This window comes from Ralstonia flatus, assembly GCF_958439105.1.
Classification (GTDB): domain Bacteria; phylum Pseudomonadota; class Gammaproteobacteria; order Burkholderiales; family Burkholderiaceae; genus Ralstonia; species Ralstonia flatus.
In genome coordinates, this window is sequence record NZ_CAUDLI010000003.1 from 623,238 (window position 1) to 676,296 (window position 53,059).

Below are 53,059 nucleotides of genomic sequence, written 5' to 3' on the forward strand. Positions count from 1 at the left end.
AGGCGCGACAGGAAATACGGCGTCAGGAACAGCATCGCGGCATACATGAACAGGCCGATGACGATGAAGCCGAAGATCTGGCCCACGCCCGGCGCGCGGTGAAACGACACGCCCAGCAGCAGCGCGAGGCAGGAGGCCACCACGAACGCCAGTATCGCCAGCCCGAAGGTGCGCAGATACACGCCATAGAAGTTGCCCGGCGTACCGGAAAAATCGAACTGCGCGGTACCAAAGCGGGTGTTCTTGTGCTGGAAGCGCTTGAAGCGCTGGTGCGCCAGCGGTGCGAGCAGGTACAGCGACAGCACGCTCAAGATCGGCCACACCAGAAACACCATGTAACCCTCTGCATCGTTGCCCGTAAAGGCAAAGCGCAGGCCGCGGTAGCTGGAATTGGCCATGCGGAAACGCAGCGAGCGTACAAGCAGCCACGGAAACGCCGCAGCCATCACGATCAGCAGCGCCAGCCCCAGCAGCGGCGACGAATGACCGAGCAGGTTGAACGCAAACGCCAACACGAAGATGATCGCGCGGCCCTTGAGAATGGCGATCGGGCTGCCGTGATAATCGAAGCTCGACCCCGCCAGTTGCGTGTTGCGATAGAAATACTGCAGCGTGCGCACCTTCGCCCAGGCCGAGTAGATGCCCAGCGTGACGATGGTCAGCAGCAGGTTGACGATCCAGATGCGGAAGTACTCCGAGCCGCTGCCGATAAAGCGCAGCCGCAAGGGTTGCGGTGCAGCTGCAGGGGGCCACCCGGGGCGCTGCCCAGGACGGACTCGCGTGCGATGTCGTTCATCTGTATTCCCTTCCCTGAGTTGTTGTCGTGCCCCGCTTCAGGACGCTCATCGAGATCATCGAGACTTGAGGACGCTGAGGCTCGCGGGTGGGCCGATTGTAGCGAAGCCGAGTGCCTGGCTGCGTTAACACCGTCTTAACAAAGCGACCAACAAAAAACCCCGCGGGCTCGCACCCACGGGGTTTTTTGTTTGGAACAGCCATCCCGAAGGATGGCCGGGCCAGGGCCGGTACGGCAAATTACATCATGCCGTCCATGCCGCCCATGCCACCCATGCCGCCCGGCATTGCCGGAGCTGCATCGTCCTTCGGCAGTTCTGCCACGGCGCAATCCGTCGTCAGCATCAGCGAAGCGACCGAAGCGGCGTTCTGCAGCGCGGTGCGGGTCACCTTGGTCGGGTCCAGCACGCCCATTTCCACCAGGTCACCGTACTCGCCGGTGGCGGCGTTGTAGCCGTAGTTGCCCTTGCCTTCGATGACCTTCGACACCACAACCGAAGCCTCGTCGCCAGCGTTGGTGACGATCTGGCGCAGCGGCTCTTCCATGGCGCGCAGCACGATCTTGATACCGGCGTCTTGGTCAGCGTTGGCACCCTTCAGGCCGGAGATCAGTGCACGGGCACGCAGCAGTGCAACACCGCCACCAGCCACGATGCCTTCTTCCACGGCAGCGCGCGTTGCGTGCAGAGCATCTTCCACGCGGGCCTTCTTTTCCTTCATTTCGACTTCGGTGGCAGCGCCAACCTTGATCACGGCAACACCGCCGGCCAGCTTGGCCACGCGCTCTTGCAGCTTCTCACGGTCGTAGTCCGAGGTCGCTTCTTCGATCTGCGCACGCACTTGCTTCACGCGGGCTTCGATGTTGCGGGCATCGCCTGCGCCATCGATGATCGTGGTGTTTTCCTTGCCGATTTCAACGCGCTTGGCTTGGCCCAGGTCGTTCAGGGTTGCCTTTTCCAGGGTCAGGCCGACTTCTTCAGCGATGACCTGGCCGCCCGTCAGGATGGCGATGTCTTCCAGCATGGCCTTGCGGCGGTCGCCGAAGCCCGGAGCCTTCACAGCAGCCGTCTTCAGGATGCCGCGGATGTTGTTCACCACCAGCGTTGCCAGGGCTTCGCCTTCGACGTCTTCAGCGATGATCAGCAGCGGACGGCCAGCCTTGGCCACTTGCTCCAGCACCGGCAGCAGGTCGCGGATGTTGCTGATCTTCTTGTCGAACAGCAGCACGAACGGGTTGTCCAGCTGGACAACTTGCTTTTCCGGGTTGTTGATGAAGTACGGCGACAGGTAGCCGCGGTCGAACTGCATGCCTTCCACGACGTCCAGCTCGTCGGCCAGCGACTTGCCGTCTTCCACGGTGATCACGCCTTCCTTGCCGACCTTGTCCATGGCTTCAGCGATGCGCTGACCGATGGATTCGTCGCTGTTGGCCGAGATGGCGCCAACTTGAGCGATTTCCTTGCTGGTGGTCGTCGGCTTGCTGATCTTCTTCAGCTCTTCGACGGCGGCCGTCACTGCCTTGTCGATGCCGCGCTTCAGGTCCATCGGGTTCATGCCGGCGGCAACGTACTTCATGCCTTCGCGCACGATCGACTGGGCCAGCACCGTTGCGGTGGTGGTGCCGTCACCGGCGTTGTCGCTGGTCTTGGAAGCGACTTCCTTGACCATTTGCGCGCCCATGTTCTGCAGCTTGTCCTTCAGCTCGATTTCCTTGGCGACCGACACACCGTCCTTCGTCACGGTCGGGCCACCGAAGCTGCGCTCCAGCACCACGTTGCGGCCCTTCGGGCCCAGGGTCACCTTCACTGCGTTGGCGAGAATGTTCACGCCTTCGACCATCTTGGCACGTGCGGCGTCGCCGAACACTACGTCTTTAGCTGCCATCTTGAGAATCTCCGAGATCTTTGGATGTTGCCCGCGCGCTCAGTCAGCGGCGCCGGCAATGAGGATTGGGTTACGGGTAAGCGATGCGGCAGAGCGCGTGCTTACTTTTGCACCACGGCCATGATGTCTTCTTCGCGCATGACCAGGACTTCCTGACCATCCACCTTGACGCCCTGGCCGGCGTACTTGCCGAACAGCACGCGGTCGCCGACCTTCACGTCCAGCGCAATCGCATTGCCCTTGTCGTCTTTCTTGCCTGGGCCGACGGCCAGCACTTCGCCTTGATCCGGCTTTTCAGCGGCGGCGTCAGGGATGACGATGCCCGAAGCGGTCTTGGTTTCGTTGTCCAGGCGCTTCACGATCACGCGGTCGTGCAAAGGACGCAGGTTCATACACAACTCCTCAATGCAAAGTGAGTGTTTATTCACAAAACGCGCCGCAGAACGCGGCGCATCGGGAAAGCATCGGGGACTGGAGACATTGTTAGCACTCCTGTCCGGCGAGTGCTAATTATAGGGACGGGGTATTACGATTTCAAGAACGGGGCGAGATTCACTTCTGGGGTGCCCACCGCCACCAGCACAAAGCGCGTGATTTCCCCTGACGATTCCCTTAGAATGCGAACGCGAATTGTTCCTATTACTATTAATCGAGTCGCTTGAGCAGGCCCCAGAGCCTGCCGCGCCAGGGAAATGAAAGACAAAAAAAGTGGAGGGGAAGCCCGTCGCACCTGCAGGCTGGCGGGGGCGTCGTGGCGTGCGGCTTCGTTGCTCGTGGCGACATTGCTAACGGCGTGCGGCGGTGGGGACGGCGGCGCCAGTTCGTCGTCGCCCGCGTCGACATCGGCCGAGACGCTGTCGCCGATGGCGCAGGTGGGCAAGCAGATCTTTTTCGATCAGGCGCTCTCGGCCTCGGGCAAGCAGTCTTGCGCGTCGTGCCATGACCCGTCGCGCGGCTTTACCGATCCCAACAACCTGGCTGTGTCGATCGGCGGGCCGAATTCCGATTTGCCCGGCCTGCGAAACTCACCATCGCTCAATTACGCGTCGTTCACACCGAACTTCAAGGTCGACAGTACCGGCAAGGCTTCCGGCGGTTTCTTCCGCGATGGCCGTTCGGCATCCTTGGCCGATCAGGCGCAGCAGCCGTTCACCAATGCATTCGAGATGGCCAACGCCTCGGCAGACGACGTGCTGAAGACGCTGCTGACGCGCCCCTACCTCGATCAGTTCACGGCGGTGTTCACCGAGGCCGGCATTCAGAACAGTGCGACGGCCATGCAGAGCATCGGTCGCGCGCTGGCAGCATTCCAGAGTGAAGACCCGAGCTTCCACACCTTCGACAGTAAGTTCGACGCCTACCTCGCCGGCAAGACAACGCTGACGGATGCCGAGACGCGCGGCCTGCTGCTGTTCAACAACCCGACCAAGGGAAACTGCAACGCTTGCCATATCTCGACGGGCAAGGGCAGCACGCCGGCGTTGTTTACCGATTTCACGTACGACAACGTCGGTATCCCGCGCAACTGGAGCATCGCCGCCAACCAGGAAGGCACCCCGCTGCCGTACGTGCCGAAGAACGGCGTGGCGCTGGGCAATCCCAACTACAGCTACTACGACCTGGGCATGTGCGGGCCGCTGCGTACCGACTTCCGCGTGGGTGGGTCGACGTGCGGCAAGTTCAAAGTGCCGACGCTGCGCAACATCGCGCTGACGCCACCGTATTTCCACAACGGCGTGTTCCAGACGCTTGATCAGGTGGTGGCGTGGTACATCACGCGCGATACCGACCCGGGCCGCTGGTACGTCAAGGCCGATGGCACGCCCGATGTGCCGTACAACGATCTGCCGGTTGGCTTCGATGCCAACGTGAACGTGGCCGAAGTGCCCTACAACCCAGGCACCGCGCCGTCGCTGACGAACCAGGAAATGAGCGATCTTGTGCATTTCCTGTGCACGCTCACCGATGGATTCGATCCGGCAAACCCGTCGGCCTATCGCGTGCCGGCGCAATGCAATTCCACTGCAGCGAGCGTGGGTGCCGCCCGTATCCAGACCGCCTCTGCCAGCGGAGCCACGCTGAGCAAGACGGCAGCAAGCAAGTAAGCCAATTCAAAATTCCAAGACCAGGGAGCGTCACAGCATGAAACGAACCGCCTTGTCGGCAGCCGCCGTCATTGCGCTGATGGGGGCCGGCGCAGCCGATGCCGCCACCACCGCGCAACTCGAACAGAAACTCGACGCCATGGCCGCGCAGATTGAAGCGCTCAAGGCGGAGCTGAAAGAGGTGAAGGCGCAGAACGCGACGCTCGCCACCCAGCAGCAGACGCAGGCGAAGGCACAGGCACAGCAAACCGCGGCCCTGCAAGACGTGCAGCAGACCGTGCAGACGGCGCAGCTCGCCTCAAGCCGGCCGTCGCCGCTCGACAACCTCACGTTGTGGGGCTACGGCGAAGTCAACTACAGCCGCCCGACGCGCCGCTCCGAAGACACCAAGATGGACCTCGCGCGCGCGGTGTTCGGCATTGGTTACAAGTTCAACGACAAGACGCGCTTCAATTCCGAGTTCGAGATTGAGCACGCTATTGCCTCGTCATCTGACTCGGGTGAATTCGAAGTCGAGCAGTTCTACATCGATCACAAGCTGACCGACAAGATCGGCTTGAATGCAGGCCTGTTCCTGATCCCGAGCGGCTTTATCAACCGCAACCACGAGCCGACCAACTACTACGGCGTCCATCGCAACTTTGTCGAGACGCTGATCATCCCAAGCACGTGGCGTGAGGGCGGTCTCTCGCTGTACGGCGATACCGATTTCGGCCTGAACTGGAACGTTGGCCTGACGACCGGCCTGAACCTCGCCAAGTGGAACTTCAACCCGGAAAACCCGCTGTTCAACTCCGCGCTGGAGATGCAGAACAACGGCGCAGGTCCGCTGCAGCAGACACACCAGGAGCTGGGGCTGGCCAGTGCGAAGAACCTGTCGCAATACGTCGCGCTCAACTACACGGGCATTTCGGGCCTGACGCTCGGCGGCTCCATCTTTACGGGCAAGAGCAGCCGCTCGAGCACCGACGCACCGCTACCGGAGCAGCGCGCCACGCTGTATGAGGCGCACGCTCGCTGGACGCCCGGCAAGTGGGACCTGTCGGCGCTGTACGCACGCGGCACGCTCAGCAACACCGAAGCAGTCAATCAGGCCAACCCGGGCGCAGCCAATCCGATGCCCTCGGCGTTCTATGGCTGGTTCATGCAGGCGGCGTACAACGTGTGGCAAAAGGGCGACTATCGTTTTGCACCGTTTGTCCGCTACGAGCGCTACAACATGGGTGAAAAGTACGCGGGTCTTGCGCCGGGCTTCACTTTCCCTGCCGGTTGGCCCTCGTTGTCCGACACCGTGTACACCATCGGCGCGAACTTCTATCTGAACCCGAACGTGGTCTTCAAGGTGGACTACCAGCGCTTCAAGCAGAACCGCGATTTCTCGCGTGTGGATCTGGGCCTGGGCGTGTCGTTCTAAGCTGCGGGAGCGGCAAATCCAAAGAGGTGCAAGCCATGCGTTACCAGCCAGTGCCCATTGTTCTCGTCTGTGCCGCTGCCGTGGGGGCGCCCGGCATGATCGTCACCAAGGCGTTTGCGGCGGACTACCTGTCCGCTGCCGAGGCCCAGAAAGCAATGTTTCCTGACGCCACAGGCTTCGAGCCGGTGCCGCTCACGCTCTCAGCCGACCAGCTCAGGCAGCTGGCCGAACGTGCGGGCGGCCCGGCCAAGCCGGGTGCGTGGCGCGCATGGCAAGCCAAGCAAGGCGATAAGACGGTCGGCTACTTCGTGACCGACGCCGTCATCGGTAAGTTCGAGCTGATCAATTACGCCGTGGCGCTGAACACGGCCGGCGAGATCAGCGGCGTTGAAATCCTCACCTACCGCGAAAGCCACGGGTACGAGGTGCGCAACAAGCCGTGGCGCGCCCAGTTTCTCGGCAAGTCAGCCAAATCGCCGCTGCGCGTGGGCGACGACATCAACAACATCAGCGGCGCAACGCTGTCGTGCACGCACCTGACCGACGGCATTCGCCGCATTGCGGTGATGGCGCAGTTGGCACTCGTCCAGCGCTGATGCGCGCAACTTGCCGGCGCGCGCGGCCGTTGCTCGGCACACTGGTCGACGTGCGGGCTGAGGGGCCGGAGGCCGAAGCGGCCGTCGCGGCTGCCTTTGACGAAATTGCTGCCGTTCAGGCGCTGCTGAGCTTTCACACCGCGCACAGCGAGTTGCAGGCGATCAACCGCGCGGCGCCGGGCACACGACTGCGCGTTGATCCAAGAACGTTGACGGTGCTGCGCTTGGCCTGCACCTTGCACGAGGCATCCGCACGCGCATTCGATTGCCGCGTTGGCACGCCTGAGCAACTGGCCGATACGCGCTTCCCTGTCGCCTTTGCTGGCGATGTCGTTGACAAGCAGACGCAAGCACGGATGGACCTGGGCGGGATCGCCAAAGGGTATGCCGTCGATTGCGCAATTGAAACGCTGCGCGGCTTTGCTGTGGAAGACGCCGTCGTCAACGCGGGCGGCGATCTACGGCACCACGGCACACGCCCGATGCGTGTGCAGATACGTGACCCACGCAATGCGGCGCGGATCGCCGCAACCGTGCGGCTGCACAATGCCGCGCTCGCCAGTTCAACGGCCGGCGGGCTGGCGGCCGGCCTTGATACCCCATCCCGAATTCATAACGCGGACCGCCTCGCACTTCCGGCTCTCGCAGGCGCAACCGTTCAGGCCCCGAGCTGCGTACTGGCCGATGCGCTGACAAAAATCGTGCTGGCCACGGGGAATGCCGCGCATCCACTGCTTGCCCAGTACGGCGCAGCGGTCACCGTATACTCGCCCGGTTAATCCGCTGCCTCATACACCATGTCTGTTTCTCCGCGTTTTGCCCACCATGTGCGCGAGAGCGCGTTTCGCCTGAGCCGCCGACGGCGGTGGATGGTGTATGGCGTGTTTGCTGTCCTCTTCGTCACTGGCCTGGCTTGGCTCGCACTGCACTTCCTCGACGAAGGGAGCGACACCGGTACGCTCGCGCTGGCGTGGAGCATGAAGCTGCATGGCGCCGCCGCCATGATGAGCTTGTACCTGTTCGGCATGCTGTGGGGCCCGCACATTCGCAACGCGTGGGTGCGGCGGCGCAATCGCACAGCAGGCGCAATGCTGGGCTCACTGACGATCGCGCTGGTACTGACGGGTTACGCGTTGTACTACGTCAATGGCGAACTGATGCGCCAGAGCGCAGAAGTGTTGCACTGGTCGGCAGGCATGGTGGTGTGTATCGCCCTGTGGATCCACATTGCGATCGGACGTCGCAAACGCAAGACGCCCCCTTTTCAGATCTGAGCGGCGTATCGCTCCGAAGGGATTGAGCCGCGAGGCAATGTTGCCGGTTGTCCCCGGGAAATAAACCGCATGAGCGATGGATCGTTCGTCGATTGCTCTACGCCTCACCGCAAGTAACGGCCTCAACATAGGGGACAAGCTTTGCAGCCTTGACCTCGAGCGCTTCCAGCTCGCCCCGCGCACAACCTACGCCTACACCTTCCCCTTGAGAAGCGGCTCGGCAAGTTGTTTGAGTGCATCCAGAACGGTACGCAAAGGCTGCCCCATCTGAGCGTGGACGATGGCGCCATCCACGGCCAAACTCAGCGCTCTCGCCCGCGCCGGTCGTCCTGCTCCATGCAGCAGAAGCGTCTCGAACGCCGCGGTCATTTCCTCTTTGTGGCGCCTCGCCAGTTCAACCGCTTCAGGAAGCTCGACGGCGGCGTTGATGAACGCGCAACCGCGAAAGTCCGGGTGACGCCACCACTCGTTGAAGGTCGCCAGCAGGGCATCGAGCGGGGAGCTTCCCGAACTGAGATGTCGCTCCAACGTTGCCCGAAGCCATCGCATCCAGTTGTCGTGGCGGAAATTCAGGTAAGCCGTAATGAGGTCGCTCTTGCTCGGGTAGTGCCGATAAAACGTCGCCTTCGCAACCTGGGATACCTCAATGACGCGGTCAATACCGGTTGCACGAATGCCTTCACGATAGAAGAGGTCGTGCGCAGTCAACAGGATGCGCTCACGGGCGGAGAAGTCGCTGGGGGCACGGGTTTCAGAGGTCATAGCGGGCATTGTAGACAAGTTTGTCTGCCTTGGATGTGTGGGCGCAAATTTGACCTAGACAGATCTGTCTCTATGCACTACCTTTGCACCTAGACAGATCTGTCTACACTGACCAACAACCACATGGAGTTGCCATGGAAGCTCGCCCGCCCCTGCCCCCATTCACTCGCGAAACCGCCATGCAAAAGGTTCGGCTGGCAGAAGACGCGTGGAATACACGTGAACCCGCTCGCATCGTCCTGGCATACAGCGCGGATACCCGCTGGCGTAACCGTACGGAATTTCCTGTCGGCCGGGAACAAGCGCAGGCGCTCCTGGAGCGGAAGTGGAAACGCGAACTGGACTACCGCCTGATCAAGGAATTGTGGGCGTTCGAGGGAAACCGTATCGCCGTGCGTTTCGCCTACGAGTGGCACGACGACGCTGGCCAGTGGTATCGCAGCTATGGCAATGAGAACTGGGAATTCGACGAACAAGGCCTGATGACGCATCGCCATGCGAGCATCAACGACCTCCCGATCAAGGAAGCCGACAGGAAGTTCTTGTGGCCCCTGGGGCGCCGCCCGGAGGACCACCCCGGTTTGTCCGACCTGGGACTCTGAGTTTCGCGCGGGCTACGGTCTTGCCGAGTGTGGCCGCTCTGAGAGGGCGGCCAGCGCATGTTGTGACGACGGTGGGCAGCTTCACCCTCAAACACTGAAGCTTCACCCTCAAACACTCGAACCCCACGGTCCAAGCCTCGCGTTCCACGCTTAAACACTGGCGCAGCGAACGGGAAGCCCGTCGCCCATTTCGTCTTCAAGGCCGGCGTCTCCTGGAACTGCCGTGGCAGCTTGCCACCTGCATCCTACGGCGACGAACGGATAAAGGCCGCCAGCTCTTGCGGCTCGCCCGTCGGAAAAGCGTCTTTGAGATGCTCGAGAAAAGCGGAAACGCGGGGGCTCAGCAACCGTCTGGACGGATACAGCGCCCAGACCGAGATATCTGACCCCTCCAGATCGCCCCAATGCACCAGCGTGCCGGCCTCCAGGTCCTGCGCCACGAGCGACACCGGCAGGCAGGCGGCGCCCACACCAAGACGGACGGTGTCGCGCACCATGATGAGCGACGACAGCTGCGCGACCGGCCTGATGCCGATACGCGACTTGCCCTCCGGCCCAGTGATATCCCAGGCTGCGGCCGCATTGGCGGGGCCACGAAGAACGGCCGGCGTCACGGCTTGACCCGACGGCCGCTCCAGTCCGGGTCCGGCCACGACGACCAGGCGATCACGCAGAAACACGCGTCCGATCAGGCTCTCGTCCGGGGCCGGGTTGACGCGGATGACGAGGTCATACCCCTCTTCGATCATGTCGACGCCGCGGTCTTCGGTGGTCACCTCCAACTGCACCTCGGGATATTTCAGCGCAAACGTTGCCACCAGCTTGCCCATGGCCACCTGCGAAAACAGCATGGGCGCGCTGATGCGCAGACGTCCGCGCGGCCGTTCGCTGCCTGATGCAATTGCAGCGGCGGTTTCAGCGATCTCGGCGAGCAGCGTGCCCGTACGCTCGTACAGCGCATGGCCCTCCTGGGTGAGCTTGAGCCCGCGCGAACCGCGCTCGAACAGCCGAAGATCGAGACTGCCCTCCAGCTCCGAGACCCGGCGAGAGAGCGTCGCCTTCGGCCGCCCCGTCGCCCGGGCGGCCTCGCCAAAGCTTCCATGTCGGGCAACGAGGTTGAAATCCGCAAGCGCCAGCCAATCCATATGTTCCACCGTTGAGACACCCTGTCTATTTATAGCATCTTCCGGACCACATATGGATCACCTACCTTAGCTGGGAACCCAACCCACTCAAGGAGTGAACATCATGACCATCCTCGTTACTGGTGCTACCGGCCGCGTCGGCCGCCAAGTCGTCCATCAACTGGCTCACCGCGGTGCGGACGTGCGCGCGCTGGTTCGCGACCCCGCAAAAGCCGACTTCCCGCCCGGCGTGAACGTCGTGCAGGGCGACATGCTGGATCTGGACTCGCTGCGGCGTGCCTTTGTCGGCGTCCGGACCCTGTTCCTGCTCAATGCGGTCGCAGGGGACGAATTCACACAGGCCTTGCTTGCGCTGAACGTGGCGCGCGAATCCGGCGTTGAGCGCGTCGTCTATCTGTCGGTCATGCACGCCGAGCGCTTCGTGAACGTGCCGCACTTTGCAGTGAAGTCCGGCGCGGAACGCATGATCGAGCAGATGGGCTTCAGCGCCACCATCCTGCGTCCGGCCTACTTCATGGACAACGAACACATGGTCAAGGACGTCATCTTCAACCATGGCGTCTACCCGATGCCGATCGGCAGCAAGGGCGTTGCGATGGTCGACACGCGCGACATCGCGGAAGTCGCGGCCATCGAGTTGATCCGCCGGCATGCGGCGCCGGGCAAGCTGCCGATCGAGATCCTCAACCTCGTGGGCCCCGATACGCTGACGGGCCCCGAGCTGGCCTCGATCTGGTCAGAAACCCTCGGCCGCCCCGTGGCCTACGGCGGCGACGACCCGACCGGATTCGAGCACAACCTGACGAACTTCCTGCCCAAGTGGATGGCTTATGAGATGCGCCTGATGGCCGAACGGTATGTCAGCGACGGCATGGTGCCGCAGGCGGGCGATGTCGAGCGTCTGACCGCCCTGCTGGGCCGGCCGCTGGGCTCGTATCGCGATTTCGCTGCGACGCTCGCACGCTGAGCCGCGCGGGTATGGGCGGGTATGGGCGGCTGGGGCCGACTGGCGAAGCGGCGGATGCCCCTGCCCGCCTCCGCGCTTTGTGTCCGGCGGGCGGGGCTTCCAACAGAAACCGCTCGCTGGACTGCAGTTTTGCTGTCTTGTGCCGATAACCAGCGGTGACGGCGTGCCCCACACCTATCAATACCGTCCCCAAGATCGACCGCACGATGCCCCGTCGACCCGGCAGCGTTGCGGTTTGTCGTCGCCCAAGACCACGACATGTCCCTTCGCCCCCTTGCCCAACGGCTGGCCACATCGGCAGGCCACCATCCCTTGATCGTTGGTGCACTCGGAACGTTGCTGACATTCATTGTCCTGGCAATCAGTGTGCTGACCCTGTGGGCCAACCGTGAAACGGCCATCGAGCACGCACACGACACCTCGAAGAACGTCGCTGCCGTTCTGGCCAGCCACATCTCGCGCACCGTTGAATCGGCAGATCAATCGCTGCAGACGCTGATCGCCGCGCTCGACAAACCCGGCATCCGCAACCTCGATCCGGACGTCCGGCACGATCTGCTGTTCAGCCCGACGGCCTCCGCCCGGTATGTCACGGGCATGGGCGTGACCGACGACAAGGGCCAGCTCGTCGACGGTTGCTGCTCCCTCACGCACCGGTGGGATTTCAGCGACCGCGACTACTTCCTCGTCCATCGCGACCACGCAAACGATGGGCTCTACGTGTCCGCCGTCTACAAGGCCCGGTCACGCGCAGGGGTGGAGGCCATCGCGCTGAGCCGAAGGATGAACCGCCGGGATGGCACGTTTGCCGGCACCGCGCTGGTGGCAATCGACCTCGACTACTTCCGCCAGCTTCTTGAGAAGCTCGATGTCGGGCCGCGCGGCATCACGGCCATCGTCCGCACCGACGGAACGCTGGTGGCGAGAAATCCGCCGCCCAGCGCAGCGCGCGCGCTCAATCTCAGCAAATCGCTGACGTTCCCGCGCATGGTCAACCAGGAGTCCGGCTTCTATGTGGCGCCGTCGGCCAGCGACGGCGTGCTCCGCCTCTATACGTTCCAACGCGTGCCGGGCACACCGTTCATCGCCGTGGTCGCGCCGGCCATGAGCGATGCGCTTGCGGCCTGGCGGCGGCTGTCATGGATCGTCGGGCTGTCGTCGCTGTCGGTGAGTCTTGCGTTCTGCGCAGGCGTCTGGCTCCTGGCTTTTGCGCTGCGGGGCCGCGTGATGGCGGAAGCCCACCTGCGCGAGCTTACGCAAACCGATCCGCTCACCGGCCTGAAGAACAGGCGCGCTCTGGATGTCGCGCTGGAAAACGAGTGGGATCGCCTGCAACGGAACGACAGTCGCCTATCCGTGCTCTTCGTCGATGCCGATCACTTCAAACGCTATAACGACGAGCACGGTCATGCTCAGGGCGACATCGCGCTCCAGTACCTCGCCCAGTGCATCTCCAAGCATGTGCGACGACGCGGCGATCTCGCGGCCCGATATGGCGGTGAGGAATTCGTGGTGCTGTTGCCTGATACGGGCGAGGCGGGCGCCACGCGCATCGCCGAAGCCATCCGTGCCGAAGTGGAAGGCACAGGCGCGTCCGTGGGCAACACAGGACTGGCCCCTTTCACCGTGAGCGTCGGTTGCGCGACCGCGCGGCGCTCGAGCTTCCCGTCGCTGACCGCATTGACCAAGGCTGCGGACGATGCGCTCTACGAAGCCAAGCGCAAAGGCCGCAACCGCGTTGACTACGCCACGGCTCCCTAGCCTCGCATCAGCCCCGCCCGCCCGGTTATTGCAGGGTGGCGCCGCCCCCGCCGAGATACAGACCGAGCAGCCGCGCGAACTGGCCGCCGTCGGTGTTGATCGTGGTCTGGTACGTGCCGCCCGAGCCAAAGACGATGGCAAAGGTATGGCCGGTGCCGTATTCCTGCGTGTTGCGCAGCATGTAGTCGACGCGGTTGTCGCGGTAGTGCTGATTGGTGCCGCCCGGCGTGCTGGACGGCACGCCCAGCGGCGTCTGCCACCACAGAATGGGCAGCCCATTCCCCAACGCAGTCCGATAGTCCAGGTAACTGGTTTGCGACTGATGGAAATTGGGCGTGTTGACGTTGTTCTCATCCCAATAGAACGTACCGCCGCGGCCCGTGCACTCCGACACGGCGGCAGCTTCCAGGCAGCCGGCGTCACGGTCGCTGGTCTGGGCGACGATGAAGTCAGCCTGGTGCGCGGCCGCAGCGCGCATTTCGCCCGCAACCGCAGTCGGCGATCCCGACCAGAACGCGGGCGGGAATCCGATCAGCGCCTTGGGTGCGATCTGGCGCGCCATCTGCACCAGGCACTGCCCGATACCGGCGGCGGTGTTGGGCAGGCTGCTGCATTCCGGCTGGCTGTTCACCACCGCGGGCATCTGCGTGGGGTCGTGGCTCGGGGCCTGCGCCCACACGTAGCCCCAGAAGTCGGGCTCCAGGTTGACCAGCACGGGCGCATTCAGCGCAGCAATGCGTTGATACATCAATCGCGCCTGGCTCCAGTACGTGTTCATGAACGTCGCATCGGTGATGCCGCTCAGGTTGCCGTCACCGTTCTGCGCCATCTGGTAGAACGTGAACATCGGGGTGGCGCCATAGGTCTGGGCAGCTTGCGCGGCATACGTGATGTACGCGCCGTCAGGGCTGTTCCAGTAGGGCCACGAACCCGGCCCGGCCCCCACGAGGTAGACGTCGATGATGTCAGGCCGAATGCCCTGGCTCTGCATATCCGAAATCGACTGGCCCGAACCCAGGCCGACGAGCACGCGCGAAGGCTTGCCCAATTTCTGAACGAGCGCGGCGCTGGCCGACAGGCTGGGCGTGCCGCCGCCGGTGCTTCCACCGCCGTTCCCACCGGTCTGACCGCCAGGGGTACCACCGTTGCTGCCCCCGTTGGTGCCGCCTTGCGTCCCCGTGCCACCGCTCGTGCTGCCGGCCTGCGTGCTATCGGATCCGCCACCACAGCCCGCCAACGCAAACGCAATCGCTGCGACGGCAATCCATCGTTGAGAAAACACGATCATCAAAGAAATCCTTGAAAGAAGAGATGCATCTGGTATCTGGTTGCTGGGCCCTCCATCGACCCCGCGGCATTCAATTCGCCATGCGCGATGCCATCTGTGCAGCGCTGAATGCGCCGCGGTAGATGCGGAGTCATCGACAGGGCCTTCGCGCGTCGAAGCGTCGATGCGAAACGCTGACCATGCTCCCCAGCCGGCAAGCCTCTTCCAACAACGGTGCCCCGGACACCTGCTTGTTGCACATACACCCTCCCAACTTTTTTGTTGTCGTCAAACCGTGCGCAAGGCTGCACGAACCGTGCCACACCCCCTACGAAAGAGGGGTGACATGCTTGGTGCGACATGTGACACGAAGCGTCGGCGCATTTCAACGCATTGGCAGGTTTGATGAGCTTTTTTGATAAAGCGCTTGAGCGCTGTCGCGCGCGGCCCCTTGGAATCTGCGCCCCGTGTCGGTGCGCAGCGTTCAACTGGGCGAGCGCCTGCCGCGGGCCGCCGGAGACGTGTCACCCCCGTGATAAATCGCGCAAAATGCTGCGCATCTGGGATGTGGAGGCTGGCCAGTGGGCATCAATTTCGATTTGACGGACTTGCAGGCGTTTCGCGCGGTGGTGGAGTTGGGCAACTTCCGCAAGGCCGCGGAGGCGATCAGCATCTCCCAGCCCGCGTTGAGCCGTCGAATCGAAAAGCTCGAAAGCGCGCTCGGCGTGCCCCTGTTTGAGCGCACCACACGCAGCGTCACGCTCACCACCGTCGGCCGCGTGTTCGCCCGCAGCGCCGAACAACTGCTCGACGACCTCGACGTGGCGCTGCTGGGTATTCGCGATATTTCATCGAGCCGCCTGGGGCAAGTGACCATCGCCTGCGTGCCGTCGGTGGCCTACTACTTTCTGCCGAACCTGATTGCGCGCTATCACCGCCGGTTTCCGCGCATCCGCGTCAAGCTGCTGGATGCGAGCGCGAACGAAGTGCTGGGGGCCGTCATCAGCGGCGAAGCAGACTTTGGCCTGAGCTTCATGGGCAGCCAGGAGCCCGAGATCGAATTCAAGATGCTCCTGCAGGAGCGGTTTGTTGCCGCGTGCCGGCGCGACCACCCGCTCGCCCGGAAAAAGCGCGTGACGTGGAACGAGCTTTACGAACACGAATACGTGTCAGTGGACAAGACCTCCGGCAACCGGCTGCTGCTCGATCAGGCGCTGTCGGCCGTGGCACCGCGTGCGCCAAGCGTCTGTGAGACGCGGCACGTCACGACCATGCTGGGGTTGGTGGAAGCGGGGCTGGGTGTGGCTGCGGTGCCATCGATGGCCATGCCGGGGCATGACCATCCGATCCTGACAAGCGTGCCGCTGGTGGAGCCTGTCGTGAAGCGGCGCGTGGGCATCGTGAAGCGGCGCGGCCGGGCATTGACGCCCGCCGCAGAAGCGTTTCACCAGATGATCATTGAAGCGAAACGCGGCGGCGTGACGACAGGCGATGCATGAAGAACAAACAAACGCGCTTGGCTTGACGCGCCGCGCGGGCGCGCCATCTCAATGCGCCGGCACAGAATCCAGCCCGGTCGATTTCACGTCCGCCTGCACGGCGGGCGAAGCGAGATAGTCAAGAAGCGCCTTGGCTTCCTTCGGATGCTGTGCGCCGACGGGGATGCCTGCAGCGAAGCGCGTCACAGATTGCAGCGACTCCGGGATCTTCCCGACGAAGGTTGCACCCGGGACCGGCAGCAGCTCGCTCACTTGCTGGAAGCCGATTTCGTAGTCGCCCGTCGCCACCACGGATGCCACCGGAATGCGCGGAATCATCTTCGCCTTTGCCTTGACCTGCTCTTCAATGCCCAACTTCTTGAACAGCTCGCGCTCGATATAGACGCCGCTTGCGCTGTCCGAGTAGGCGATCGACTTGGCATGCAGCAGCACTTGCTTGAGGGCCTCGGGTGAGCTGATATCGGGCTTGGCCGCACCTTCGCGCACCACCATGCCGATGCGCGAGTCGGCCAGTTCCACGCGCGAATCCGGGATGACCTTGCCGTGCTTGATCAGATCGTCGAGTGCGTAGCCGACCATGATCACGGCATCGGCAGGTTCGCCGCGTGCGAGCCGATTCGGAATCGCTTCGGGCGACTTGCCCATCGACGGGCCGAGTGCAGTGTCGAGCGTGTTGCCCGTCTGCGCGGTGAACTTGGGCCCAAGCAGCTTATAGGCGGCCGTAAAGCCACCGGAACTCATGACGTGCAGTTCAGCAGCGTGGACGGTGGCTGCCACCGCCGAGGTTGCAACGAGCGCGGCTGCGCACAGGTTCCGAAACAGAGTCTTCATGGTGAGGGTCATGCCAGGTCGTACGTGTTTGTGAATATGCGAAACGCAGGATGCGCTGGGCGTCAGTGCGCCGGCACCAGCGTCACTGCACGGCGGCGATAGAGCGTCAACGTTGCCAGGAGCGCGCACGCGGCGGCAAGGCTCATCCAGTAGCCGGGAGCGGCCTTGTCGCCGGTCATATGGATGGCCGCTGTCGAGATGGCCGGTGTAAAGCCGCCGAACACTGCCGTGGCGAGGCTGTAGGCGAGCGAGAACCCGGCAACGCGCACCTGCACGGGCATCACTTCCGTAAGCGCAACGACCATCGCGCCGTTGTAGAGGCCGTACATGAACGACAGCCACAGCAGCACGAGCAGCATGTTCGTGAAGCTGGGCGCGTGCGCGAGGAACGAAAGCGCCGGGTATGCCGTGGCGATGGTCAGCACCGTCATGCCGATCAGCAGGGGCCGACGGCCGATCCTGTCGGAAAGCGCACCGCCAATCGGCAGCCACACAAAGTTCGACACCCCAACGCAGAGCGTCACGAGCAGGCTGTCGGCCGTACTCAGATGCAAGACGGTTTTGCCGAACGTCGGCGCGTAGACAGTGATGAGGTAGAAGCTCGTCGTGGTCATTGCCACCAGCATCATCCCGGCGAGCACGACGCCCCAGTTTTGCAGCAGCGTGCCGAACACCTCCTTCATGCTCGGACGATGCTTGCGCGCCTTGAACTCCTGCGTTTCTTCAAGATTGCGGCGCAGCACGAAGATGAACGGCACGATCATGCAACCGACGAAGAACGGCACACGCCATCCCCATGCGGCGATGGCCGGTGCACTGAGCCATTGGTTCAGCGCGAAGCCCAAACCTGCCGCCACGACGATGGCGACCTGCTGGCTGGCGGACTGCCAGCTCGTGAAAAAGCCCTTGCGGCCCGGCGTGGCCATCTCGGCCAGATAGACCGATACGCCGCCGAGCTCCGCACCGGCCGAGAAGCCCTGGAGGAGACGCCCCAGTAACACGAGCGCCGGTGCCAAGAGACCAATCGTGGCGTAGCCGGGAACGAACGCGATCAGCACCGTCCCGCTTGCCATGATGGACAGCGTGACGATGAGCCCCTTGCGGCGGCCAACGTCGTCAATGTAGGCGCCGAGCACGATCGCGCCGAGCGGCCGCATCAGAAAGCCGGCGCCAAAAACAGCGAACGTCATCATCAGCGAGGCGAACTCGCTTTCGGTCGGAAAGAAGACGTTGGCGATCTGCGTGGCGTAGAAGCCGAACAGGAAGAAGTCGAACTGCTCCAGGAAATTCCCGGCGGTGACGCGGAAGACCGCAGCGGCCTTGGATTGCCCGGTCGACGGGCTGGACGGGGGGTACATCGAGGTGTCTCCTGGAAGCCAAAAAAAGAATACGCCGTTGGACGGCGCTTGTCGTTTTGGCAATGTTCGCCGGGAGACCCACAAACGAGAAGTGCAATTTTCGGAAGGATTGATGTGCTTTGGTTATCAATCTATCCATCGATTGGGGGCAGCGGTGCCTTGCGCTTGCCGCACGCTGAAGCGCTCCCGATACAGACCGGGCGTGATGCCAAGCCGCTTCTGGAACACCCGGTGCAATGCGTGGACGCGGCCAAAAGCGGATGAAGCGGCCAAACCTTTCTGCCAGACAAAAAAAACGCCAACCCGCAATGGGTTGGCGTTGTGCTTTGGGTAGGACCTTGGCCGTGAATCAGTGGAACTGGTTCATGGTGTTGTCTTTACCTGCCGCCTTCAGCGCTGCTTCGCCGCTGAAGTATTCCTTGTGGTCGTCGCCGATGTCCGAGCCCGACATGTTCTGGTGCTTAACGCAGGCGATGCCTTGGCGGATTTCCTTGCGCTGCACGCCCGCCACGTAGCCGAGCATGCCCTGGTCGCCGAAGTATTCCTTGGCCAGGTTGTCGGTCGACAGCGCGGCGGTGTGGTACGTCGGCAGCGTGATCAGGTGATGGAAGATGCCGGCTTCGCGCGATGCATCGGCCTGGAACGTACGGATCTTCTCGTCGGCCAGCTTCGCCAGTTCGCTGTCGTCGTACTCGGCGCTCATCAACTGGCCGCGCTCGTAGGCCGACACGTCCTTGCCTGCTTCCTTCATCGCGTCATACACCTGCTGACGGAAGTTCAGCGTCCAGTTGAACGACGGGCTGTTGTTGTACACCAGCTTGGCGTTCGGGATGACCTTGCGGATTTCCTTGACCATGCCGCCGATCTGGCCGATGTGCGGCTTTTCGGTTTCGATCCACAGCAGGTCGGCACCGTTCTGCAGCGCGGTGATGCAGTCGAGCACGCAGCGTGCTTCGCCCGTGCCGGCGCGGAACTGGAACAGGTTGCTCGGCAGGCGCTTCGGACGCAGCAGCTTGCCGTCACGCTTGATGACGACGTCGCCATTGCCCAGTTGGTCGGCCGACAGTTCTTCGCAATCGAGGAACGAGTTGTACTGGTCGCCCAGGTCGCCCGGCTCCTTGGTCACGGCAATCTGCTTGGTCAGGCCGGCGCCCAGCGAATCGGTACGGGCGACGATGATGCCGTCGTCCACGCCCAGTTCCAGGAACGCGTAGCGGATCGCGCGGATCTTGGCGAGGAAGTCCTCGTGCGGCACGGTGACCTTGCCATCCTGGTGGCCGCACTGCTTCTCGTCCGACACCTGGTTTTCAATCTGGATGCAGCAGGCGCCCGCTTCGATGAACTGCTTGGCCAGCAGGTACGTGGCTTCTGCGTTGCCGAAACCAGCGTCGATGTCGGCAATGATGGGCACGACGTGCGTGACGTGGTTGTCGATCTTTTCCTGGATGGCGGCCTTGGCGGCGGCGTCCTTGGCAGCGTCCAGCTCGCGGAACAGGCCGCCCAGTTCACGGGCGTCGGCCTGGCGCAGGAAGGTGTACAGCTCGCGGATCAGCGCGCTGACCGAAGTCTTCTCGTGCATCGATTGGTCCGGCAGCGGGCCGAACTCCGAGCGCAGCGCAGCGACCATCCAGCCCGACAGGTACAGGTAGCGGCGTTCGGTGCTCTTGAAGTGCTTCTTGATGGATATCATCTTCTGCTGGCCGATGAAGCCGTGCCAGCAACCGAGCGACTGCGTGTACTTCGACGGATCGGCGTCGTAGGCGGCCATGTCGGCACGCATGATCTTGGCGGTGTACTTGGCGATGTCCAGACCCGTCTTGAACTTGTTCTGGGCACGCATGCGGGCCGCGTACTCGGGGTTGATCGCATTCCATGCGCTGCCGTAGGTTTCTTTCAGACCGGCAACTGCCTTGATGTCGTCTTGATACTGGGCCATGTCAATTTCCTGGAAATAAAGCGCGTTTGAGAAGAATCGGTTGCGTGTGCAGCTACGGGTTTCGAAGCGAGCAGCATGGATTTATTGTAGGTCGCCTTTGACGCGTCGCAGCAAGGTCTTATATAAGACATAAGAGTTAGTTTTTCTTTATTTTTCAATGAGATAGACCACTTATTTTGCGATGCGGAATGGTTTTTCAGCAAACGGGAAGCGCGCGCGCAGAAAATTCCGCGTGGATTTCGTAATGTGGAACGCGCTTTCAGGGGCTGGAGTCGGGCAAATTCACCGACACAGAAGAGCGGCGCGCGTGTCTACTAAGGGATGCGGTCCACACGCTGAGGTTGCTCGGTAGGCTCGGCACCTTCCCTCTTGGTTTGCCGCTAAACGATAGAAGTAGCGCAGGCCAGTGCCTCATCCGCCCAAAGAAAAAGGAAAACTCCATGCCCGCTCCGGACTATGACGTCGTCGTCTTTGGCGCCACCAGCTTTGTCGGCCAGATCCTGGCCCGCTACCTGGCCGAACACTTTTCGGGAGATGCGGAAACGCTGCGCTGGGCCATCGCCGGACGATCCGATGCGAAGCTCCACGAGGTCAAACGTTCACTGGGTGCGGCGGGCGGGCCCGTCCCGATCATCGTGGCAGATGCAGCCAACGAAGCGCAGTTGCAGGCCCTGTGTGCGCAGACGCGGGTGGTGGTCTCCACGGTCGGCCCCTATGCCCTATACGGCGAGCCGTTGATCAAGGTCTGCGCCGAAAGCGGGACGGACTACTGCGACCTCACCGGCGAGACGCAGTGGATCAAGCGCATGATCGGCAAATATGAAGCGACGGCGCAGCAGTCCGGCGCGCGCATCGTGCATTGCTGCGGGTTCGACTCGGTGCCGTCGGACATGGGCGTCTACTTCCTGCAGCAACACGCCATGCGGCAATGGGGGACGCCGGCCACGCAGGTGAAGCTGCGCGTCAAGACGCTAAAGGGCGGCGCATCGGGCGGCACGATCGCCAGCCTGATCAACGTCGTGCAGGAAGCCGCAGCCGACCCCGCCTTGCGCAAGGAGCTGGCCGATCCCTACGCGCTCTGCCCCAAGGCCCACGGCTTCACGGCGCGCCAGCGCTCTGTCCGGGGCGCGGCGTTCGATGCCGATTTCGATGCGTGGATTGCGCCTTTTGTCATGGCGGCCATCAACGAGCGCGTGGTGCACCGCTCCAACGCCTTGTCCGGCAATGCCTATGGCAATCCATTCCTCTATGACGAAGCGGTGATCACCGGGCACGGCCTGAGCGGCCGCATGAAAGCCATGACGATGGTGGCTGGCCTGGGTGCATTCATGCTGGGCATTGTCATCAAGCCCGCTCGCATCGTGATGCAGCGCTTTCTGTTGCCCAAACCCGGCGAAGGCCCCACGCCGGCCGCGCAATTGGCAGGCCGCTACGACCTGCGGCTGTTCGGCCGAACCGATCAAGGCAACACCTTGCGCGTGAAGGTGACCGGCGATCGCGACCCGGGCTACGGCTCGACCGGCAAGATGCTCGGTCAGGCCGCTGCCAGCCTCGCGCTGGACCACGTGAAGGACGGCATCAAGACGGGGCGACCAGGCGGTTTCTGGACGCCGGCCACGGTGTTCGACGAACGCTTCATCGAGCGCCTGACGCGCCACGCAGGTCTGCGGTTCGAGCGCATATGAGCGGGACGCGCCGCCCATTCGGCCGAAGCCTCATTCGTTCTGCCCGCGCGCAAAGATGTCCCAGCTGGCCATGAACAATGCGGCGACCAGCGGCCCGATCACGAAGCCGGTGATGCCGAACAGCTCCATTCCGCCCAGGGTGGAGATCAACACGACCCAGTCGGGCATCTTGGTGTCCTTGCCGACCAGCAGCGGGCGCAGCAGGTTGTCGACCAGGCCGATCACGCCGCCGCAGAACGCGACGAGGATCACGCATTTCCAGATCGCCCCCACCATCAGAAAGTAGACCGCGACCGGAATCCACACGAGGCTCGCGCCAATCGCCGGCAGCAGCGACAGGAACGCCATCAGCGCGCCCCACAGCACCACGCCGTCAATGCCAAGGATCCAGAAGATCAGCCCGCCGAGCGCGCCCTGCACCAGCGCCACGGCAATGTTGCCTTTGACGGTGGCGCGCACGACGGTCGTGAACTTGCTCAGCAGCAGGCGCTTGTGCTCTTCGTCCATCGGCAGCGCGCGGCGCACGCGGCGGCCGATCTCCGTGCCATCGCGCAGCAGGAAGAACACCATGTAGAGCATCACGCCAAAACCCACCACGAACTGGAACGTGTTCTGGCCGATGCTCAGCGCCTTCGTGGCGGCAAACTGGCTGATCTGCGCAGCGCCGTCGGCGAGTTTTTTCTGGATGCCGGCAATGTTCGTCAGGCCCGCTTTGGCAAGCAGCTGCTGCACCCACGTCGGCAGCGCATGCACCGCTTCAGACAGGTATCTGGAGTAGTTCGGCTGCGCGCTCTGGACCTCCTGATAGGCGACGCCGATTTCCTGCACGATGGTCGCCGCCACAAAGATCACGGGCAGGATCACGATGAGGATGATCAGCGTGAGCGTGGTGAGCGCGGCCAGGTTGCGCCGCTTGCCCATGCGGGCGACGAGCGCGCGCTGCACGGGCTGAAACAGGATCGCCAGGATGACACCCCAGAACACCGCGCCAAAGAACGGCGAGAGGATCCAGCAGAGCCCGAGCGTGACGACAAACAGCAGGAGGGAAAAGAATTTCTGGTGGCCGTTTCCGCTATCCATGGATTGCTTTCGCTTGAAGGTGACGTCTGAACAGCCCGAGCAGGATCCGGGCCAAGGCAATGAAATCCGAGTATGCCCGCCCGGCCGCTGTTGTCATAGGGGCCGCGGGCGGGCAGACAGACGTTTGGAAGCCAACCGAACGTGGGCGCCCGCGCATCAAACAACCCCAATGCAGGCCAGGTGATGGCGAAACCGATTGCCGGCTATAGTCTGCTCACCCATCCAACCGAACGGAGCACAACGTGGTATTCGAAATGGCCCACATCGACATTCTCGTCGGCAAGCAGCGCGAGTTTGAAGCCGCTGTCCAGCAAGCCCTGCCGCTGTTTGCGCGCGCCAAGGGCTGCCACGGCGCCGAGCTGCACCACATCGTCGAGCGAGACACCAGCTACGTGCTGCTGGTGCGCTGGAACACCGTGGAAGACCACATGGTCGATTTTCGCGAGTCCGACGACTTCCAGGAATGGCGCAAGCTGGTGGGGCCGTTCTTTGCCAAAGCGCCGGAAGTCGTGCACTCCGAGGTGGCGGTGAAGTAATCGTCCTCAAGATCATTCGACTCCCAACCGGGGGCACGGGGTGCGCTGCGCTCGCGAGCGCATCCCCATTCCGCCCATGCCGAGGCAACCGAACTGCCCGGTCTCGTTTCGGCATTGCGGGCTGACCATCCCGTAAGAATCCTTTTGCATTTGTTTGCAGTCTGCCCCGTGGGCGAGGGTCCAATGGCGCGGTAAAGATGCGCCCGATGCTGCCGTTAGCCAGACATGCGTGCTGCGCGCGGCAACGTGCGTGGGCGCGTGTGCAATCCATTCACAACTGCCCGCCAAGACGCTCCACCCCTCCGTTCATGTCTTCAGAAACGTCGATGGACCGGCGCTTTGGTGCCTGCGTCGCCATCGTCCTCGTTCCGGTGCTGTCGTTGTCGTGCTGGCTGTTGGGCTACGCATGGCTGGGTTACGGCCGCGCCGACGATGCGGCGCGCAGCGTCCAGGCGTTGCGCCTGGCGTTGCTGGCCATGGAGAAGGTATCAGCCGAGCGCGGCCCGACCAACGGCGTACTGGGCGAAGACCTACCGCTGCCGCCCGAGCGCAGCGCGGCCCTGCAACGCATGCGCGCCGCCAGCGACGAACACGTCGCCCGGCTGCTCGACGCGCTGGGCCCTGAACATTGCCCCGGCTGTGAGGCCGACATCAACGCAGCGCGGCGCGCCCAAACGCATCTGGCCGCTGCCCGCGCCAACATCGACCGCCTGACCGCCCTGCCCCTGCGCTCCCGCAGCAGCGACGCGCTGGCCGACGGCGTCGGCCGCATGATCGCCGTGATCCCGGAATTCCTGCCCATCGTCAACGCGCGCACGGCCAACATCACGCGCGGCGACCCAGACGTGCTGAACTGTCTGACGCTCGCCCGGCTGGCGGCAGATCTGCGCGAATATGCGGGCCAGCTCGGCTCGCGCTTTACCGGTGCGCTGGCCATGCGCCGCGCGCTCACGTTTGAAGAGCAGCTCGCCATCGAACGCACGCAGGGCCGCATCGACCAGCTGCGCAGCATGATAGAGACCCGCGTGGCAGCGCCGTCTACCTTGAACGAGCGTGCCGTCGCCACGCTCGGGGCGCAGTACTTCGGCGATGGGCTGCGCTACGTGGCCGCCGTGCGCGCCAAGGCCAGCCAGGCCGGCGGCGTCGATATCACGCCCGCGGCATTCGCCGAGCGCTACGTGCCCACGATGCGCGCCATCACGGATTTCCGCGACATCGTGATGGGCCTGGCGGACGACGACATCCGCGAACACCGGCGCGAAATGCTGCTGGTGCTCCTGGGCTCGGCGGGCGCGGTGGTGTCGGTCCTGGGCGCGCTGGTATGGATGACGCTCTCGTTCCGCCGCGACGTGGTGGGGCCGTTCGTCAACGCTACGCGGCTCATCGACGGGATCGCGCGCGGCAATCTGAGCGTGCACATCCCGACCAGCTTTGCGCGGCGAGAAATCCGCGCGATGTTTGAAGCGATCCGCGTGCTGCGCATCAACAGCATCGAGCGCCGCAGGCTGGAGGTGGAACGCGCGCACCTGATGCAGGAACTCGCGCGCATGGCCGAGACCGATCCGCTCACCCAACTGCTCAACCGCCGCGCGTTTGAAGACCGCGCCAGCGCGATGTGCAACGCCCCGCATCCGAAGGCGCGGCTCGTGGCGCTCATCATGTTCGACATCGACCACTTCAAGCGCATCAACGATACCTACGGCCATGCCGTGGGCGATGAGGCGCTGCGCACCGTTGCCGGCCTGTGCCGCGCCGAGGGCCCGTCCGCCGACATGGTGGCGCGCATCGGCGGCGAGGAATTTGCGGTGATGGTGTGGGCGGATAGCCTCGCACAGGCGCGCGCAGTGGCCGACCACCTGCGTCATCGCATTGCCGAGGTAACGGTGCCCACCGGCACCGATATGCCGTGCCGCATGACGGCCAGCTTTGGTGTGGCGGTCGCGCCCGCCGCCGATGGCCCGAAGCTGGCATCGCTGCTGCGGCGGGCTGACCGTCTGCTCTATGCCGCCAAGCTGGCGGGACGCAACTGCGTGATGACAGACCGCCCGCCCGGCTCGTCAGACCTGACCGTCGCGGCCGATTGATGCGAGGGGCCGCCAGGCCCCCATCGGGACGACATGGCCAGCGCGGCAGCACACGGCTGCTCATGATTCCGCGTCAGAAACCCTGCCGCGATGATGCACCGCCGCAGCGGATTTCCAAGACGGACGCGGCTCCACCGCCTAGAGTGGCAAGCTGTCATCCACCCATTGACCGCACACCGGAGCCGACGATGCCGCAAGACCGCCACCTGATCCTCTACCACTCGCCACGCAGCCGCTCGCGGGGCGCGCGCATGCTGCTCGAAGAACTCGGCGCCGACTACGAGGTGCATGCCTTCGACCTGACCACCGGCGAGCACAAGAGCCCAGCGTTTCTCGCCGTCAATCCGCTGGGCAAGGTGCCGACACTGCGGCACGGCGATGAAGTCATCACCGAGCAGGTGGCGGTGTATCTGTATGCCGCGGAGCTGTATCCGGAAGCCGGGCTGTCGCCGGCGGTGGGCGATCCGCTGCGCGGCGCGTACCTGCGCTGGATGGCGTTTTACGGTGCATGCTTCGAGCCGGCCATTGTCGATCGCTCAATGAAGCGCGAGCCGGCTGCGTATTCGATGTCGCCGTATGGCGACTTCGACGCCATGTTCGGCACGCTCACGGCGCAACTGGAGAAAGGGCCTTACCTGCTGGGCGAACGCTTTACCGCGGCGGATGTGCTGTGGGCAGCGGCGCTCGGCTGGACCACGATGTTCAAGCTCATCCCCGAAACGCCGCTGGTGCGTGGCTACATTGACCGCGTCATGGCGCGGCCCGCCATGCAGCGCGCGCAGGCCGCCGACGTTGCGCTTGCCGAAGCGCAGGACAAAGCAAAGGCCAAGGCAACAAACGCCGCCCCGGCCTCTTGACGCGCAACTACGTACTTCTGGCGTACTGCGTGACTGAACGACTGCGCTTTAGTGCGACAGGCGGAACTGCCCCACTGCCTCGTTCAGGTTGTGGGCTTGTTCCTCGAGCGACTCCGCGGCGGCAGCGGCCTGCTCCACCAGCGCGGCGTTCTGCTGCGTCACCTGGTCCATCTGGTTGACGGCCTGGTTGACCTGCTCGATGCCGCTGCTCTGCTCTTCCGACGCCGACGAAATCTCGCCCATGATGTCGGTCACGCGCTTCACCGCATCGACGATCTCCGCCATCGTCACGCCTGCCTGATCCACCAGCGCCGTGCCGTTGGCGACGCGGTCCACCGAGTCGTGGATCAGCGCCTTGATTTCCTTCGCGGCACCGGCCGAGCGTTGCGCCAAGCTGCGCACTTCGCTGGCCACCACGGCAAAGCCGCGGCCCTGCTCGCCGGCACGTGCGGCTTCCACCGCGGCGTTCAGCGCAAGGATGTTGGTCTGGAACGCGATGCTTTCGATCACGCCGATGATGTCGGCAATCTTCTTGCTGCTCTCGTTGATGCCGCCCATGGTCTGCACGACCTGGCCGACCACATCGCCGCCGCGCGTGGCAACGTCCGACGCCGTCACGGCCAGCTGGCTGGCCTGACGCGCGTTGTCGGCGTTCTGCTTCACGATGCTCGTCAGCTCTTCCATGCTCGATGCGGTTTCTTCCAACGAGCTGGCTTGCTCTTCCGTACGCTGCGAGAGGTCTGCGTTGCCGGCGGCAATTTCCTGCGCGGCCGAGCGCACCGAATCGCTGCCCAGGCGGATCTGCTGCATCACCGCGGTGAGCTTGTCTGCGAAGGTATTGAACGAACGCGCGATCTGCGCGACTTCGTCTTGGCCATCCGACGGCAGACGCTTGGTGAGGTCGCCGCTGCCCGAGCCGATGTCGTCCATGGCATCGCGGATCATCGACAGGCGGCGGAACGCACGTGCCGTCATCGCACCCACGATGAGTGCCGCAACGATGGCCACGCCCACCAGCGCGCCAATCGACGTCATCACCAGCGAGCGCATGCCGGCCGTGGCGTCAGACTTGTCCAGCGCCACGACCAGGCCCCAGTCGGTGCCCTTCACGCCCTGGCGGTAGAGCAGCTTGGGCGCGCCATCCACCGACACTTCCACCGGCTTCTCTGCCTGCGCCAGCGATGCCAGCGTGGCTTCGTTCAGGCCGGCCGACAGATCGGTCGCCGGCTTGAGGGTCAGCTTGTCATTCGGATGCGCCACGATCTTGCCGGCCGCATTCACCAGGAAGCCGAAGCTGGCCTGCGTCGGATGAATGGCCTTGACGTTGGCGATCACGCTGTCCATCGCCACGTCGCCGCCGATCACGCCCTTGAGCGTGCTGCCTTCCAGGATGGGCACGGCGAAGGTCACCACGAGCTGGCCGGTGCTGGCGCTCACGTACGGCGGCGTCACCACGGGCTTGCCCGAATCCACGGCTTGCTTGTACCAGGGGCGGGCGGTCGGATCGTACGTCGGCGGAATGCCTTCGGGGTTGGAGAATTTGTACGACTTGTCGGGATAGCCGACGTAGACGTTGATGAAGCCGCCCGCCTTGTGCACGGCCTTGAAGACGGGGATCGGATCGGCGGACAACGCCACGTCCTGCAGCGACACCATCATCTGTGTCTTGGACGCCACCCAGTCGTCGATGCCCGCAATGTGGCCACGTGCGACGGACTGCAGGTTCTGGCGAATGGACTCTTCGTTGTACGAACGAGTCACGAGATAGTTGAGACCGCCAGCGAAGGTCAATGCGCCGACCACGATGGCAACGCAGGTCAGCAAAATGCGAGTACGGATGGATGCAAGCACGGTATGGTTTCCTACGAAGCCCATGGCGGGGGTTCCGCCATGTAAGGCATGCGGCACGCGGCCCTGTCGGCCTGCCGTCGCACAAGAAACGGCCGTCGTAAGAAAATCTGAAGTCTGATGTGCGGAACATGACGTGGCTGTCACGTTGCCCGAGCAGCCAACGTTCTACAATCGCCCTCCCTACGCTGCCCAGGTCGGGCAGGCTCCACTTCAAGAAAAGGAATGCGCATGAAAACGAAAGCCGCCATCGCCTGGAAAGCCGGTGCTCCGCTCACCGTGGAAGAAGTCGACCTGCAGGGCCCACGTGCCGGCGAGGTGCTCGTCGAGATCAAGGCGACCGGCATCTGCCATACCGATTACTACACGCTCTCGGGTGCCGACCCGGAGGGCATCTTCCCGGCGATCCTCGGCCATGAAGGCGCGGGCGTGGTGCTGGAGGTGGGCGCGGGCGTGACGTCATTGAAAGCGGGCGACCACGTGATTCCGCTTTACACACCGGAATGCCGCCAGTGCAAGTTCTGCCTGTCGCGCAAGACGAACCTGTGCCAGGCGATTCGCGCCACGCAGGGCAAGGGCCTGATGCCGGACGGCACGTCGCGCTTCTCGCTCGATGGCAAGCCGCTGTTCCACTACATGGGCACGTCAACGTTTGCGAATCACATCGTGGTGCCGGAAATCGCGCTGGCGAAGATCCGCCCCGACGCACCGTTCGACAAGGTCTGCTACATCGGCTGCGGCGTGACGACGGGCGTGGGCGCGGTGGTCTACACGGCCAAGGTGGAAGCCGGCGCCAACGTGGTCGTGTTCGGCCTGGGCGGCATCGGGCTGAACGTGATCCAGGGCGCCAAGATGGTGGGGGCCGACAAGATCATCGGCGTGGACCTGAACCCCGCGCGCGAGGCGATGGCACGCAAGTTCGGCATGACGCATTTCATCAACCCCAACGATGTGGAAAACGTGGTGGACCACATCATCCAGCTCACCGACGGCGGCGCAGATTACTCGTTCGAATGCATCGGCAACACGAAGGTCATGCGCCAGGCGCTGGAGTGCACGCACAAGGGCTGGGGCCAGTCGATCATCATCGGCGTGGCCGAGGCCGGCGCAGAGATCAGCACACGCCCGTTCCAGCTAGTCACGGGGCGTGAGTGGAAGGGTTCCGCATTCGGCGGCGCGCGCGGCCGCACGGACGTGCCGAAGATCGTCGACTGGTACATGGAAGGCAAGCTCAACATCGACGACCTGATCACGCACACGCTGCCGCTGGAGCGGATCAACGAAGGCTTCGACCTGATGAAGCGTGGTGAGTCTATCCGCTCGGTCGTTTTGTATTGAACGTTGAAGACGGAGCCCAGCGATGACGATTCCCGTACCGCCACTTGAACTGCTCTCGGAGCATGCTTGCTTTGGCGGCGTGCAGCGCTTCTATCGGCATGCCTCGACCGCGATCGGGCTCCCGATGCGCTTCTCGGTCTACCTGCCGCCGCAGGCGCTGACCGGCACGCGGTGCCCTGCGCTGTTCTATCTGGCCGGGCTGACGTCTACGGAAGAGACGTTCGCCATCAAAGCCGGCGCGCAACGCGTGGCCGCCCGCGAGGGGCTCATCCTGATCGGGCCCGACACCAGCCCGCGCGGCGCAAACGTCCCCGGGGAAGCCGACCACTGGGATTTCGGCATCGCCGCCGGTTTTTACCTGGACGCGACGCAGGCCCCGTGGCGCGAGCACTACCGCATGGAAAGCTACATTGCCGACGAGCTGCACCACATCGCGCGCGTGGCGTTTCCCGTGGCAGCCGGACGCATCGGAATCTTTGGGCATTCGATGGGCGGCCACGGCGCGTTGACGCTGGCCCTGCGCCATCGGGAGCGCTTTGCTTCGGTGTCGGCGTTTGCACCCATCGCGCATCCGTCGGTGTGCCCGTGGGGCATCAAGGCGTTCACCGGGTATCTCGGGGAGGATCGCACCGCCTGGGCGGCGCACGACGCTACGCAATTGATGCGACTGGCCTCATGCCCGTTTCCGGGCGGCATCCTGATCGATCAGGGCGAGGCCGACAAATTCCTCGCCGAGCAGTTGTATCCGGAAGACTTTGCTGCCGCGTGCGCCGCAGCCGGGCAGCCGCTGCAACTGCGCCGCCACCCCGGCTACGACCACGGCTACTACTTCATCGAGACCTTCATCGAAGATCACCTGCTGCATCACGCAGCGCAACTGCGTTAGCAGTAGGTTAGCGGGCGGTTAGCGGCCGCTCCCACCGCCGCTGCCGCCCGCGGCCCCGCCGGCGCCCCCGCTGCCTGCTCCGCCACCGACGCCGCCACCGACACCGCCCGAGCCGGCAGCACCGCCGCCATTGCCCCCGCCCGGCGCGCCCATCGAGCCGCCGGTACCAGGGGCGCCGACCCCGACCCCGCCCGAACCGCCGCCGGTCGTGCTGCCGGTCGAATCGTTCGCACTGCCGCCATAGCCGCCGCTGGAACCCGAGCGCCCTTGCTTGCCGGTGGCATTGCGATTACGGGTGGCGTCCCGGCCGCTGCCCGTCGAACCGCCATTGACGGCGGCGCCCCCCGTGCCCGTGGCGGTTGCGTCGGTGCTGGTACCGCCGGCCGGCGACATGGTGCTGCCACCCGCCGTGCTGTTGGATTGGGCCGCCCCCGTCTGGGCATACGCCGCCGCGGTACCGCCTGCCAGCGCCAGCGCGACTACAAGAGAAGATGCACGGAGATACGTCATGAATGGCTCCTTTGAGGTTGAGGATGTGCCCCTCCAACTCAGCAAGGGCCGTTCCGCCATCACCCGGCGCCATCGTCGAACGCGCTGATTGGCGGGATATTTGCTTGTGACCGTGCGTCAAAATGCGGAAGCCGGCACTCAGCTATACATTCAACCCTGTATGTATAATCGCCTGCCCAACTGTCGGTGCGCCGTCCCGCGTGAATTCAACGCTGGCGCTGCGCCTTCAGCCCGACGATGGAGCTGTTAACCGTGAAATTCCCCTTCCCGCTGCCGCGATCATGGCGCGCAGCGGGCGATGCCCTCGACACCAAGGCCGCCCCGGTCGCGCAACCGCTGCCCGGCGATCCGGATGCCTGGATCGCTTGCGAGCATTGCGACACCCTGCATCGCCACGAAGTCATTGCGCTCGATGAAGAGGCGCACTGCACGCGCTGCGGCGTGAAGCTGTACCGCAACCAGAGCGAGCGGCTGTCGGTGCTGCTGCCGCTGGTGGTGACGGGCCTCATCGTCTACATCGTCGCGAACATCTTTCCGATTGCCGAGATGAACGGCGGCGGCAACCGGCACGCCACCACGCTGTGGGGTGCCATCGTGGCGCTGTATGACTACGACATGCTGTTCGCTGCCGTGCTGGTGGCGCTCACCACGGTGTTTTTCCCGCTGATGTACATGTCGGTGCTGGCGCCGCTGCTCATCGCGCGATGGCGCGGGCGGCAACATCCGGCCGCCGCGCTGGTGCTGCGGGCGGCAGCGTTGATTCGCCCGTGGGCGATGGTCGAGATCTTCATGCTTGGCGTGGTGGTGGCGCTCATCAAAGTGGCACGCATGGTGTCGCTGGAAGCCGATGCAGGCTTGTGGGCGTTTGCCGCGCTGACCGTGTTCCTGACGGTGGCGTTGTCGATCGACCTGCGGCCGTTCTGGCGCGAGATCGGCCTGACGCTGCCGCCGGGCTCGCAAGTGGACGCGCCCACGGGCGTAGATGCCGCCGCGCGGCCTGGGGAGAAGCGCTCATGAGCAGCGCCACCACGCCTGCCTCTGCACAGCCGGCGCAACAAGCCCGCCCGCTGCGCGCCGCCGCGCATGGCCTGGTGACATGCGAGCGCTGCGGCCTGCTGGCGCGCATGCCCGAATCAGAGGCCGCCACGCAAGCGGTGCTGACCCACGAAGACGCGCCCGACGAAACCGCCCCAGCGCCAGTCTGCCCGCGCTGCATGTCGCCCCTGCACGTGCGCAAGCCCGACAGCCTGGCGCGCTGCTGGGCGCTGCTGATTGCGGCAGCCGCCATGTACCTGCCGGCCAACCTGCTGCCGGTGATGATTACCGACACCCTCCTCGGCACGCAGCAGGACACCATCATGAGCGGGATCGTCTACCTCTGGACGTCGGGCTCGTGGCACCTGGCCATCATCGTGTTCATCGCAAGCTTTCTCGTGCCGTTGGCCAAGCTCGGCATCCTCGCGGTGCTGTGCCTTTCGGTGCAGCAACGCTGGCACTGGAACCCGCGATTGCGCACGCGCCTGTATGCGCTGGTCGAGATCATCGGCCGGTGGTCGATGCTCGATGTGTTTGTGGTGACACTGCTCGCAGGTCTTGTGCACCTGTCGACGCTGGCCATCATCAAGCCCGGCCCTGGTGTCGGCCCGTTTGCCGCCGTGGTGGTGCTGACCATGTTCGCCGCCCGCTGTTTTGATCCCCGCCTGATCTGGGACGTCATCGACGAGCCCGATCCCGAAGAGACCGATGTATGACCGACCCCGTCGATAACGAAAACATCCCGGCGCCGCGCCGCACGAAGCGCAAGCGCTGGCTGCCCTCGCTGATCTGGCTGGTGCCGATCGTGGCGCTCGTGGTGGGCGCCACACTGATGGCGCGGGTGATCCTGGCGCGCGGCGCGCAGGTCACCGTCACGTTCAACTCGGCCGAGGGCATCGAGGCCGGCAAGACGCGCGTCAAATACAAGAGCGTCGATATCGGCGTGGTCAAGGCGGTCGGGCTGACCGACGACCGCTCCGGCGCCGTGGTGCTGATCGAACTGACGCATGACGGCAAGGCGTTTGCCGCATCGGACACGCGCTTCTGGGTGGTGCGCCCGCGCGTGGCGGCCGGCAGCATTTCGGGGCTCGGCACGTTGCTCTCCGGCGCCTATATCGGCGTGGACGGCGGCCGCTCGCAAGAGAAGAAATCCGCCTTCAGGGGCCTGGACACACCGCCGGCCATTTCGGCCGACGCGCCCGGCAAACAATTCACGCTGCACGCACCCGACCTGGGCTCGCTCGACATCGGTGCGCCGGTGTATTTCCGCCGCGTGCGCGTGGGCCAGGTGACGGCTTACGACATCGACGCCGACGGCAAGGGCGTGACGTTGCACATCTTCGTCAACGCGCCGTTCGACAAGTTTGTGGCACGCGGCACGCGGTTCTGGAACGCCAGCGGCATCGACCTCAAGCTCGACGCCAATGGGCTGAAGGTCGATACGCAATCGCTGCTGACCGTGGCGCTCGGCGGCATTGCGTTCCAGACCCCCGAAGAAGCCGATCACGAACCGGCTGCCTCCGACGCGCAGTTCCAGCTCGTGCGCAACGAAACTGCAGCACTGAAGGATCCGGAACACCTGTCGCAGACCGTGGTGATGTACTTCCACCGCTCGCTGCGCGGCCTCAACGTGGGGGCGCCGGTCGAGTTCAAGGGCATCAACGTGGGCGAGATCAAATCGATCGGCATCCACTACAGCAAGAAGCGCCACGAATTCGTGCTGCCCGTGACGGCCACGCTGTACCCCACCCGCTTCGGCATGGACATCCGCGACGACAATCCGCAGCACGCCGCCGAAGACGTCCGCACGCAGTTCGACGTGCTGGTGAAGAACGGCATGCGCGCGCAGCTGAAGAGCGCAAGCCTGCTGACGGGCCAGCAGTTCGTGAACCTCGACTTCATCGACGCGGCCGATCGCGACAAGACCCCGCCGCGCTTCGGCATGCGCGATCGTGACGGTGCGTACGTCTTCCCGACTGCCGACAACCCGACCGACGACATCGAGGCGCAGATTGCCGGCATCGCCAAGAAGCTCAACAAGGTGCCCTTCGAGCAGATCGGACAGGACGTTCACCGCACGCTGACCACGCTCGACGCCACGCTCAAGCAGACCGAGCAGCTGGCCAAGACCGTCAACAGCGACCTCGCTCCGCAGATGAAGGAGACGCTGGCCGAGGCGCGCCGCACGCTGGATTCTGCGCGCCAGGTCTTCTCTGACGATGCCCCGTTGCAACGCAATGCGCGCGATACGCTGGAACAGGTGGCCAAGGCCGCCGCGTCCGTGCGCGTGCTGACCGACTATCTCGACCGCCACCCGGAAGCGCTGATCCGCGGCAAGGCAAAGGACGCGCAATGATGCCGATGCAAACGACGATGCTGTCTTCCTCTCTTCGCCTGGCGAGCGCCGCTGCCGCTGCCGTTGCTGTGCTGCTTGCAGCGTGCGCTTCGCCCGAGCCGACATTGCATACGCTGTCGGTGCGGCCCGAAAGCGCGGATACCGGCCGCTTCCAGCGCGCCTTCCGCCTCTCGGGCGTGCGGGTGCCCGATCGCCTGGACAAGCCGCAGATCGTTTTGCGTACGTCCGACAGCGAAGTGGTGGCGCTTGAGCAGCAGCGCTGGGCCGCGCCGTTCGGTTCTGAACTGCGCGATGCGCTGTCTGCGAACCTGGCGACGGCGCTGTCGGCGGTGGACGTCGGGAGTGCAGCTGCCCCGGCGGGCGTACCGCTCTACCGCATCGGTGCCGAGATGCGCAGCTATGACGCGCGGCCCGGACAAGGCGTGACGGCGCTGGTGACGTGGCGCGTATCGCGCGACGCGGCCAACCAAGGGGCGGCGCCCGCAGCCCTCACCTGCCAGACGACGCTGGCCCTGCCGGTCAATGGGCAAGCCGCGGGTACGGATTCAGAGGCTGGCGTGAACGCGGTGGTGTCGTCCACGCAACGCCTCGTGCAGCAGTGGTCGCAACAGATTGCGCAAAGCGTGCAGGGTCTGGAAACCCCTTCCGCGGTGCCGGCGTGGTGCCGGTGAGGTGAGGCGATGCGTCAGCGCTCGGCCAGTTCCTGCGTGAGCCGGCCGAGCGTGGCCAGCGCAGCTTCAAGGTTGGCCGAAGGCGGCAGCCCGAAACAGATGCGGAAGAAATGATCGAAGCGATTCAGGTTCGAGAACATCGTGCCCGGCGCAATGCGGATGCCCTGTGCCAGCGCCGCATCGAACAGTTCCATCGACGACACGTTCGCGGGCAACTCCACCCACATCGCCAACCCGCCTGACGGCACCGACAACCGCGTGCCGGCGGGAAAACATCCCGCAATCGACTCAGCCATGCGTTCGCGCTGTTCGCGCAGCGTCTGACGCAGCGTGCGCAGGTGACGGTCGTACGCGCCGGACGCGATAAAGCGCCCCGCCAGCACCTGCGACCACGAATCGTTCGGCCGCGACTGCGCAAACTTCAGCATCTGCACGCGCCCCTGCCAGCGGCCCGCGGCCATCCAGCCCAGGCGCAGGCCGGGCGCCAGCACCTTGCTCAACGACGCGCAATAGATGACGTTGCCCGTGCGGTCCCATGCCTTGAGCGCCTTGAGCGGCGTGGGGCTGTCGCCGAGGGCGCTATACGTATCGTCTTCAATCAGCGCGATGCGGTTGGCGTCACAAAAGGCGGCCATGCGGCGCTTGGCGGCGTCGGGCATGATGCTGCCGAGCGGATTCTGCAGATTGGGCACCACCACCACGGCGCGAATGTTGCCGTACGCCTGCACCGCCATCTCGAGCGCTTCCAGCGACATGCCGGTGCGCGGGCTGGTAGGAATTTCCACCGCGCGCATGCCCAGGCTCTCCAGCACCTGCAGCAGCCCGTAGTAGGTCGGCGATTCCACCGCCACCGTATCGCCCGGCTGCGCCACGGCGCGCAATGCCAGGTTCACCGCCTCGATACAGCCGTGGGTGACGATCACATCGTCCGGCGCGACCTGCACGCCCATGTCGAGCGCACGCCGCGCCACGGCGGTCTGCAGCTCAGGATGACCGTTCGGGATGACGGCCTGCGTCAGCAGCAACGGATACCGCCGCAACACCTGCGACGCGATCCGATTGAGCGCCGCTGCCGGATACAACGCAGCCGCGCCGCTTGCGCCGGATAGATCCACATGCACCGTGGCTTGCTGCCCGCGCGCCACGATGGCCGACACGCGCGCATGCACGCCCACATAGGCCGCCGGATCCGGCGTCGACACCTCGGGTTCCTTCACCGGCGCCAGCAAGGCCCGGCGCGGTTGCCGCACAAAGTAGCCAGAACGTTCGCGCGCTTCGAGCCAGCCTTCCGTCTCCAGATGCCGGCATACCTGCAGCGCGGTCGACAGGCTGACGGCGTGCGTGCGCATCAACGTGCGCACGGACGGCATGCGCTCGCCCGGCGCCAAGACCCCGCTGCGGATCGCGCCGAGGTAATGATCGGCAAGCGTGCGATACAGCGGCTGCGCGGACGGTGGAGTCAACTCGGTGACGGACATGGCGGCGAGGGGCGGCGGAGGGCGGCAACAAGCGGCAAGGAAACGTGTCCAGCACATCATGCCGGCAAGACCGCGACCGCAACAGATACAGACAACGCCAAACTGTACCGCAACAGATTGTCACGAGCGCAGGGGTGTTGCGGCTGAAGTTGCGTTGCTCTGTGTCTGTTGGCGCGGGCGTGAGGTGCCTACGCTGGAGCCATGTTCAGGAGATCGACATGACTGCGACGACACCCGCATCCGAACCCGAATGGCTGGCCCTGAGCCGCGGCCAGAGGGGCCTGCAGTGGCTGGCCGCCGGCACCACGCTCGTGGCACTGGAGGGCACCTTGCGCCTCGAGCCGCCGTCGCGTTGGGGTGCCGCTGTGCGCTATACCCTGAGCGCTGGCCACGCGCATGTGGTGGAAACCTCAGGGTGGTGGCACCTGCATGCCGATGCCGGTGTCAACGCGCACCTGCGCATCGTCGTGCCGACGCTTCGGACACAACGCAGCGCGTGGCCGGGAATGTGGCGGTGGCTGGCCCACTGGATTCAGCCGCGCCAGACATCGCGCGGCTGAATCCACGGCGGAACCGTCAGCCACGCTCGCCCGGCTTCGGGCTCGGCGCGCCAGGACGTTTCCCGTCGTCCGGGCGGATCGAAGCGTTTTCGAAGTCGCCCGGGTCCTCCTCGCCTACGCCGCTTTCGCTCGGGATGGCCGGTGCAACGGGCCGGGCGGCGTCGCCCGAAGGCGCCTTGGCTTTGTCGTTATCCCGGGGTGAATGGGTGCCGCTCATGGCTGTTTCCGGCTGTTCTGGTGCTGCCCCAGGCGCTGCTGGTTTTGCGGCATCTGCCCTTCCTGTGCGGCGGCACGGCCATCTTCGGCCGGCACCGGCATCGGGCGCTTGGCCGACTGGTCGGTGCCGTGCTGCATGGACGTACGCTCGGCGCGGTCGGATTCAGCGCGCTCCCGGTTGCCACCGCGCCCTTGCTGCGCCTGCGCGTTGTGCTCGCCCTTTTTGCTTTCGCTCTTTCGTTCCCCCGCTTTTTCTCCCGCCTGTGCAGCGGGCTTGTGCGGTTGCTGTGCGTGTTGCTTCATCGTCAGCCTCCTGATTTCGGTTACGGGCAGCTCGCCCGCGTCGAAGGGGTCGCAACGAGCGTGCCGCAAACTGCTGCGCGCGCGCAGGTATCCGCCTTGCTGCATTCGCTGTGTCGCGCCTTGGCGCACAAGCACGCATGGAGAATCCACATGGCAACGAGCAACCTGTATCGCACCGGCGAAGCACCCGCACAAACCGGCAAGGGCCACGGCACCGATGCCCTCGGCCCCTCCGACAGTTCGGACTCGGGCAGCGACGTGGTCGGCGGCCCGGGCCTGGGCAGCGACGTTGAAGATCGCTTTGACGACGATCCCGCGGTCCACCCACACGGCAACGCGGCCAACCGCACAGCAGGCGCGGACCTCGGCGACGTCAATCTCGACAGCGACACCGACTCGACCGGCACGGGCGAGCGCCGCGCGGCCGGGCACGAACCCGTCATACGCGAAGGCGGCGACCTGATGCCGGACGCCATACGCGACCTGCATGACCCGGACGTCGACACCCCCATCGACGACGAGAACTTCGAGCACGCCACAGGCCTGGCCGGTGAAAACGATGACGCGGATGCCCCCGACGCCGTCGAGCTGGACGAAGCGCCGATCGACCCGCAACCCGGCAGCCGTGATGTGCCGGTGCAATCGCCCACCGGCGGCGGCACCGACTGGTCTGACAACATGCGCCGCAGCCGCCCAACGTACAAGGGCAAGCGCGTGCCGGGCCAGCATCGCAGTTGAGCCGGCTCGGATGCATGCGGACCGCGCCTGCACGCCAGCGCGGTCCGGTCTAGACTGGCGGCTGCCCAGCGCGGCGCAGAGATGCGCGCATGCTGGCCCGCCGCGCCCACGTTTGGGTGAATCTCACGCGCTTGCTCAATGACACGTCTACGCTTTTCGGCCCGTACTGCCGCAGCCGTCGCTCTTGTGACTGCGGTCCTTCCACTCGCCGCATCCGCGCAAAGTACCGCTGCGCCCACGCGCGTGCGGGCCACCATCAATGCGGTCCACAGCACCGCTGTCGACGTGACCGACACGTCCGGCAACAAGGCCACGGTGACGCTGCCGGTGGACATCAACGTCACGCAGGTTGCGCCGATCGAGCCGTCGGCCATTCGCGCCGGCAGCTATATCGGCACGGCCGCGGTCAAGGAGCCGGACGGCACGCTGCGTGCGCTGGAAGTCCATGTGTTTCCGGAAGCCATGCGCGGCACCGGAGACGGTCACCGGCCTTACGACCTCGGGCCGAACAGCAGTATGACGAACGGCACGGTCGAACAGGCAGGCGCTGTCACCGGTGCGCAGGGCCGCACGCTGTCGGTCAAATACAAGGATGGGGAGCAGCGCATCGTGGTGCCGCCGCAAGTGCCGATCGTCACCTTCGAGCCGGGTCGGCGCGATGACCTGAAAGCCGGCGCGCACGTCGTCATGTTCGTGCGCGCCGATGCGCAGGGCACGCTGGTCGCGCAGCGCGTGCTGGTCGGGAAGGACGGGATGGTCCCGCCCATGTGATGACGATTTGATGGATGGGACATCGGGCCAGCCACATGTGCTGGCCCGATTTGCTTAGAACGGCTTGCTGACCGACAACAGGAACGTACGGCGCGGCGCAAACTGCGGCGCCCCCACGCCGATGCCCGTGCCATCGCGCAGCTGGTAGCTGCGATCGAAGATGTTCAGCACGGTCAGGCGGGTCTTGAACTTGCCCAGCGTCGGCACGTTGAAGTCGCGGGCCGCGCCCACGTTCATCTGCCAGTAGGCCGGCAGGTGGTCGGAGTTGACAAAGCCGCGACGCAGGCCGGTGCCGAACAGCGCATCGGCCATGTAGGTCGTGCCGGCGTACTTGTACGACACCCCGGCAGAGGCCGCCACACGCTGGTCGTGATCGAGATTGACCCAATGGTTGTTGATGTAGGCCAGCTCGTCGGCACCAAAGTTGAACTGTCCGGTCTCGATACCCTTGCCCTGCGCGCGCGACACCGCCAGGTTCAGATACGCCCCGAAGTTGCCGTTGCGATAGTTCGCGCTGCCTTCCAGGCCGTAGATGCGGCCACGCTCGTAGTTGAACGCCGAGTACAGCAGCGCGTTGCCGAACTGCCCTTCGTCCTGCAGGTGACGCACGTCGCGGTAATACGCATCCAGACCCAACGTCAGGTGCGGCGTGAGCTGGTGCGAAATCCCCAGATCAAAGTAGTTCGAGCGCTCCGACTTGACCGCCGTGTTGGCATCCGACGGCAGTGCGTTGGTCGTGCCGAGGAAGCTCGCCACCGAGGTGCTGTCAAACTTCTCGGTCGGCGGCGGCGTGAAGTAGCGCGCGTAGCCCGCATGCACGCGGGTGCGCGGCGTCAGGTCGTACGTCAGGCCAAGGCGCGGGCTTAGTTGCTGCTCGCTGACGATGGTGTTGACGCGGTCGTAGCGTGCGCCGTAGTTGACGGTGAGCTTGTCGGTGGGCTTCCACTCGTCCTGCAGGTAGACGCCCATCGTCGTGCCGGTGTCGCTGTGGTTGTCGACGATGGTGATGGGCGTGCCGCTGGTCTGCGCGCCGCTGTCGTCGGCGGGGAACACGCTCGAGGTGTTGTCGGTGCCGAAGCGCTCGCGCTGCACGAACACGCCGGCGCGCAGCGTGTGCTTGTCATTGAGCTTGTAGCTGGCGTCACCCTGCAGGCCATAGGCCTGGTTGCGGCGGGTGAGGTCGGCCGCAACGCCGTTATAGACCAGGTCGCCAATCGGGTCGGGCGTGTAGTCGATGCGGCTGGAGCGGCGGAACACCGACACCTGGTAGTCGAGCTTGGGCGACACCTTCTGCTGATACGTCAGGATCTGGAAGTCGGTCTTCTCGCGCTGATTGGCGTTGAGCGCTTCGGACGCCGGCGCCACCGCGCCATCGAGCGTGAACTGCGGCGTCAGGCCCGGGCGCGTCGGAATCTGGAAACGGCCGTTCGACGTGCCGAACATGAAGCTCACGCGGCTGTCGTTGTCGAGCAGGTACGAGAGCATGCCGAACGACTTGTTTTGCGTGGTGTGGTCGTGCGTGGCGTTGCGGTTGCCCGTCGGGTTTTCAATGCCGAGGTTGTTTTCCAGGAACACGCCCGACAGGTAATAGCTGAAGCGGTCTTTCGTGCCCTGGATCTGCGCATTGACCTCGTGCGTGGCATTGCTGCCCAGCACCGTGCCGATCTCGCCGCCGAAGGCCTTCGGCTCGCCGTCTTCGTCGGCAGACGCGCCCTTGGTGGTGATGTCGACAATCCCGGCGGTGCGGTAGCCGTATTGCGCCGGCAGCGCGCCGGTCAGCACGTTGATCTGGTTGGCGAAGCGCGTATCCAGCATCTGCCCGAAACCGCTGATCGGCTCCGGAACGATCACGCCATTGATACGGTATTGCAGGTTGGAGTGATCTCCGCGCACGTGCAGTTGCCCGTAGGAATCCTGCACCACGCCCGGTGCCTGCAGCAGCACCTGGTTCAGCGGCGTGGCATCGCCCAGCGGCAGGCGGGCAATGTCATCGGTGTCGAACTTGTAGACGGAGCTGCCGGTGTCCGGCGACAGCGCATTGCGTGCGGCATCCAGGCGCTTGGCCGTGACGCGGGTTTCGCTGAGATCGCGCACGTTGGTGGCGGGTGCCGTCGTGGCGGGCGTGGAAGGCGTGGCGGCCAGCGGTGTGGCCTCCTGAGCCAGGGCGGAAACCGAGGCGACGGACGGCAGGACGGCGGCAAGCGCCATCACCAGCTTGCGGGGCTGGAACGGAATCATGGAAAAACCTTTGAATCGAGCGGATGCGTTAAACAGCGGCACGCGCATGCGTCAACACAACGCGCGCGCCCACGGGCAAGGCAGGAATCAAAAGCAAATTGGAGGATCGCGCGAACACACAGCCACCGGAAACACCGGTGCGCCCGCATGAAAGCCGATGCGCGGAAAGTGCCAGCGCCGCGTATGCGCCAGGCGCAGCGACACCAGCATCGGCAAGGCCGCCGCCAGCGCGGCGTAGGCTGCGCACTGCAAGCACGCGGCGTGCTCCTGCGCGGGCTGACTGCGCTCGGCACTGGCCGGCTTGGCCGGGGCGGCGGCGTTGAACTCGACGCCGGTCGCTTCGCTGAATTCACTCCAATGCGAGAGCGCATGCCGCAGCGCGCCCTGCTGACCGAACAGCAGGAACACGGTCAGTAGGCAAGCCAGCCAACGCGGATGGAGGAAGGAGGGGCGGAAGGAACGCAAGGTCGGGCGCAGGTGCCGGCGCACAATATCACCCGACATTGTGCGCCCCAATGCAACTAAGTTGCGAATTCTGACACCAGCCGCCTGATTCAGCAATCCGTCAGGTGGAGGGGCAGAACAACCCCCGAGCGTAGCGCGCTTGTATTACAAGCGCGTGTGCGCAAAACCAGGCATGAGACCGGTCGGCACGCCCAGGGCCGGCACCGGCACGCGCTTCCAGTTCGACCGCGTCTTGCGGGCGGCCTCGGCGCGTTGGGCGTGAGCGCCCACCTCGGTGGCATCGTGCAAGCTGGCCAGCCAGGCGCCATAGTCGAACCAGCCGTCGCGCACGAGCTGTTCGCCCACGCAGTTGGCAAAGCGATCGGACTTGGGCAGGAAGCACAGCTCGAAGCCTTCGGCCTCGCGGCGACCATGCATCCAGCGGTGCGGCACCTGGTGGCTGGCCAGCGCTTCCGACAAGCGCGTGCCGTAGCGCTGCTGCCCTTGGCGCCGCGCCCCGATCACGTAGAAGCCATCGAGCAGGCGCCGCAGCCCCAGCGCAGAACGCGCGTGGCGCACCTCGGCGTCGACCAGCAACTCTCGGTTCTGCGTACGCGCCTGTAACGCCAGCGCAGCGAAATGGTGCGCGCCCCACTCGTTCATGTAGAACAGCTCGCCGCCGGCAAAATCGTAGGCACGGAACACGTTCGCCTGATCTGCGTAACGGAAGACATGGCGCCGGTTGGCGGCAAAGTCGGCGTCCGTGCTGTGCGGAATGCGGCGGCAATGCTGATGCGCAAACACCAGCATGCTCGGAAACGAATGCACCGAGCACGGCGACTGCGCCAGCCCTGTCACCGCGCGGATATCGATGTTGCAGTGCTCGCGGCGCACGCCCACCAGCTGGCTGAGATGGTGGTGCAGCTCGTCCACCCAGTCGGCATGAGCAAGATGCTTGGGAAACAGCTGGTGCGCGGGTTCGGCAAGGCCGCCCTCGAGCAGGAACGGCACGCTCTTGTGCCAGATGTCGAGTCTCCAGTGCGACAGCGCATCGCTGGGCGTGCGATGGTGTGCAACCGATTGCGTGACATTGAAGGCGCGCGACTGGACGACCCAGTTCGACGCCGCATGCAGCAGATTGGAAACGTTCATGTCACCCCCCGGAAGACTGAATCGTTTGTTTGCGGATTGCCGACATCGCTCTGAATGTGTGGCGATTGTTCAGCAATGTAAAAACCAACGACTCAAACGTACCCCACTTTAGAGGGGTGTGCCATGAAGTTTGTTGAAGTCCGTGTTAAGAAAAATACACATGAACCGTAGGGGCTTGCCGGGCGCGCCGCATGCTGGAAGAGAGGCATCTGCCGATCAGGAGATTGCGATGTCCACCCAGCCAGGCCGTTCCGAAACCGATACGACGCAGCCCGAAAGCCCGAGAGCGCAGCCACAGTCCGCCAAGCGCAAGCCCGGCGAGCAGCTGGTGCCACGCGACACCCGCCCCGATCCCGCCGAGCAGAAAGAGCCGCCTGTGGAAGACTTCTGACGTCGTCTGACGCTGGGCCGCCGCCTCAGACCAGGCACATGTCGGACACTTCCTCGTCCGACAAACCCCACGTGGTGGCGTCTTCCACGGTGACGATCGAGTCGTCGGACTTGCCCAGGCTGATGCGCTCGGGGCGCACGCGCGTCTTGGTGTTGCCCGAATAGAACACCACCACGTCCGGCTTCAGCGCAGACGCCTCGTTCTGGTGAACGACCACGCCCAATCGGTTGGTCCGCAGCTTGACCAGCGTGCCGACCGGGTAGATGCCCACGCTGCGCGTAAAGGCCTGGAAGACGGTGCGATCGAATTGCGTGTCGGTGCGCGCCATCATGTATTTCAGCGCCTGCGCCGGAGACCACGCATGGTGGTAGGGGCTGCTCGACGTGAGCGTGTCGTACACGTCGCAAATGGCGCCCATCTTGGCCCACAGGCTGATGCCGTCCGCCTTCTGCGCGTCAGGGTAGCCGCTGCCGTCGATGCGCTCGTGGTGGTGCAGGCAGATTTCGCGCGCGATCTCGCTGAACTGGCCGGTGCCCTGCAGCAGATGATGGCCGCCCACCGCGTGCGTCTGCAGCAGCGCCAGTTCGTCCTTGGTCAGCGCCGTGCTCTTGTCGAGCAGCGTCCGGGGCATGGCCGATTTGCCGATGTCGTGCACCAGCCCGCCCAGCCCGCATTCGCGGATCTCGTCTTCAGGCAGGCCCAGCGTCTTGGCCAGCGCCACCATCAGCGCACACACGGCAAACGAATGCAGGTAGGTGTAGTCGTCCTTGTTCTTCAGCCGCGCCAGGGCAATCAGCGCATAGGAGTTGCGTGCCAGCGAGTTGGACACGTCGTCCACCAGCAGCAGCGCCTTTTCGGTTTCCAGCGCACGGCCCATGCGCGCTTCCGAAAACATGTGGCCGAGCGTCGCCTTGCCGTTCTGCATCAGCTGCTGGGCGTGCTTCCACTCTTCCTTGAGCGACGTCGGCGTGATCGGCGGTCGGGCGGCCACGGTTTCGCGCGTGAGCGGCTCGGGGGCGGGCACCGGAGCCGGCGCGGGCATCAGGGTCTCGGACAGCACGTCTTCGCCGCGCTCCGGGTCGATCCAGATCTCGGTGATACCCGCTTTGCGGATGTCGTCGATCTGGCCCTGGTGCGACAACTGGAATTGCGCCCGCCAGAACGGATGCTTGAGCCAGGACCCGCCCAGCTTCATCACAAACATGCCGACACGCAATTGGCTCGCATCGATTCGCTTCATACCCTGCCTGCCTCGGCTCGAAGTCCGGTTTTTTGATTGAATTAGGGGAGCGGCGTGCCAGCCGACACTGGCTCGTGTTTCGCAGTCTAGGCGTTTTAAGCTGGTGGATGCTCTGGTCCTTCAGCGCGCCAAACCGCGCTTGGCTTATCGGCAAGCCTGCGCAAAACTTGAGGCGGATGTGGATTGGGCGGCGCGCGGCATGCCCTAGCCCTGGCAAGCAAAGGGCGGAACATCGGCTGTGGCAGCGGTCGAATCAAACAGGTGATGCGTCAAGACCCTCGCCGGTCGGGCTGGCGGCCCGGCGCGGGAGGGGTACACTAGACCTCAAGGATGCGCATCCGATATGACTCAAGATCCCACCTCCCAACGCAAGCAGCAGAACGCCGATGACTTCGCGCTCAACCGCGACGCCATCCGCTGGCTGGCGTCCCTGCCCGACGAGGTGCGGCCGATCGAACTCGGCCGGAAGTTTCCGCGCATCATCAACACGATCGCCGCCAAATGGGCGGATTTCATCGGCTGCCGGCGCTACCTGAACAGCCTGCAGATCGACGACCGGGGCGGCCGCCAGGGATTTCCGTTCGAGATCGTCCAGGAAATCTGCACGCTGCGCGAGTACTTCGACTCGCAGTATCCGCCCGACAAGGACCTCTGGCAGAAGGCCATCGACGCCAACAAGCGCTGACGCGCCGGCACCTCCACCAAAGCAAAGCGGCCCACCTTCGGGCCGCTTGTCATTTGCACGCGCAGTCTGCCGGTCAGGCAGCGGAATCCGGCCCCGATGCCAGCTTGTTGAGCAGCGCCAGCAGCGTGTGCCGCTCGTCCGTCGAAAGATGCGCTGTCACGCGGGCGTCGTGCGCGGTGACGGCGCGGGTGATTTCGTCGAGGGTGGTGGCGCCCTTGGCCGTCAGCACGAGCCGGAACGCGCGCTTGTCCTTGGGCGACGGCTGCCGTTCGACCATGCCCATGTCTTCCAGCGTATCGACCAGCAACACCGCCCCGGAGCGGGCCACGCCGAGGATGTTGGCCAGTTCGGTCAGCTTGAGGTTCGGGTTGTGCGCGATCACGGTCATGGCCGAGAAGCGCGGCGGCGTGATGTTCCACGCCTGCAGAGACCGCACGAAATCTTCGTAGATGTGCAGCTGCGCCCGGCGCACCGCATAGCCGACGAGGCCGTCAAGCGCGCCATACTCCACGTCCGCCAGATGCGGGTTGAAGTGCCCCGAGGGGGCTACGGCGGGATACAGGTCGTCGGCTTTGGGCGTGCGCGGCATGGCGGTGTCGATGGTGAAAGACCCCTCGATTATCGTCGGCGATGCGCCCGCCGGCCACGCACGCGCGCGCGTTTCAGTTCAACAATTTCCACTTGCCGTGATCGATGGTCAGCAGCACGCGGCCGCGCGCGTCAAAGCCGAAATGATCCGCGGCCGTGTAGTTGAGCACGCCATGCGAAACGACGATATCGCGCTCCGATTCCAGCGCGTTCTTTAGCGCCTGGCGGAACTCCGGCGTGCCGGGCTTGGCCTTCTTAAGCGCCACCGGCACGATGCGCTGGAGCACCTGCAGCGCATCCCACGTATGGGCACCGAACTGCGTGCGCGTGTCGGGGCCGTTGGCTTTCTCATAGCGCGTCACGTATTCGAGCGCCGTCTTCTTGCTCGGGTGGCTGTCGGGCAATTGCTCGGCCACGATCACCGGGCCGGCAGGCAGAATGGCCCCGTCGACCGTCTTGCCGCCGATGCGGATCAGGTCTTTCGTGGCCGCACCGTGCGTCTGGTAGATCGGGCCCGCATAACCGCGATCGCGCAACGCGGTGTGCGGCAGCGCAGCGCCCGTGCCCGCACCGGCCACCAGGATCGCATCGGGCTTGATGCTGACCAGCTTGGCGACCTGCCCAGTCACGCTGGTATCTGCACGGGCATAGCGTTCCACGTCGACGATGTTGATGCCGCGCGGCGTGGCGGCAGCAGTGAAGTCCTTCAGCCAGCTCTCGCCGTACGCATCCGAGAAGCCGATGAAGCCGACGTTCTTGACGCCGGACGCCGCCATGCGCGTGGCAATCGCCTCGGCCATCAGCGAGATGGGCTGCGCAAGCCGGTAGGTCCAATCGCCCTTGCCCGGCTTCAGCTCCACCGGCGCCAGCGCCAGTTGCGGCGTGTGCGATTCGGTGGCGACTTCGGCAATCGCAATCGACGGTGCCACCGCCGATGAGCCCACGATGATGTCGACGTGGTCTTCCGTGACAAGCTTGCGCGCCAGGCGCGTGCCGGTGCTCGGATCGGAGGCGTCATCCACCACCACGAGGCGCAGCTTTTCGCCGCCGATGGCATCCGGATAGAACGCCAGCGAATTCTTCTGCGTGATGCCGAGCGACGCCGACGGCCCGGTCGTTGACAGGCTCACACCCACGACGATGTCGGCATGGGCGGCGGTGGCAAGCAACAGCGCAGCAGCGGCGCAGATGGTGCGGCGGATGGTCATGGGTCCCCTCTTTTTTGGCGTTCGAACGTACAGGCGCTTCAGGCGCGGCCCGGCATGGGCGGCTGATCGCGCAGCGACTGCGGATCGAAGCCGGCCAGTTTTTTATAGCGCATCGCAATCCCTTCCAGCTCGGAGCGCGGGATCACGTCGTCGATGCGCGCAAAGCCTTGGGGCGCGCGTTCATGTGCGAGCTGCATGACCTGCTCCGGCCCGTTGAGGCGGTTGCGCAGCACGATGCCCGCGGTGCGCGGCAGGCGATCGGCCTCGTACTCGCGCAGGGCAACGCCGGTGTCGCGGGTGGCGAGCAGGCAATCGACCAACGCGCGGGCATCGAGAATCGCCTGGGCGCTGCCGTTCGAGCCGATCGGATACATCGGGTGCGCCGCATCGCCCAACAGCGTGACGCGGCCGAAGGTCCAGCGCGGCAGCGGATCTTTGTCGACGAGCGGGAATTCGTACACGGCCTGGGCGCCGTCGATCAAGGCGGGAATGTCGATCCAGTCCCATTTCCAGTCGGCAAAGGCACTGCGGAAAATCGCGCGGTCGACCTCGCGGTTCCAGTCGCTGCGCGGCGGTGCCTCGTCGGGCACGCGCAGCTCGGCAATCCAGTTGATGCGCGAGCGGCCCTGCTGGCGCAGCGGTTCGGAGATCGGATAGGCGACGAACTTCTGGTCCTGATGGCCGGCCATGAACATGGTGCGGCCATCGAGATACGGCGCGGCCTCGGTGACGGCGCGCCACAGCATGCGGCCCGCAAAGCGCGGTGCATCACCCGTCGGGTAGAAGTGTCGGCGCACGGCAGAGTGGATGCCATCCGCGCCGATCAGCACGTCGGCCGAGGATTCGACCACGGTTTCGTTGGCGCGATCACGCACGGTGAAGCGCACGGGGCCGCCCTTCTCCCCCGTCGACTGGACCGCTTCGAAGCTGTGACCCAGGCGGATGCAGTCCGCGCCGAGCCGCTCAATCACGGCATCGGCCAAAGCCATCTGGAATTCGCCGCGATGGATGGAGAACTGCGGCCAGTCATACCCGGCGGCCAACCCGCGCGGCTCGTGCCAGATCGGCTGGCCGAAACGGTTGTAGTACGCCAGGGCGGAAGTACGAATCGCCAGCGCGCTCAACGTGTCTTCCAGCCCGAGTTCGCACAACTGGCGCGCGGCGTGCGGCAGCAAATTGATGCCGACACCCAGCGGCCGCAGCGTCTGCACGGCCTCCCACACTTCCACCTCAAAGCCTTGGCGCTCGGCCATCAACGCGAGCGTCAAGCCGCCGATGCCCGCCCCGATGATGGCGATCTTCATGGCTGTCTCCCTGAAATTTGTTGCAGTCTATAACGAATCGCGAGGCCCTCCCGCCGGGGGCATATCAGGGCAAATACCTAGACGATGGCGGCTGAATGCGGCGCGTTGACCGCTTGACGCTCTGTGAGATATCACAATACCATCACTCGACTTTTACGAGATTCGAGGCCGCCCCCATGTCGCGTCCCATCAAGCTGGTTTCCGGCGCCGCCAAGCCCGCCCCTGCACCGTTTGCCGTTGAGCCGGCAGCGCATGCGCCCAAAGGCGCCGCCATGCGTGAACTCGCCTACAGCGAGATCAAGCGCCGCATCATGGCGTGCGAATTCCGCCCCGGCGAGCCGCTCAACGAAGCGCAGCTCGGCACGATTCTGGGATTGGGCCGCACGCCGATCCACCAGGCGCTGCATCGGCTGGAGGTGGAAGGGCTGGTGCAGATCCTGCCGCGCAAGGGCGTGCTGGTGACGCCGCTGTCGCTCAACGACGTGCTCGACATGATCGAGGTGCGCGCCACCAACGAGATCCTGTGCGTGACGCTGGCCGCCGAGCGTGCCCACCCGGCGGATTTCGAAGCCATGCGCGCCATCGTCGATGCATCGCCCGCGCTGATCGAACACCGCGACATTGCCGCGCTGGCCGCGCTGGACCTCAAGTTCCACCTCGCCATTTCCGCCGCGTCGCGCAACCGCGTGCTGGCCGAATTGCTGCGCGGCCTGCACGAGAAGCAGGCGCGCTTCTGGTTCCTCTCGCTGTCAGAGCCGCAACACCTGCAGAACGTGTACGACGAGCACCTCGCCGTGCTCGATGCGCTGGAGCGCCGCGATGTGCCCGCAGCGCGCGAAGCCATTCGCGAGCACATCGACGAGTTCCGCCGCACGATCATCCGCACGCTCTGATCCTGATTTCCCCCGTTCGCTTTCCCCGCCTCTTCCGGATTCCGCATGACCACGCTGCACCTGAACCTGATCGGCCACGGCCCCATCGACGTGACCGTGGACCACCTTGTCATTGCCGGCTGGACCGGCCGCGATGCCGACGCCGTCGAACACCACATCGCCGAGCTTGAAGCGATCGGCGTGGCGCGTCCGGCGCGTGTGCCGTGCTTCTACCGCGTGTCGGCCTCGCTGCTGACCACCGACGCCACCGTGGAGATTCCCGGCGCCGACTCCTCCGGCGAAGCGGAGTTCGTGCTGTATTCCACGCCGATGGGCCTGCTGGTCGGCATCGGTTCCGACCACACCGACCGCAAGGTCGAAGCCTATGGCGTGACGGTCTCCAAGCAGATGTGCGCCAAGCCCGTCAGCCGCGATGTGTGGCGCTTCGAAGCACTGGCCGACCACTGGGACAGCCTGCAGATGAAGACCTGGCGCACCCGCAACGGCCACACCGCGCTGTACCAGGAAGGCGGCGTGACGCGCATGCTGGACCCGCGCGACCTCATCCGCCGCTACACCGGCAACGACACGCTGCCCGTCGGCACCGCCATGTTCTGCGGCACGCAGCCCATCATCGGCGAACTCGGTTTCGGCGAGGCCTTCGACATGGCCCTGATCGACCCGGTGTCGGGCACCGAGTTACGCCATCGCTATGCTGTCGACACGCTGCCTGTTGAAGGCTGAAGCGCCCCACCTCACGGAGACCACCGCATGATGACGCCCCGCCCGAACATGATCCGCGCGCTGGCCGCTGACCTGGCTGCCGGCCGCACCACCAGCGTCGCGCTGACAGAGGCTGCCCTGGAGCACGCCGCAGCGCACCGCGCCGCCGGCGGTGCCGCCTACGTAAGCCTCGACGAGCAAGCCGCGCTGGCCATGGCGCGCGCCGCCGATGCCGCACGTGAGGCAGGCAACGTGCCCTCGCTGCTGGCCGGGCTGCCGGTGTCGATCAAGGATCTGTTCGACGTGGCCGGCCAAGTGACGTCTGCCGGTTCGCGCGCCCTGGCCGACCAGCCGCCCGCCACTGCCGATGCCGCCGCCGTGGCGCGCCTGCGTGCAGCCGGCGCCGTGCTGCTGGGCCGCACCAACATGAGCGAATTTGCGTTCTCCGGTCTGGGCCTGAATCCGCATTACGGAACACCGCGCACGCCGGCCGATGGCGCGCGCGCGGCAGGCGGCTCCACGTCGGGCGGTGCCGTCACCGTGGCAGGCGGCATGGCCGTGGCGGCATTGGGCACGGACACCGGCGGCTCGATCCGCATCCCCTCGGCGTTCTGCAACCTGACGGGCTTCAAGCCCACCGCGCGCCGGGTGCCGATGACGGGCGGCGTGCCGCTGTCCACGTCGCTCGATTCCAGCGGCCCGCTCGCCAACTCGGTTGACTGCTGCGCCATCGTCGATGCCGTGTTGAGCGGCGAATCCGGCAACGATGCGTTCGACACCACCGCAGTACCGCTGGCCGGGTTGCGCTTCGGCATCACGCAGGACTTTGTCGGCGCGGATCTCGACAACACAGTCGCCGTTGCGTTCGAGCGCGCTGTCGAGCGGCTGGAACGTGCCGGCGCGCACATCGTGCGTTTCGAATTTCCCGAGCTGCTGCAACTGCCGGACATCAACAGCGGCGGCGGCTTCTCGGCAGCGGAATCCTGGGCATGGCATCGCGCGCTGCTCGCGCGTGCCGAAGCGCAGTACGACCCGCGCGTCGCCACGCGCATCCGCCGGGGCGAACAGATGAGCGCAGCCGCCTACATCGACGTGATCAACGCACGCGTGCGCATGATCGCCGCCGCGCGCAAGCGCCTGGGCAACTTCGATGCATGGCTGATGCCGACGGTGGCCATCGTGCCGCCCGAAGTCGCACCGCTTGAAGCTGACGACGCGGCGTTCTTCCGCGTCAACGCCCTCGCGCTGCGCAATCCGAGCGTGATCAATTTCCTGGACGGCTGCGCGCTGACGCTGCCGGTACACGCTGCCGGCGAACTGCCGGTCGGCCTGTCGCTCTGCGGTCTCGCCAACGACGACGCGCGCATCCTGCGCGTCGGCCGGGCGGTGGAGGCTGCCCTGCGTTGATCGACTAGCCAGAACATTCGCCGCCGGCGTCCGGGCCACGCAGGCGGCTCCCAAGCCAAGCCGAAAAAAGAAAAGGCGCGCTGTAGACGCGCCAAGCCCAACGCATGCCTGCGTTTCGTAAAACACAGCAGCACACGAAGCGCCGGCGCCCTCACACGCTATTGGAGGAAACCATGTCGCAAACCCAAGCCCTGCCGGCCAATCCGACCGACCCGGCCAGTCGCCCGCTTCCCAGCACCGAGCTGGATGCCACCTACCGCCGCATTGCGTATCGCCTGGTGCCGTTCCTGGTCGTGCTGTTCATCCTCGCGTGGATCGACCGCGTCAATGTCGGCTTCGCCAAGCTGTCGATGCTGCAGGATCTGCAGTTCAGCGAAGCGGTGTACGGCCTGGGCGCCGGCATCTTCTTCATCGGCTACTTCCTGTTCGAAGTGCCGAGCAACCTGCTGCTCGAAAAGATCGGCGCACGCAAGACGCTCGCGCGCATCACCATCCTGTGGGGCCTGGCCTCGATGGCGATGATCTACGTGAAGACGCCGACCTCGTTCTACGTGATGCGCTTTCTGCTGGGCATCTTTGAAGCGGGCTTCTTCCCGGGCGTGGTGCTGTACCTGACGTACTGGTTTCCGTCCGCACACCGCGCCCGCATCAACGGCCTGTTCATGACTTCGTTTGCGATTGCGGGTGTGGTGGGCGGCCCGATTGCCGGTTTTATCATGAGCCGCATGGAAGGCGTGGGCCACCTCGCCAACTGGCAATGGCTGTTCCTGCTCGAAGGCATTCCGTCCGTGCTGGCCGGCTTTGCCGTGCTGGCTTGGCTGCCCGAAACCCCGCGTCAGGCGAAGTGGCTCTCCGCTGCCGAGCAAGACGCCGTCGTGCGCGCCGTTGAAGTCGAGAACCGCGACCCCGCCAAGCACGCCTCGTTTGGCGCCGCACTGGCCAACGCCCGCGTGTGGATCTGCGCAGCCATCTATTTCTGCGTGGTCAGCGGCAACGCCACCATCGCGTTCTGGACGCCGTCGATCATCAAGGAGCTGGGCGTGCAGGGCAATTTCCAGATCGGCCTGATCGCAGCCATTCCGTTCATCGCCGGCACGATTGCAATGGTCTGGAACGGCGCGCATTCCGACCGCACGGGCGAGCGCCGCATGCACTGCGCCATCGCCGCCGTCATCGCAGCCGCCGGCCTGGTCGCAACAGGCGCACTGCTCGGCTCGCCGGCGCTCGCGCTGATCTCGCTCACCGTCGCCGCCATCGGCATCCTCGCCGCGTTCCCGGTGTTCTGGTCGATCCCCGCCGTCTTCCTGGCCGGCACCGCAGCCGCAGGCGGCATCGCCCTCATCAACTCCATCGGCAACCTCGCCGGCTTCGTCGCGCCGTACATGATCGGCTGGCTGAAGACCAGCACCGGCCACCTCTCCGCTGGCCTCTACTTCGTAGCCGCGCTGGAGCTAGGCGCCGCCGTCCTGGTCATCCTAGGCACGCGTAGACACTAAGCCCCAACAGCAAACAGACCATCGTGGCGCCAACCCCCGCGCCGCGATGGTTTGGCCGTTGACGTTCCTGCCCTAGATGGCGCCTTGAATTTCTGTAAGCGGGCGGAAAAAAGAAGGAGGCTTGTTTGAGCGAAGCGAGTTTGCCTCCTTCTCCGCACGGTTA

Annotated in this window: 50 protein-coding genes (1 of these 50 running past the window's edge); 28 read left to right on the forward strand and 22 right to left on the reverse strand. The window is 64.8% G+C overall.

Annotated features, from left to right (window positions below; translation table 11 throughout):
- The 3 genes from R2676_RS09960 to groES form a co-directional block, all read right to left on the reverse strand.
- Positions 1-719: the 5' portion of a YjgN family protein gene (locus R2676_RS09960; RefSeq protein WP_206275784.1), read on the reverse strand. It extends 286 nt beyond the left edge of the window; the window shows 719 of its 1,005 coding nt (coding positions 1-719); its start codon is at positions 717-719; its stop codon lies beyond the left edge, outside the window.
- A 316-nt stretch (positions 720-1,035) separates the two neighbouring features.
- A complete protein-coding gene (groL, locus tag R2676_RS09965) occupies positions 1,036-2,679 on the reverse strand; it encodes a chaperonin GroEL (RefSeq protein WP_009238928.1) in 1,644 nt (547 codons plus the stop codon).
- Positions 2,680-2,780: 101 nt separating this feature from the next.
- Positions 2,781-3,071, reverse strand: coding sequence for a co-chaperone GroES (groES, locus tag R2676_RS09970; RefSeq protein ID WP_009238929.1), 291 nt, complete (start codon positions 3,069-3,071; stop codon positions 2,781-2,783).
- A gap of 300 nt (positions 3,072-3,371) precedes the next feature.
- Between groES and R2676_RS09975 the strand changes: the two genes are divergently transcribed.
- Genes R2676_RS09975 through R2676_RS09995 form a run of 5 tightly spaced genes read left to right on the forward strand, consistent with a single transcriptional unit; the run spans position 3,372 to position 8,068 of the window.
- Positions 3,372-4,784 (forward strand): cytochrome-c peroxidase, encoded by a 1,413-nt coding sequence (locus R2676_RS09975; protein WP_206275730.1) that lies wholly within the window; start codon positions 3,372-3,374, stop codon positions 4,782-4,784.
- Positions 4,785-4,821: 37 nt separating this feature from the next.
- On the forward strand, positions 4,822-6,198 hold the full coding sequence (locus R2676_RS09980; protein WP_206275731.1) for a porin: 1,377 nt from the start codon (positions 4,822-4,824) through the stop codon (positions 6,196-6,198).
- Positions 6,199-6,233: 35 nt separating this feature from the next.
- Positions 6,234-6,794, forward strand: a complete 561-nt coding sequence (locus R2676_RS09985) for an FMN-binding protein (protein WP_206275732.1) — start codon at positions 6,234-6,236, stop codon at positions 6,792-6,794.
- A 29-nt stretch (positions 6,795-6,823) separates the two neighbouring features.
- Positions 6,824-7,573, forward strand: coding sequence for an FAD:protein FMN transferase (locus tag R2676_RS09990; RefSeq protein ID WP_316857090.1), 750 nt, complete (start codon positions 6,824-6,826; stop codon positions 7,571-7,573).
- Between the two features lie 18 nt (positions 7,574-7,591).
- Positions 7,592-8,068, forward strand: coding sequence for a hypothetical protein (locus R2676_RS09995; protein WP_206275734.1), 477 nt, complete (start codon positions 7,592-7,594; stop codon positions 8,066-8,068).
- Positions 8,069-8,260: 192 nt separating this feature from the next.
- Here R2676_RS09995 and R2676_RS10000 read toward each other — a convergent pair whose 3' ends face one another.
- The gene (locus tag R2676_RS10000) at positions 8,261-8,830 is read right to left on the reverse strand and encodes a TetR/AcrR family transcriptional regulator (RefSeq protein WP_206275735.1); all 570 of its coding nucleotides are present in this window, start codon (positions 8,828-8,830) and stop codon (positions 8,261-8,263) included.
- 134 nt (positions 8,831-8,964) lie between these two features.
- Between R2676_RS10000 and R2676_RS10005 the strand changes: the two genes are divergently transcribed.
- The gene (locus R2676_RS10005; RefSeq protein WP_206275736.1) at positions 8,965-9,432 is read left to right on the forward strand and encodes a nuclear transport factor 2 family protein; all 468 of its coding nucleotides are present in this window, start codon (positions 8,965-8,967) and stop codon (positions 9,430-9,432) included.
- A 245-nt stretch (positions 9,433-9,677) separates the two neighbouring features.
- Here the strand turns inward: R2676_RS10005 and R2676_RS10010 are convergent, their stop codons facing one another.
- A complete protein-coding gene (locus R2676_RS10010; protein WP_206275785.1) occupies positions 9,678-10,577 on the reverse strand; it encodes a LysR family transcriptional regulator in 900 nt (299 codons plus the stop codon).
- Between the two features lie 103 nt (positions 10,578-10,680).
- On the opposite strand from R2676_RS10010, the gene R2676_RS10015 reads away from it, so the two are divergent.
- Together R2676_RS10015 and R2676_RS10020 are read left to right on the forward strand one after the other, a co-directional pair.
- Positions 10,681-11,544, forward strand: a complete 864-nt coding sequence (locus R2676_RS10015; protein ID WP_206275737.1) for an SDR family oxidoreductase — start codon at positions 10,681-10,683, stop codon at positions 11,542-11,544.
- A gap of 258 nt (positions 11,545-11,802) precedes the next feature.
- Positions 11,803-13,305, forward strand: a complete 1,503-nt coding sequence (locus R2676_RS10020) for a GGDEF domain-containing protein (RefSeq protein ID WP_206275738.1) — start codon at positions 11,803-11,805, stop codon at positions 13,303-13,305.
- A gap of 25 nt (positions 13,306-13,330) precedes the next feature.
- Here R2676_RS10020 and R2676_RS10025 read toward each other — a convergent pair whose 3' ends face one another.
- Positions 13,331-14,593, reverse strand: coding sequence for a hypothetical protein (locus R2676_RS10025; protein ID WP_316857092.1), 1,263 nt, complete (start codon positions 14,591-14,593; stop codon positions 13,331-13,333).
- Positions 14,594-15,153: 560 nt separating this feature from the next.
- Here R2676_RS10025 and R2676_RS10030 point away from each other — a divergent pair.
- Positions 15,154-16,071: a LysR family transcriptional regulator gene (locus tag R2676_RS10030; RefSeq protein ID WP_206275739.1), complete on the forward strand. Its 918-nt coding sequence runs from the start codon at positions 15,154-15,156 to the stop codon at positions 16,069-16,071.
- Positions 16,072-16,119: 48 nt separating this feature from the next.
- On the opposite strand, the gene R2676_RS10035 is transcribed toward R2676_RS10030, so the two are convergent.
- From R2676_RS10035 to R2676_RS10045, 3 genes are all read right to left on the reverse strand, one after another.
- A complete protein-coding gene (locus tag R2676_RS10035; protein ID WP_206275740.1) occupies positions 16,120-16,902 on the reverse strand; it encodes a substrate-binding domain-containing protein in 783 nt (260 codons plus the stop codon).
- Between the two features lie 62 nt (positions 16,903-16,964).
- The gene (gene tcuC / locus R2676_RS10040) at positions 16,965-18,260 is read right to left on the reverse strand and encodes an MFS transporter (RefSeq protein WP_206275741.1); all 1,296 of its coding nucleotides are present in this window, start codon (positions 18,258-18,260) and stop codon (positions 16,965-16,967) included.
- 349 nt (positions 18,261-18,609) lie between these two features.
- Complete coding sequence (locus R2676_RS10045) at positions 18,610-20,196, reverse strand: isocitrate lyase (RefSeq protein ID WP_316857093.1); 1,587 nt, start codon at positions 20,194-20,196, stop codon at positions 18,610-18,612.
- 440 nt (positions 20,197-20,636) lie between these two features.
- Here R2676_RS10045 and R2676_RS10050 point away from each other — a divergent pair, with 440 nt between their 5' ends.
- Positions 20,637-21,881 carry a saccharopine dehydrogenase family protein gene (locus R2676_RS10050; protein ID WP_206275743.1) on the forward strand — a complete coding sequence of 415 codons (1,245 nt, stop codon included), beginning with the start codon at positions 20,637-20,639 and terminating at the stop codon, positions 21,879-21,881.
- 30 nt (positions 21,882-21,911) lie between these two features.
- Here the strand turns inward: R2676_RS10050 and R2676_RS10055 are convergent, their stop codons facing one another.
- Complete coding sequence (locus R2676_RS10055; protein WP_206275744.1) at positions 21,912-22,961, reverse strand: AI-2E family transporter; 1,050 nt, start codon at positions 22,959-22,961, stop codon at positions 21,912-21,914.
- 254 nt (positions 22,962-23,215) lie between these two features.
- On the opposite strand from R2676_RS10055, the gene R2676_RS10060 reads away from it, so the two are divergent.
- From R2676_RS10060 to R2676_RS10070, 3 genes are all read left to right on the forward strand, one after another.
- Positions 23,216-23,497, forward strand: a complete 282-nt coding sequence (locus tag R2676_RS10060) for an antibiotic biosynthesis monooxygenase family protein (RefSeq protein ID WP_206275787.1) — start codon at positions 23,216-23,218, stop codon at positions 23,495-23,497.
- A 326-nt stretch (positions 23,498-23,823) separates the two neighbouring features.
- A complete protein-coding gene (locus R2676_RS10065) occupies positions 23,824-25,581 on the forward strand; it encodes a diguanylate cyclase (protein WP_206275788.1) in 1,758 nt (585 codons plus the stop codon).
- Positions 25,582-25,769: 188 nt separating this feature from the next.
- Entirely contained in the window at positions 25,770-26,438 is a 669-nt protein-coding gene (locus tag R2676_RS10070; protein ID WP_206275745.1) for a glutathione S-transferase family protein, read from the forward strand.
- Positions 26,439-26,486: 48 nt separating this feature from the next.
- Here the strand turns inward: R2676_RS10070 and R2676_RS10075 are convergent, their stop codons facing one another.
- Complete coding sequence (locus R2676_RS10075) at positions 26,487-28,289, reverse strand: methyl-accepting chemotaxis protein (RefSeq protein ID WP_206275746.1); 1,803 nt, start codon at positions 28,287-28,289, stop codon at positions 26,487-26,489.
- Positions 28,290-28,517: 228 nt separating this feature from the next.
- Here R2676_RS10075 and R2676_RS10080 point away from each other — a divergent pair, with 228 nt between their 5' ends.
- Both R2676_RS10080 and fghA read left to right on the forward strand, forming a co-directional pair.
- Positions 28,518-29,624, forward strand: a complete 1,107-nt coding sequence (locus R2676_RS10080) for an S-(hydroxymethyl)glutathione dehydrogenase/class III alcohol dehydrogenase (protein ID WP_102064616.1) — start codon at positions 28,518-28,520, stop codon at positions 29,622-29,624.
- A gap of 22 nt (positions 29,625-29,646) precedes the next feature.
- Positions 29,647-30,510, forward strand: a complete 864-nt coding sequence (fghA, locus tag R2676_RS10085) for an S-formylglutathione hydrolase (protein WP_206275747.1) — start codon at positions 29,647-29,649, stop codon at positions 30,508-30,510.
- Positions 30,511-30,528: 18 nt separating this feature from the next.
- Here the strand turns inward: fghA and R2676_RS10090 are convergent, their stop codons facing one another.
- Complete coding sequence (locus R2676_RS10090; protein ID WP_316857096.1) at positions 30,529-31,020, reverse strand: hypothetical protein; 492 nt, start codon at positions 31,018-31,020, stop codon at positions 30,529-30,531.
- A gap of 237 nt (positions 31,021-31,257) precedes the next feature.
- Between R2676_RS10090 and R2676_RS10095 the strand changes: the two genes are divergently transcribed.
- Genes R2676_RS10095 through R2676_RS10110 form a run of 4 tightly spaced genes read left to right on the forward strand, consistent with a single transcriptional unit; the run spans position 31,258 to position 35,082 of the window.
- Entirely contained in the window at positions 31,258-32,037 is a 780-nt protein-coding gene (locus R2676_RS10095) for a paraquat-inducible protein A (RefSeq protein ID WP_206271314.1), read from the forward strand.
- Entirely contained in the window at positions 32,034-32,771 is a 738-nt protein-coding gene (locus tag R2676_RS10100; protein WP_206271315.1) for a paraquat-inducible protein A, read from the forward strand. The genes R2676_RS10095 and R2676_RS10100 overlap by 4 nt, the downstream gene beginning before the upstream one ends.
- Positions 32,768-34,411 (forward strand): PqiB family protein, encoded by a 1,644-nt coding sequence (locus tag R2676_RS10105; protein WP_206271316.1) that lies wholly within the window; start codon positions 32,768-32,770, stop codon positions 34,409-34,411. The genes R2676_RS10100 and R2676_RS10105 overlap by 4 nt, the downstream gene beginning before the upstream one ends.
- A complete protein-coding gene (locus R2676_RS10110) occupies positions 34,408-35,082 on the forward strand; it encodes a PqiC family protein (protein ID WP_206271317.1) in 675 nt (224 codons plus the stop codon). Before R2676_RS10105 ends, R2676_RS10110 begins: the two co-directional genes overlap by 4 nt.
- Positions 35,083-35,096: 14 nt before the next feature.
- Here R2676_RS10110 and R2676_RS10115 read toward each other — a convergent pair whose 3' ends face one another.
- The gene (locus R2676_RS10115; RefSeq protein ID WP_206271318.1) at positions 35,097-36,560 is read right to left on the reverse strand and encodes an aminotransferase-like domain-containing protein; all 1,464 of its coding nucleotides are present in this window, start codon (positions 36,558-36,560) and stop codon (positions 35,097-35,099) included.
- 218 nt (positions 36,561-36,778) lie between these two features.
- On the opposite strand from R2676_RS10115, the gene R2676_RS10120 reads away from it, so the two are divergent.
- On the forward strand, positions 36,779-37,120 hold the full coding sequence (locus tag R2676_RS10120) for a hypothetical protein (protein ID WP_206271319.1): 342 nt from the start codon (positions 36,779-36,781) through the stop codon (positions 37,118-37,120).
- Between the two features lie 16 nt (positions 37,121-37,136).
- Here R2676_RS10120 and R2676_RS10125 read toward each other — a convergent pair whose 3' ends face one another.
- Together R2676_RS10125 and R2676_RS10130 are read right to left on the reverse strand one after the other, a co-directional pair.
- Positions 37,137-37,337, reverse strand: coding sequence for a hypothetical protein (locus R2676_RS10125; RefSeq protein WP_027678088.1), 201 nt, complete (start codon positions 37,335-37,337; stop codon positions 37,137-37,139).
- Complete coding sequence (locus R2676_RS10130) at positions 37,334-37,639, reverse strand: hypothetical protein (protein ID WP_027678089.1); 306 nt, start codon at positions 37,637-37,639, stop codon at positions 37,334-37,336. Before R2676_RS10130 ends, R2676_RS10125 begins: the two co-directional genes overlap by 4 nt.
- A gap of 150 nt (positions 37,640-37,789) precedes the next feature.
- On the opposite strand from R2676_RS10130, the gene R2676_RS10135 reads away from it, so the two are divergent.
- Positions 37,790-38,377 (forward strand): hypothetical protein, encoded by a 588-nt coding sequence (locus tag R2676_RS10135; protein ID WP_206271320.1) that lies wholly within the window; start codon positions 37,790-37,792, stop codon positions 38,375-38,377.
- A gap of 138 nt (positions 38,378-38,515) precedes the next feature.
- Complete coding sequence (locus R2676_RS10140) at positions 38,516-39,148, forward strand: hypothetical protein (RefSeq protein ID WP_206271321.1); 633 nt, start codon at positions 38,516-38,518, stop codon at positions 39,146-39,148.
- A gap of 54 nt (positions 39,149-39,202) precedes the next feature.
- Here R2676_RS10140 and R2676_RS10145 read toward each other — a convergent pair whose 3' ends face one another.
- The 3 genes from R2676_RS10145 to R2676_RS10155 form a co-directional block, all read right to left on the reverse strand.
- A complete protein-coding gene (locus tag R2676_RS10145; protein ID WP_206271322.1) occupies positions 39,203-41,386 on the reverse strand; it encodes a TonB-dependent receptor in 2,184 nt (727 codons plus the stop codon).
- 87 nt (positions 41,387-41,473) lie between these two features.
- Positions 41,474-41,890, reverse strand: a complete 417-nt coding sequence (locus tag R2676_RS10150; RefSeq protein WP_206271323.1) for a hypothetical protein — start codon at positions 41,888-41,890, stop codon at positions 41,474-41,476.
- A gap of 105 nt (positions 41,891-41,995) precedes the next feature.
- Positions 41,996-42,982, reverse strand: a complete 987-nt coding sequence (locus R2676_RS10155; protein ID WP_206271324.1) for a DUF6685 family protein — start codon at positions 42,980-42,982, stop codon at positions 41,996-41,998.
- Positions 42,983-43,211: 229 nt separating this feature from the next.
- Here R2676_RS10155 and R2676_RS10160 point away from each other — a divergent pair, with 229 nt between their 5' ends.
- Complete coding sequence (locus R2676_RS10160) at positions 43,212-43,373, forward strand: hypothetical protein (RefSeq protein ID WP_206271325.1); 162 nt, start codon at positions 43,212-43,214, stop codon at positions 43,371-43,373.
- Positions 43,374-43,398: 25 nt separating this feature from the next.
- Here R2676_RS10160 and R2676_RS10165 read toward each other — a convergent pair whose 3' ends face one another.
- On the reverse strand, positions 43,399-44,613 hold the full coding sequence (locus tag R2676_RS10165) for an HD-GYP domain-containing protein (protein ID WP_206271326.1): 1,215 nt from the start codon (positions 44,611-44,613) through the stop codon (positions 43,399-43,401).
- Positions 44,614-44,956: 343 nt separating this feature from the next.
- Between R2676_RS10165 and R2676_RS10170 the strand changes: the two genes are divergently transcribed.
- On the forward strand, positions 44,957-45,298 hold the full coding sequence (locus R2676_RS10170; RefSeq protein ID WP_206271327.1) for a hypothetical protein: 342 nt from the start codon (positions 44,957-44,959) through the stop codon (positions 45,296-45,298).
- 73 nt (positions 45,299-45,371) lie between these two features.
- Here R2676_RS10170 and R2676_RS10175 read toward each other — a convergent pair whose 3' ends face one another.
- From R2676_RS10175 to R2676_RS10185, 3 genes are all read right to left on the reverse strand, one after another.
- Entirely contained in the window at positions 45,372-45,887 is a 516-nt protein-coding gene (locus tag R2676_RS10175; RefSeq protein ID WP_206271328.1) for a MarR family winged helix-turn-helix transcriptional regulator, read from the reverse strand.
- Positions 45,888-45,960: 73 nt separating this feature from the next.
- Positions 45,961-47,094, reverse strand: a complete 1,134-nt coding sequence (locus tag R2676_RS10180) for an ABC transporter substrate-binding protein (RefSeq protein ID WP_206271329.1) — start codon at positions 47,092-47,094, stop codon at positions 45,961-45,963.
- Positions 47,095-47,132: 38 nt separating this feature from the next.
- Entirely contained in the window at positions 47,133-48,398 is a 1,266-nt protein-coding gene (locus tag R2676_RS10185) for a flavin-dependent oxidoreductase (protein WP_206271330.1), read from the reverse strand.
- Positions 48,399-48,574: 176 nt separating this feature from the next.
- Here R2676_RS10185 and R2676_RS10190 point away from each other — a divergent pair, with 176 nt between their 5' ends.
- From R2676_RS10190 to R2676_RS10205, 4 genes are all read left to right on the forward strand, one after another.
- Complete coding sequence (locus R2676_RS10190; RefSeq protein ID WP_027678100.1) at positions 48,575-49,291, forward strand: GntR family transcriptional regulator; 717 nt, start codon at positions 48,575-48,577, stop codon at positions 49,289-49,291.
- A 45-nt stretch (positions 49,292-49,336) separates the two neighbouring features.
- Positions 49,337-50,014: a DUF2848 domain-containing protein gene (locus R2676_RS10195; RefSeq protein WP_206271331.1), complete on the forward strand. Its 678-nt coding sequence runs from the start codon at positions 49,337-49,339 to the stop codon at positions 50,012-50,014.
- A 27-nt stretch (positions 50,015-50,041) separates the two neighbouring features.
- Positions 50,042-51,400 (forward strand): amidase, encoded by a 1,359-nt coding sequence (locus tag R2676_RS10200; RefSeq protein ID WP_206271332.1) that lies wholly within the window; start codon positions 50,042-50,044, stop codon positions 51,398-51,400.
- Between the two features lie 173 nt (positions 51,401-51,573).
- On the forward strand, positions 51,574-52,896 hold the full coding sequence (locus R2676_RS10205; protein WP_206271333.1) for an MFS transporter: 1,323 nt from the start codon (positions 51,574-51,576) through the stop codon (positions 52,894-52,896).
- Positions 52,897-53,059: the final 163 nt, after the last annotated feature.

Coding starts and splice junctions, on each gene's coding strand:
- R2676_RS10070 (WP_206275745.1), top strand. CDS start 25,770: ATGCCGCAAGACCGCCACCTGATCCTCTACCACTCGCCACGCAGCCGC.
- R2676_RS10105 (WP_206271316.1), top strand. CDS start 32,768: ATGACCGACCCCGTCGATAACGAAAACATCCCGGCGCCGCGCCGCACG.
- R2676_RS10095 (WP_206271314.1), top strand. CDS start 31,258: ATGGAGCTGTTAACCGTGAAATTCCCCTTCCCGCTGCCGCGATCATGG.
- R2676_RS10170 (WP_206271327.1), top strand. CDS start 44,957: ATGACTCAAGATCCCACCTCCCAACGCAAGCAGCAGAACGCCGATGAC.
- R2676_RS10185 (WP_206271330.1), bottom strand. CDS start 48,398: ATGAAGATCGCCATCATCGGGGCGGGCATCGGCGGCTTGACGCTCGCG.
- R2676_RS10190 (WP_027678100.1), top strand. CDS start 48,575: ATGTCGCGTCCCATCAAGCTGGTTTCCGGCGCCGCCAAGCCCGCCCCT.
- R2676_RS10140 (WP_206271321.1), top strand. CDS start 38,516: ATGACACGTCTACGCTTTTCGGCCCGTACTGCCGCAGCCGTCGCTCTT.
- R2676_RS10110 (WP_206271317.1), top strand. CDS start 34,408: ATGATGCCGATGCAAACGACGATGCTGTCTTCCTCTCTTCGCCTGGCG.
- R2676_RS10025 (WP_316857092.1), bottom strand. CDS start 14,593: ATGATCGTGTTTTCTCAACGATGGATTGCCGTCGCAGCGATTGCGTTT.
- R2676_RS10020 (WP_206275738.1), top strand. CDS start 11,803: ATGTCCCTTCGCCCCCTTGCCCAACGGCTGGCCACATCGGCAGGCCAC.
- tcuC (WP_206275741.1), bottom strand. CDS start 18,260: ATGTACCCCCCGTCCAGCCCGTCGACCGGGCAATCCAAGGCCGCTGCG.
- R2676_RS10155 (WP_206271324.1), bottom strand. CDS start 42,982: ATGAACGTTTCCAATCTGCTGCATGCGGCGTCGAACTGGGTCGTCCAG.
- R2676_RS10000 (WP_206275735.1), bottom strand. CDS start 8,830: ATGACCTCTGAAACCCGTGCCCCCAGCGACTTCTCCGCCCGTGAGCGC.
- R2676_RS10125 (WP_027678088.1), bottom strand. CDS start 37,337: ATGAGCGGCACCCATTCACCCCGGGATAACGACAAAGCCAAGGCGCCT.
- R2676_RS10015 (WP_206275737.1), top strand. CDS start 10,681: ATGACCATCCTCGTTACTGGTGCTACCGGCCGCGTCGGCCGCCAAGTC.
- R2676_RS09985 (WP_206275732.1), top strand. CDS start 6,234: ATGCGTTACCAGCCAGTGCCCATTGTTCTCGTCTGTGCCGCTGCCGTG.
- R2676_RS09995 (WP_206275734.1), top strand. CDS start 7,592: ATGTCTGTTTCTCCGCGTTTTGCCCACCATGTGCGCGAGAGCGCGTTT.
- R2676_RS10115 (WP_206271318.1), bottom strand. CDS start 36,560: ATGTCCGTCACCGAGTTGACTCCACCGTCCGCGCAGCCGCTGTATCGC.
- R2676_RS10010 (WP_206275785.1), bottom strand. CDS start 10,577: ATGGATTGGCTGGCGCTTGCGGATTTCAACCTCGTTGCCCGACATGGA.
- R2676_RS10055 (WP_206275744.1), bottom strand. CDS start 22,961: ATGGATAGCGGAAACGGCCACCAGAAATTCTTTTCCCTCCTGCTGTTT.
- R2676_RS10120 (WP_206271319.1), top strand. CDS start 36,779: ATGACTGCGACGACACCCGCATCCGAACCCGAATGGCTGGCCCTGAGC.
- R2676_RS10180 (WP_206271329.1), bottom strand. CDS start 47,094: ATGACCATCCGCCGCACCATCTGCGCCGCTGCTGCGCTGTTGCTTGCC.
- R2676_RS10150 (WP_206271323.1), bottom strand. CDS start 41,890: ATGTCGGGTGATATTGTGCGCCGGCACCTGCGCCCGACCTTGCGTTCC.
- R2676_RS10195 (WP_206271331.1), top strand. CDS start 49,337: ATGACCACGCTGCACCTGAACCTGATCGGCCACGGCCCCATCGACGTG.
- R2676_RS09980 (WP_206275731.1), top strand. CDS start 4,822: ATGAAACGAACCGCCTTGTCGGCAGCCGCCGTCATTGCGCTGATGGGG.
- R2676_RS10145 (WP_206271322.1), bottom strand. CDS start 41,386: ATGATTCCGTTCCAGCCCCGCAAGCTGGTGATGGCGCTTGCCGCCGTC.
- R2676_RS10005 (WP_206275736.1), top strand. CDS start 8,965: ATGGAAGCTCGCCCGCCCCTGCCCCCATTCACTCGCGAAACCGCCATG.
- R2676_RS10080 (WP_102064616.1), top strand. CDS start 28,518: ATGAAAACGAAAGCCGCCATCGCCTGGAAAGCCGGTGCTCCGCTCACC.
- R2676_RS10035 (WP_206275740.1), bottom strand. CDS start 16,902: ATGAAGACTCTGTTTCGGAACCTGTGCGCAGCCGCGCTCGTTGCAACC.
- R2676_RS10160 (WP_206271325.1), top strand. CDS start 43,212: ATGTCCACCCAGCCAGGCCGTTCCGAAACCGATACGACGCAGCCCGAA.
- R2676_RS10090 (WP_316857096.1), bottom strand. CDS start 31,020: ATGACGTATCTCCGTGCATCTTCTCTTGTAGTCGCGCTGGCGCTGGCA.
- R2676_RS10135 (WP_206271320.1), top strand. CDS start 37,790: ATGGCAACGAGCAACCTGTATCGCACCGGCGAAGCACCCGCACAAACC.
- R2676_RS10165 (WP_206271326.1), bottom strand. CDS start 44,613: ATGAAGCGAATCGATGCGAGCCAATTGCGTGTCGGCATGTTTGTGATG.
- R2676_RS10050 (WP_206275743.1), top strand. CDS start 20,637: ATGCCCGCTCCGGACTATGACGTCGTCGTCTTTGGCGCCACCAGCTTT.
- R2676_RS10175 (WP_206271328.1), bottom strand. CDS start 45,887: ATGCCGCGCACGCCCAAAGCCGACGACCTGTATCCCGCCGTAGCCCCC.
- R2676_RS10045 (WP_316857093.1), bottom strand. CDS start 20,196: ATGGCCCAGTATCAAGACGACATCAAGGCAGTTGCCGGTCTGAAAGAA.
- R2676_RS10130 (WP_027678089.1), bottom strand. CDS start 37,639: ATGAAGCAACACGCACAGCAACCGCACAAGCCCGCTGCACAGGCGGGA.
- R2676_RS10205 (WP_206271333.1), top strand. CDS start 51,574: ATGTCGCAAACCCAAGCCCTGCCGGCCAATCCGACCGACCCGGCCAGT.
- R2676_RS10065 (WP_206275788.1), top strand. CDS start 23,824: ATGGACCGGCGCTTTGGTGCCTGCGTCGCCATCGTCCTCGTTCCGGTG.
- groL (WP_009238928.1), bottom strand. CDS start 2,679: ATGGCAGCTAAAGACGTAGTGTTCGGCGACGCCGCACGTGCCAAGATG.
- R2676_RS09975 (WP_206275730.1), top strand. CDS start 3,372: ATGAAAGACAAAAAAAGTGGAGGGGAAGCCCGTCGCACCTGCAGGCTG.
- groES (WP_009238929.1), bottom strand. CDS start 3,071: ATGAACCTGCGTCCTTTGCACGACCGCGTGATCGTGAAGCGCCTGGAC.
- R2676_RS10100 (WP_206271315.1), top strand. CDS start 32,034: ATGAGCAGCGCCACCACGCCTGCCTCTGCACAGCCGGCGCAACAAGCC.
- fghA (WP_206275747.1), top strand. CDS start 29,647: ATGACGATTCCCGTACCGCCACTTGAACTGCTCTCGGAGCATGCTTGC.
- R2676_RS10200 (WP_206271332.1), top strand. CDS start 50,042: ATGATGACGCCCCGCCCGAACATGATCCGCGCGCTGGCCGCTGACCTG.
- R2676_RS10060 (WP_206275787.1), top strand. CDS start 23,216: ATGGCCCACATCGACATTCTCGTCGGCAAGCAGCGCGAGTTTGAAGCC.